Raw genomic sequence first — 57671 nt, forward strand, 5'->3', positions numbered from 1 at the left:
GCCATCTCTTCAATCACAGTAGGCTCGCCACCGACAGCGCGAAGTATGGTATTAGTTATCCAGTAGCTTATTACTGCACCAATCAGCAGTGACATCAACGTAAGAAAAATAATCACAGCATTAACAGTGTTTAACGTTTCTGATAACTTGTGCAGCGCACTCTCTGCATCATTTTTTTCTTCTAAAGAGGAGCTATCAAGGATTTTTTCTAGCTCATTAATAACATTGTGTTCAAGTTTATCAATGATGTTTAAAGCGTTAGTACGGCTATCGGGATCATAACGACGAAAAACAGCACCGGCTGTGCGTATTATATCGTTATAGAGGCGGTTGATAGTGATAAGGTCACGGATTTCAGTAGGCTTTTTTTCTAAGGGCTCAAGTAAATTAAAGTAGCGAGCGAAATCTTCTGCATTACCTCTAAACTCTTCTTCTTCATCACTTTCACCCCCGACATATTCGCTTAATGAAGCGAGCATATCACCGGATTCATCAACCAATTCAAGGTAATAACGGACACCAGGCAGATCATCTTGTACTGCTTCTTCAATGCTCGTTGCGGTTAATGCTTCAGCAAATTCTTGATCTTTTAATGAGTCTAATAATTGTTCTAATTCAGCGCCTTGCTTATGTTCAAGCTCATCAACAATCTTTTTTGCCCAGCTCTCGTCCAGTGGGTCATATTTTTCAAATACTTGCTCAGTAATATCCTTTACATAACTATCGACGAGCAGCTCTATCCGATCCATTTTATCAATTTCAGATTGAGAGTTTGATTCTAAAGGTTTTAATTGCAAAAAATAATTCTTGAACTCTTCATAATTCTGATAAAAATCGTCAACTTCATCAATTTCCCCGGTGCTATATTCGACGACATTACTGTGTAAATCGCCTATTTCATCAAGGATTTGCAAATATAGAATTACGCCAGGTACATCATCGTTGCCAATTTCCTCAGAGGAGAGTTGGATACTTGAGTTTAAAGTATAAACGGTGATACCCATGGTAATAATTAAAAGCAAAATTGCCGAGAAAGCAAGGCTGATTTTTTTACCTATCGTTAAAGTCATGTCTATAATTCCTTTAAAATATCAGTAAGTTGAATTATTCATTATCGGGTAAAGTAAGCGCTGTTACTTGCATCGAAGAAGGGAATGATATTTGAAAGGTGGTACCTTCACCTATCTCGCTCTCACAGTTGATTTCCCCACCCAGATTTTGACTAATAAGGTTATAAACAATAGAAAGGCCGAGTCCACTGCCTCCTGTGGCGCGCTTAGTAGTAAAAAAAGGTTCAAAAATAAGGGCTTTAACTTCCTCGCTCATACCCACACCATCGTCTTTATAGGTGATCAGTATTTTTTCATTTCCCAGAGATAGGTGAATGCTTATTTCACCACTTAAGCCATCATCAAAAGCATGTAATAGTGAGTTCATGACAAAATTGGTAATAATTTGTGAAATGCTACCAGGACAAGCTTTAATTTCTAATGTTTTGTCACCGCTTAAGGAAATTTTTATTTGTGTGTGTTTAAGGGCGGGTTGCAAGCTATCCACTGTACTTTCAAGGTATTCAAATAAATTGAAATCACGAATCATATCGCTACTGATATCCACCGCAATGAGTTTAAAGTTGCCAATAAGTGCCGCCGCTCGCTCAAGGTTATTGAGTAACAGGGCTGATGCCTGAATTGCAGAGTTTAAGAATTCATCTAATTTACTTTTTCTAATTGTGCCGTCTTTAATGGTGTTTTGAAGCTCTTGCGCATCGTTTTCGAGATAAGATGCTGCGGTGACACAAATACCGATTGGTGTATTAAGTTCGTGAGCGATACCTGCAACGAGTCGGCCTAGAGAGGCCATTTTTTCTGTTTCAACTAATTTGTTTTGTGTATCAATTAATTCTGTTAATGAACTTTGTAATTCTTTGGTGCGTTCTTTGACGATGATTTCTAGATTGTTTTTATGTGTTCGTAATTCATTTTCTGCTTTTTGACGTGTTTCGCAGGCCTGTTCAAGTTTTTTTCTTTCGAGAAAAAGTTCTAAAAAAACGTTTACTTTACTATTAAGAATATCGTCGTTAATCGGTTTGACTAAATAATCGACGGCGCCACTGGCATAACCTTTAAATTCAAAGCTTTCGTCTCTATCAAATGCGGTAATAAATATAATAGGGATATGAGAGGTTTTAGGATGATCGAGTAATAATGATGCCGTTTCAAAGCCATCCATTTCAGGCATCTGCACATCCATTAAAATAAGGAAAAAGTCGTGACGATGTGCAACAGCGAGTGCTTGTTGTCCTGATAATACTTTTACAAACTCTAAATTTAATGATTCTAACGTGCGCTCGTAAACGCGATGGTTATTGGGTTCATCATCAACAATAAGAATTTTACTGAATATTTTTTCCATTTTACCTACTCATAACTAACGTGGTGAGAAAATTAGCAATATCGTTTAAAGGGATAATATGGTCTATTTGAGATGCTTCAATCGCCGCTAGTGGCATGGCTGCGTACTCTGCTGTCGCTGGTTGTTGCACTAATGATAGCCCACGATATAAATTTATGTTTTTTAATCCGAGACTGCCATCGTGATTTGCTCCAGTCAGAATTAGACCAATTAATTGTTCTTGATAACAGATAGCGGCTGAGTCAAATAAGACATCGATGGAAGGGATTGAATAGTTAACCCGAGTATCAATACTGAGACTAAAGGTACAATCACGCTCAACGAGCAAGTGGTATCCTGAGGGAGCAATATAGACAAAACCTGCGACTAACGGGGCGCCTATTGTTGCCGCTGTGACGCTCATTTCGCTTAAGTCGTTTAAATAGGGTACAAGATAGTCGTCTGTTTCGTGTTTTCTATGTTGTACGATAATAATCGCGAGTGGGAAATCTTTAGGCAGAGCAGGAATAAGCGCCGTTAATGCTTTAAGCCCACCCGCTGATACCCCAATCACTAGGGCTTTATAGATTGGCTTTGTGTTGATAAATCCGCTCTTTTTTGGCAATGTTTTCAAAGGATTCTTTTTCATTATTAAACTCCAAGCTCTCTTTATCACCCAAGACTAAAAAACCACGGTGCACTAAGCTTTCTGTGAATAATTTTAATACTCTATTTTGTAACGTCGCGTTAAAGTAGATCAGGACATTACGGCATAAAATCAAATGCATTTGCGCAAAAACCTGATCTTTCATTAAGTTATGATTAGCAAATGTTATATGTTCTTTTAAAGATGGGTTAAAAGTGACAAATTGATCCTGCACAGTGTAATAATCACTCAGTTTAGATTTTCCCCCTGCATGAATATAATTCTGACTATACTCAGCTATTTTATCTTGGTGATAGATGCCTTTTTTGGCAATATCTAAAGAGTGGTTATTGTAGTCTGTGGCATAAATTCGAGTGTGTTTGAGTAAATCGTTTTCATGTAACAGTATGGCCATTGAATAGGCTTCTTCACCTGTTGCACAGCCTACATGCCAGATGTTAACGCGAGAATAGGTTTTTAATTGTAGGAAAACGGTCTTTTCTAATTTTTTGAATACATAGGGGTCACGAAACATTTCGGTCACAGTGACTGACATATCTTTTAAAAAGAGATTAAAAAAACTGGGATCATGCAATATTTTTTGACTCATCTCTGAGATGTTTTGCAGTTTAGAGAGGTTAACGCGATGCAAAATTTTTCGCTCTAAAGACGCCCTTGCATAATCGCGAAAGTCGTAACCATAACGAAAATAAATAGCGTCTAGTAGTTGGTTTATCTCAAAGTGTTGTAGATCAAGTTGCTTTATCAATCTGTTCTCCCTAAATAGCCTTTATTACTATAGTTAAACGTTTATTTTTATGAGGGTTTTTTATACATTTTTTATCATAATTTTGATATGTCTCGTATTTGTCATGGTAAATTGCTATAAACGCGCTGGTGTTCTATAAGTTTGATAGTAAATAACTAATATTAAACATTAATATTTAAAACTAAGGAAAAGTTAGGTGCTGAATTTATCGGTACATTTTGGTTAGTCTTAGTCTTAGGCGGTTGTGGTAGTGCTGTTTTGGCTGCTGGTTACCCTGAGCTAGGTATTGGTTTTGTTGGTGTTTCACTGGCATTTGGTTTAACTGTATTAACCATGGCATATGCAATTGGGCATATTTCTGGCTGTCACCTTAACCCTGCGGTTTCAGTGGGTCTGTTTATTGGTGGACGATTCCCGAAAGCTGAATTGGTACCTTATATCTTTGCTCAAGTATTAGGTGGTATTGCAGGCGCGGCTGTTTTATATCTGATCGCGAGTGGTAAAGTCGGTTTTGACGCAACAGCAGGCTTTGCATCGAATGGTTTTGGTGCACACTCTCCAGATGGTTATGGACTAGTGGCTGCATTAACGACTGAAATTGTAATGACCTTTATGTTTTTAATCATTATTTTAGGTGCTACGGATAAACGTGCTCCTGCAGGTTTTGCGCCTATCGCTATTGGTTTAGGCTTAACGCTTATTCACTTGATTAGTATTCCTGTTACTAATACCTCAGTAAATCCTGCGCGTAGTACTGCTGTTGCAATATTCCAAGGTGACTGGGCTGTTTCTCAGCTGTGGTTATTTTGGGTTGCACCGATCGTAGGCGCGATATTAGCCGGATTGGTTTACAAATGGTTTGAAGCTGAAGAATAAATGAAATTTTGACACAAAAAAACAGCGCTTTATGCGCTGTTTTTTTTACGTTTAGATTCGTACTAGCTATTAGAATTTATATTCTACACCGGCCATTAAGTCTGTTTGAACGTATACCTCGCCATCTAACTTAACAAGACACTCATTATCCCCACAGAACAGTGAACTGTCGTTTTTTAATACCGTACCGTATACACGTAAATCTGCTTTTAACGCCCATTGGTCGTTTAACTCATAGCGTACACCACCAGTAATGCTGCCTGATAAAGCGACATCATTATCGTATTGGTTATCATCAGGAACAAAGAAGGTTGCACCAATGCCTAAACCAATACTCGTTGAGAAAGGTGTTTCATTAACGAAATTAACGCGACCACCAAAATGCAGGTAACTTATATAGATATCTGTTGATACATTTTTATCGCTGGGGTTTGAGCCTGACATGCTGAAGTCATGCTTTGAATTACTATAGAAGAGTTCACCTTCCGTATTACTTCCGTAATACCAAGAAAGTGCGAGTGCCTGTGCGAAGTTATTATCTATGTCTGCTTTTTGTCCCGTTTCTGTATCTTTTAAATCGTCACTAAAACGTTCGCCTAAATAAGCACTAATAGCAATGAAATCATCAACAGGTACTGGTGTTGCAAAACTAGATAAGGGCAGTGTGGCAAGTGAAATTACGCTGATGACTTGTTTGATGTTTTTCATTGATTAGTCCATTAATTAAGTTCAATTGCTTAGATCGTAACTGAAAAAATAACCAATGACGATCAATAAGCAATGAATATTAGAAGGACTTAACAAATCTAGCGTTTATTACGACGTCGCCATTTTTTTGCAATATTAAAGCGCCAGAAAACACGTAATAAAAAATAACCACAAGTAGCACTAATCACGCCTAATATAAAGCTACCTAGTAATAACGCGGGAGCAATAGTTTCAAACATATTCGCCAGCCAATGAAAAGACAGCTCAAAATTAAATTCAACTAAAGGTTCATCTAAGATATAAGCGCCTAAACGATAAGCGCCATAAAAAAGTGGTGGCATAGTAATAGGGTTAGATAACCACACTAAGGCAACGGAAAGCGGTAAGTTTACACAAAAGATCATCGCTAATGCGGAGGCCAGTAACATTTGAAAGGGGATTGGCATCCACGCACAAAAAAATCCAACAGCCACTGCGCCGGCAGCACTTCGTCGGTTAAGGTGCCATAAGTTAGGGTTCTGAAGCGCCTGACCTAAATGTTTTAGGTGTGGGTGATTTTTTAAGGTTTCTGGTTTTGGAGAGAAACGTTGAATAAATTTTTTAGGCATATAATTAGGTGGCTCTTGTAAATTGCAAAAGGGTAAATGAATGTGGATGATAACTTTCGAGAAACCTATGCGTATTGCTTTATTGCTATCAATTTTTGTTTTTAGTTCAACACTTTTCTGGTCACAGTTGTTGGAAAGTCCGTTGTTACTGATAGCCACCATTATAACACTGGTTTTACTATTAGTACCTCAACTACGTATTCTCGCCGTCATTCCTGTCACCGCGGTCTATTTTACTGTTTATGCGAATTTAACATTAACAGGTCAGCCATTTCCTTCAACACAAATAGTGAATAAAAATGCTTTACAGGCCGTTGTTGATGGCCAAGACCATACCATAGATGTACAAATTGTTTCATTAATTAGTGATAATAACCGTGGATATTTTAAGGCTAAATTAATTGCGCTTGATGCAGAACACTTAAATTATACCCCGCTCCTCGAGATGCGCTGGTATAAGCCTGATATTAATTTACAAGCAGGGCAGATACAACGATTTAAGGTGCGCTTTAAACCCGTTTATGGGCGTGCAAACCCAGGCGGTTTTGACCGACAAAAGTGGGCTTATTCAGAACATGTGGCTTACCAAGCGACGATAAGAAAACACATAGAAGTAGTTAATGGCAATCGTAATATACGTGCTCGATTTTATGAGGCGGTCAAACACAATACGGATAATCTAAATCACCAAGGTTTACTGTTGGCGCTCTCTTTTGCCGATAAATCTTTAATTTCTTTTGAGCAAAAACAGATCATTAGAAACCTGGGTATTTCACATCTGTTTGCTATCTCAGGCTTACATATTGGTTTGTTATTCTCTGCTGCGTATCTGTTGTCACAATCTATTTATAAACGATTGTTAAGCCCTCGTTTACTGGGCTGGTGCTCATTACGTTTGATAAATGTGACTGCACTGATGGGGGCGTGGGGTTATGCTTATTTGGCGGGTTTTTCTCTCCCGACCCAACGCGCCTTCCTTATGTTGATGGTGGCGGTGATCGTTTTTTCCTTAAAACGAAAATGTTTTAAGGTGGATATTTTATTATTGGTATTATTTACAGTGCTTCTCTGGGATCCGTTAGCGGTATTAAGTGTCAGTTTATGGTTATCCTTTTTTGCGGTGGCGATTATTTTGTTGTTACTTTGGATGTTCCCTTTTAATGCGCCTGACAAAACAGATAACCAAGCGCCACTGCTTAAAATAAAGGTTATCAAGTACATAAAACTACTCTTTCTTTTACAGTTAGGGTTAACTTTTTTAATGTTACCCATTCAATTAGTGAGTTTTTCGGGAATAAGTTTAGGTTCAATAATAGTGAACCTCATTGCCGTGCCTCTTTTCTCGCTGATTATCATTCCATTAACTTTATCTGCATCATTATTAACACTGCTTTATAGTCCATTCGCCTTAATGATTTTTCAGCTTTGTGAAACGCTTATTTCGATGTTCTTTTATGTGACGGTATTTGCCAGTGAAAGTTACCAGCTTTACTCTGTAATCGACCAAAAGATAATGATCATCATTTTCGCCGTACTACTTGTCTTGTTTATTTCTCATTTCCAAGGCGCTGAACGACGAAAAATAAGTTACCTATTTAGCGTGTTTGTTATATGCCTAATCAGTCTAAAACCCTCCGTAAGTAATGAACACTGGTATGTTGACATCATAGATGTAGGGCAAGGTTTAGCAGTGTTGGTACGTAGTGGAAATGAAACATTACTTTATGACACAGGCGCGCGTTATGCGTCTGGGTTTAACATGGTTGATAGTGAAATTTCGCCTTATTTACTTTCTCTTGGCATAAAAAAATTAGATCATTTGGTGATTAGCCACAGTGATAACGACCATGCTGGAGGCGCTGAACTTATCGCTTCAAAAGTTATTATAGAGAATCGCTGGGCAGGGGAGCCGTTAGACAGTCAATATACTTTCAAACAATGTATTCGAGGTCAAAAATGGTTGTTGGGTGGTTTATCGATTGATGTGTTATCGCCGCAAGCAGTGACTGCAAATAATAATAATAACTCCTGTGTATTACGTATTAGCGACGGTAAACGTAGGTTATTGTTAACCGGGGACATTGGTAAAAAACAGGAAACCTTATTAGTGAAAGAAATCGCACATCAACTCAGTAGTGATATTTTATTGGCGCCACACCACGGTAGTCGTTATTCATCCAGTGAGCCATTCATTCAAGCGGTTTCGCCGAGGTGGGTTGTCTTCAGCGCTGGATTTATGAATCATTGGGGATTTCCATCTGAGGAAGTGACCGCACGTTATCAAAAACAATCAGTTAAAACATTTAATAGTGGTTTAAGTGGCTTGATCCGCTTTCAAATATCCGCGCAAGCTATTAAGATAAAAACATTTAGAGAAGATCTTGCCCCATATTGGTATCATCAAGCTTTTCTGCCTTAGCAATATTAATAGAAACATGAGTAGCAAGATGAATCGGCACCTTATTCAAACCTTAATTGGAAGTACAGATGACAAATAACGAAAACGATGGCATACAAATTTTTAAACGCCTTATTGGTTACGTAACGGATTATAAACTGGCACTGTTTGTTGGCATCATTGGTATGATTGGTTATGCAGGCGTTGATATGTTACTTATCTGGTCACTGCAACCATTATTAGATAATGGCCTTACCGGACAAGACCCAAGCATTTTAAAAATGATGCCTTATTTTGTGGTGATTGTGATCGCATTTCGTGGGGTATTTGCCTTTTTAAGTTCTTATTGCATGGCATGGGTTGGTAATCATGTTGTTATGAAACTACAACGTCAATTGTTTGGTCAATTAATGGCACTGCCCATTAGCTTTTTTGATAAAACTAATACCGGCGATCTTATCTCCAAAATCACCTATGACGCGAGCCAAGTTTCTAATGCTGCCAGTAACGCATTAGTTAAAATATTCCGCGAAGGCGCATTGTTGATTGGGTTAGTGGCAATGATGTTTTATCAAAGCTGGCAGTTATCGTTAGTCTTTTTTGTTGTCGCGCCTTTTGTGGGTATTGCGATTAGCATTGTTAGTAAGCGTTTTCGTAAAATTGGTAAAAATCTACAAAATGCAATGGGTCTAGTGACCACGTCGTCAGAGCAGATGTTAAAAGGCCATAAAGAAGTATTGATGTTTGGTGGCCAACACGTTGAAAACAAAAAGTTTGATAGTGTAAGTAATACCGTACGTACTCAAAATATGAAGATGGCCAGTGCTAACGCGATAAGCGTGCCAATTATTCAAACGATAGCTTCATTTGCGCTGGCATTTGTCTTATTTCTTGCAACATTCCCTGAAATTATGGAAACCTTATCACCTGGTAAATTTGTGGTTATTATCAGTGCCATGATGGGCTTAATGAAGCCAATAAAAAATATTACTCAAGTTAACAATGAAATACAAAAAGGTATCGCAGCCAGTAAAAGCCTGTTTACCATGTTAGATAAAACCGTTGCTAAAGATGAAGGCACAGTCTCGGTTAAACGTGTTAAAGGTGATATTGAGCTTGATAACATTATATTTACTTACCCAAGTGCTGATAAACCTGCTTTAAAGAATGTTAGTTTTAATCTTAAAGCCGGACAAACCTTTGCCCTTGTCGGGCGCTCAGGATCTGGTAAATCAACCATTGCTAACTTATTAACACGTTTTTACGATATTGATTCTGGCGCTATAAAAATTGATGGCGTTAATATTAATGATTACACATTAAGCTCATTACGCGATCAGGTCGCGGTTGTTTCGCAAAACGTGCATCTCTTTAACGATACCATTGCGAACAATATTGCTTATGCTGCCACGGATAAATATAACCGAGAAGACATCATTAAAGCGGCTGAAACAGCCCATGCAATGGAGTTTATCAATGGCTTCCCTGAGGGGTTAGATACCATCATTGGTGAAAACGGTGCATTGCTTTCTGGTGGACAACGTCAGCGCTTAGCAATCGCCCGTGCATTATTACGTGACGCGCCAATACTCATTTTAGATGAAGCAACGTCCGCGTTAGACACTGAATCAGAGCGTCATATTCAAAGTGCACTTGATGAGTTACAAAAGAACCGTACCTCGATTGTGATTGCGCATCGCCTTTCAACGATTGAACATGCTGATAAAATATTGGTGGTGGATGCAGGCGTGGTTGTTGAATCAGGGACACATGCTGAGTTATTAGAGAAAAAATCGATTTATCATACGTTAAGCAAGTTACAAGCCTCAGGTGATCTGTAATGAATTTTTGGTATCAACCGTTACGCTGGTGGGCTTGGTTATTCTACCCATTAGCTCAGTTACTTTTTGTCATCAGTACAATACGCCGATTTTTTTTACAGCGAAGCATTCAAAAAAATGTGCAAAAAAACGCGTATAAAAAGAATGGCGTACGTTTGCCTGTGATCATTGTGGGTAATATTTCCGTGGGTGGCAATGGCAAAACGCCTTTTGCTATTTGGCTTTGTGAAATGCTCATTAAAGAGGGTTACAAACCCGGTATCGTTAGTCGAGGTTACGGTGGCAAAGGCGCGCTTTATCCTCTGTTATTAACTAATGAAACCGAGGGAAGTGAAGCAGGCGATGAACCTGTGATGCTGTTTAAGCGTTTGCAGATACCGATTGTTGTTGACCCGAAACGTGTCAGAGCCGCGCGCCATTTAAGCAAACATTGTGATGTTGATATTATTATCAGTGATGATGGCCTGCAGCACTATGCATTAGCCCGTGATATTGAAATAGCAGTGGTTGATGGTAAACGTCGTTTTGGTAATCAAAGATTGATGCCAATGGGGCCTTTAAGAGAGCCATTGTCGCGTTTGAAAGAGGTTGATTTTATTATCAATAACGGCGAACAAGCGGATAATGAAATTACCATGTTATTACAACCGCAAGCTTGTAAAGCGGTTGATGGCAGAGCTGCACGTTTACCTAAACTAAGTAAAGTAAATGCCTGCGCGGCCATCGGTTATCCGCAACGTTTTTTCAACAGCTTACAATCTCAGCATTACCAATTAGCTAAGCAGGTGCCATTTGCTGATCATCATGCATTTAAAGCCACTGACTTTGAGCAATTTGAAAGCCAGTTACCGTTATTAATGACTGAAAAAGATGCAGTGAAATGCCTTCAATTTGCATTACCCAACTGGTGGTATTTACCGATTAATGCACAGTTGCCAGATACGTTTAAAAATGAATTATTACAAAAAATTAAGGAATTAAAATGATCGATGTAAAATTACTGGACATCATTGCTTGTCCAATCTGTAAAGGAAAGCTGGGCTTTAAAAAAGAAACCAATGAACTTATCTGTAAATTTGATCACCTTGCTTACCCTGTTGTTGACGGAATTCCTGCATTGTTAGCAGTGCGAGCACGCACAATAACGGCTGACGAGGAGATTTAATCATGTCGTTTATCGCTGTCATTCCAGCACGTTATCATTCGACGCGTTTACCCGCTAAACCATTAGCCGATATTTTAGGCAAAACAATGGTTGAGCGTGTTGCTTTGCAAGCGTTAAAAAGTGGTGCGTCACGTGTCATCGTTGCAACGGATGATCAACGCATTGCCGATGCACTGTTATCGGTCAGTAATATTGAAGTGTGCATGACATCAGCGGATCACGAATCGGGCACTGACAGATTGGCAGAAGTCTGCGCGTTATATAAATTCGCCGATGATGAGATTATCGTTAATGTGCAGGGAGATGAGCCATTAATTCCACCTGCAGTCATATCTCAAGTTGCCATTAATCTTAAAAATAGCCAAGAAGCCAGTGTCGCTACCTTAAGTGCGCCGATTACTGAGTTTGATGATGTTTTTAATATCAATGCGGTTAAAGTGGTGTGTGATAAAAATGGATTAGCATTGTATTTTAGCCGTGCCACTATTCCTTGGGATAGAGATAACTTCACTGAAGCGAATAAAAATACGCGTAAGGTTGAGCAAAGTAATTTACAACGTCATATCGGCATCTATGCTTATCGAGTTAGTTTCTTGAAACAATATGCGCAACTCTCCGTTTCTCCGCTTGAGTCTATTGAAAAGCTTGAGCAGTTACGTGTGTTATGGCATGGTTTTAAAATTCATGTTGAACAAGCAATAGAAGTACCGCCCGCTGGTATTGATACGGCCGAAGATTTACAACGTGTGATTGCTTATTTAAAAAAATGAGATTAAAGATGAGATTAAAGGAACGTAATGAAAATTAAACTGTTACTGATCGTCTGTTTCAGTCTGTTGCTTAGCGCCTGTGGTGATGAACGACAGGATCGCATCGATGGTAATCTTCAAAGCGCAGATTACTTGCTTAATAACTTAGGTGAGAGCCTAGACAACAATAACATTCGTAATGCAATGTTATTAAAAGAATATGCAAAGCTACTCAGCGAAAGCAAACCTGAATTCAAGCCTTTATTAACGCAACTTAGTCGCGATGCAACACGTGAAGGGCCGACTTACCAAGGGCTTGCACAACGTGTAAAAACGTTGCGTGAGCAACCTCAAGTATTAGGTGATATTGAAGCACAGTTATTTGAAAGTGAAACGCTTATTGAAGCGTCTGATCCTACGTTATATAACGATGCACTTTCTGATCCGATCAATGTTATTGCGGATATGTCCGATGGACAATTAGCACGTGTTAATGCAATTAGTCAGCAACAAAGTTTACAGGCTAATGGTGCAGAAAATAACGGTGCAGGTAGTCAGTTAGTGGGTAATCCGGGTTACGGGCAGTGGCAAACTAACAATAGTGGCATGTCGTTTTGGCACTGGTACGGCATGTACTCAATGTTCTCTGCGATCACTAATCCTGTGCGTTATGACAGATGGTCATCTCGTCGAGATTACAGCTATTACAATGATGTTGGTCGTAATCGTTACACGTCACCACAGCAGACAAAGTCCCAAAATGATTTAGCGACTAAAACCAAGAAACAATTTGGCAATAAAAGTGGCTTTAAAAGCCCTTATGCTAAATCAAAAACAGGGGCTAGTGCGATGTCAGGCTCAAGCCGGCAAGCACAGAAGTCGACTCCTTTTTCTGGGCGTTCGAGTTACTCCAAAGCCAAATCAAGTAGCAAGACAAAGTCTAAAGCTGCTAGTAGTTTCAGAAACAGTAAAACAACTTCATCACGTGGCACACGTCGCGGAAAATAGGATTTAAATATGAATGAGTTAATCACAACATTAGCACAAAGCGGTGATATTGCTGTTTACCTGTTAATCGACATGAGTATCGCGATTGCACTACTGGGTGGCATCCGTTTTACCATGGGTTTTATTGGTAATGTTGATACTAAAGATGAGTTATCGCAAAAAGATAATTATGCGTATGGCGTAAGCATGGCGGGCGCGGTTGCTGCTATGGGTATCGCATTAAGTGGCGCCATTACAGGTGAAGTCGCAGGGTCTTATTCAATCGAACTGCTGGGTATGTTTGCTTATGGTTTGACGGGGCTTATTTTGATTAAAGCGGGGCGTTTTATTCATGATAAATTTGCATTACCTGCGTTTAATAAACATGAGTTAATTTTAGATCGTAATTTATCTGTTGGTTTAGTTGATGCTGCTTCCGTGATTGCAACAGCCATTGTTGTACGTGCCGCCCTTATCTGGGTTGAAGGCTTAGATATTAATACTTTCATTGCTATTACGGCCGCTTGGATCGTTTCACAGGTGATGTTAGTGCTTATCACGCGTATTTTTGAGTGGCAATTCAGTCGTAATAACGGCACAACGTTTCAAGCAACGCTGGAATTAGGGCATATCGCTTTATCGATTCGTTATGCGGGTTACCTGATTTCAACAGCGATGTCAGTAACTGCAGCAAGTTACTTTATTATTTATGATGCAAGCAACCTATGGCTTGGTATTGGCCAGTGGGCCGTGATGAGCGTGATATTAATGGTGTGTTTAACGTTGCTGACTACTATCGCTAAGTTTATTGTCCTGTGGGGTATTAACCGCCGCGTTGAAGTAGAAGATCAAGAAAACATTGGTATTGCAACGATTGAACTAGCAATTTCATTTTCAATCGCGTTACTGTTGATGGCGTTAATGACTTAGCGCTGTTTCGATTATTAAAAATTCCTAAAAGGCTATCATCGATAGCCTTTTCTTTTTGTATGAAAATAAGTGCTAACAATGCCTCAAAATAAAAAATTAAAACTGCTCATTGATGACAGTTTGCTTATCTTAATCATGGCGACACTCGCGTGCTGTGGACTTATCTACGAATACTTATTATCTCATTATTCCGCCCGTATTTTGGGCAGTGTAGAAACGGTTATCTACGCCATTATTGGTATTATGATTGTCTCAATGGGATTAGGTGCCTTTGCAGCCAAAAAAGTGAAAGACGCTTTCCAAGGTTTTGTTGTATTAGAGCTGGTGGTTGCTTTTATTGGTTGTAGCGCAACGCTGTTTATTGCTTCTATTATCGGTTTTAGCCAAACATTGCCTCAACTGATTGCCGATACCTACCAAATGCCCATGGACGCGTTACCGCGTGGTGGGATATTAGCGAAAATAAATTGGATAAGCCTGCAACTACCGTACATCTTTGCCTTTATCCTAGGTTTTTTGATTGGTATGGAAATCCCACTGATTGCACGTATTCGTGAAACTATTTACGGCCATCACTTGGCCCATAATGCGGGTACTATTTACGGTGCAGATTATATTGGCGCGGGTGTCGGCGCTGCTATTTGGGTATTATTTATGCTCAAAATAGAGATAAGCCAAGCAGCAGCACTCACAGCAACGCTGAACTTAGTAGCTGGTTTTATCTTTTTAATGCGTTTTAAAAAGTATCTACACAATATTAGGTGGTTATTATCAGGTCACGCTTTGCTCGCCTTATTGGTTGTTGCTGTTTTCCAATACGGTGGTATTTGGCAAAAGCAGATGCAAAATATGCTTTATCTCGACAAAGTGGTTTATCAAACGCAAACACCTTATCAAAACTTAGTGTTTACCGAGCGACAATTGGGTGGTGGACTTGAGCCTATTTATAATTTTTATATTAATGGGCGGTTACAGTTTTCTAGCTTAGATGAGCATATCTACCATGAATTTTTGGTTCATCCTGCTATGCAAGCGTCAAATCAGCACGATAATATTCTCATTATTGGCGGGGGAGATGGATTAGCATTACGTGAAGTGCTGAAATGGAATCCTAACGCGGTGACACTGGTTGATCTTGATCCTAACCTCGTTGAACTGTTTAAATCGCCTGAAGATGTTTTACCTGCTCATCTAGCGACTAAAATTAACAACTTAACCGCCGATAGCTTTGACGACCCACGTGTAACGGTGATTAATGACGATGCCTTTATTGCCATCGATAAACTTTTGCAGAGTAAAGTCATTTTTGACACCATTATTATTGACCTACCAGATCCTAGTCATCCGGACTTAAACAAACTTTACAGTGTTAATTTTTATTATCGCCTTAATAACCTGTTAAATACCGATGGTGTGATGGTGGTGCAATCTACTTCGCCTTTCCATGCTAAAAGTGCATTTATCTCAATTGCAAAAACCGTTAAAAAAGCCAATTTTAAGCAAGTGGAGCAATATCATCAAAATGTGCCTTCTTTTGGTGAATGGGGTTGGACAATAGCGACTAAAACGGGGGCAAGTGTGAGCGAGCGTTTATCTCGTAACAACGCGATTGAGGTTGAGACTAGTTGGTTAAGTAGCGCGTTATTAGCGGGGTCATTTGTTTTTAATAAAGGCTTTTACGCAGATAAGGAAAAGGTGAAAATAAACTACTTAGGCTCTAATCAGTTATATCAATATCATCAAAATGCCTGGGAAAGAGAAACTGAGTTATCAGAGTAAAACGGGCTAAAGGCTGGAAAGCTAGAGGTTATAAGGCTGATAGCTGACAGCCGAAAGCTTATTTAAATCAGTAACACTCGATATTTTTGCCTGAGTGTTACTGCTTTATCATTTAAGCTTGTAGATAAGCCATAACGACTTGATGGTGGTCTTTTGTTTTAAACTTGTCAAAAATATGTTCAACAACACCATTTTCATCAATTAAAAAACTGATACGGTGGATACCATCGTAAGTTTTCCCCATAAATTTTTTCTCTCCCCAGACGCCAAAACCATCAGCAACGGCATGGTCTTCATCGGATAACAAAGAAAAATTAAGCTCTTTTTTTAATACAAAGTTTGCTAATTTTTTAACCGGATCTGGGCTAATGCCATAAACAACCGTATTAAACGACTCAAGCTCACTTTGGCTATCACGTAATCCACAAGCTTGGTTGATACAACCGGGTGTCATAGCACGTGGATAGAAGTAAACTAAGACTTTTTTACCCGTTAAATCCGCTAGTGATACGCTGTTATCTTGATCATCTTGTAGCGTAAATAAGGGTGCTTTATCACCGGCAACTAATCTATTCATTTTATAAATCTTCTTATAGGGTAATGGGGCTTTTAAAGCCAATGGGTTTTAATGCTAATAAATCACAATCTAATTGGTCAATAACTTGTTCTGCCGTATGTCCTAGCAGTGTTGCGCTGAAACCTGAGCGCCCAACAGTGCCTAAAATAACCAGTTGAGCATCTATCTCATTAGCAATTTTACTAATAACGTCTTCTGGCAAGCCTTGTTCAAGGTGAATTTGCTCTTGGCTAATATTATTTTTAAGGGCGTATTCTGTTAGTGCTTTTTGATGGAATTTTTTTAATCCATCTTCATAGTTGATAGGGTCAAATTCAGGTAGCTCGAGCATAATGTTCATCGGTGGGCTTGGGTAAGCGTTGACCACATGGGTATTGGCATCAACGATGCTTGCCATTGCTTTTGCTTCATCAAGAATTTGTTGATTGAGTTGGTGATGCTCGCTGTCTTGCATACTTTTACAATCAATTGCACAAAGAATATTACCCTGTGCAGGCCACTGATGATGTTTTACCAATAACAAAGGAACAGGGCATTTGCGCAATAAATTCCAGTCTGTTGGGGTAAATAAAATCGCACTTAATTTGGAATGTGGGTGTGTCGCTTTAACCACTAAATCATGATGATTGGTTAATACTTCAATAATAGCCGCCTGAAAAGGGCGACTGTGCCAAATAACACGACTATTGATATCAACACCTTGCTCTTGGTAAGGAACGGCTAATGCGTCTAACCAAGCTTGGTTTTCTTTGATCACAATACGCTGCATTGCTTTTCGTTCATCGCTTGAGCTTAATGAGGTCATTTCATAACTAAGATCATAGCAGCACAAAAACAGTGTGATGGTTGTACCCATCTGTTTTTTAGCAATGTCAGTAGCACGAGCAAGAGCGGGTTGAGATTCTTGAGTTGGATCGATAAAAACTAAAATATTTTTATATTTAAGCATAATCAAGCTCCGTTATAAGAGAAGTATATATACCCATGCTACTTCAAGATGCAAAGTCAGCAAGGAAAATTGTGCCGAGATACAAGGCATAAAATTGAAGCCTAGTCATTATAAGTCGATATTTTATAACGACGTAGATGGGTGCAAGTTACCTTGCCCTACGGGGCGCAAGCTCGCTTATTATTCAACCATGGCAGCCCAGCGTTACAACAATCGAAAAGTGAATAACAATAATGGATTAAAGTCTTTTTTTAATCCTACCGTTAGAAGGTTTACGTAGTTAACCGTTCGATAGGTTACCTCATGTTGTGCCTTGCTCTGGTTATCGAGCTTGTGCCTGACAAAGCATCTTGAGGTAGCATGGGTATACTTATAATTTAGATCAGAAGGGAAGAAATAGGTAGCCTTTTCAGAGTTGAAAAGGCTAATTTGTTAACTAGTTAATCTTTTTTCTTTGCACCGGCTAGTTCAGCTAAGGTTTTTTCATTTAAGATGCTGATGTATTTACCTTTTACGGCAATCATTTCGCTTTTTTGGAAACGACCTAATAAGCGACTAATTGTTTCTACCGTTAGCCCTAAATAGTTACCGATATCACCGCGTGTCATTGATAAACGAAACTCTCTTGGCGAGAAACCGCGTTCAGCAAAACGTGTTGATAAATTATGAATAAATGACGCTAAGCGCTCTTCGGCATTTTTCTTAGAAAGCAGTAAGATCATATTTTGATCACCGACAATTTCAGAACTCATAAGACGTAAAATTTGCTGTCTTAATTTAGGCATGCTGATTGAAAGGTTATCAAGCGTATCGTATGGAATTTCACAGATCATCGCTGTTTCAAGCGCCTGTGCAAAGCTTGGGTGAGTCCCTGTGCTAATGCCATCAAAACCAACCAAATCGCCCGCAAGATGGAAAGCGGTGATTTGCTCATCACCCTGTTCGGTAATGGTATAAGATTTAAGCGTGCCTGAACGAATTGCATATAAGCATTTCATCTCTTGGCCGGCTTTAAAAATTTCTTGTCCTTTTTGAATCGGTTTTTTACGATCGATTATGCTGTCTAAACGTTCTAATTCCGTTTCGTTCAGAGAGTAAGGGATGCATAACTGGCTGATACTACAGTCTTGACAACTAATAGCACTACAACTTGATTTAGCTCGACCTGTATTATTTTTTTCCATAATTTTTCTATTTCCGATTCTTGACTTATGTCAAGTTTAACACTATTTGAATTGGCTTTGAACTAATAAGCAAAAGTTACTTCAAACAAGCGAATATTAAGCTAAAAAGTGTGTGCTAGGTTTGCTTGTAACCGTTTTGTTAACTGAGTTGTTGCACTGCAATATAAAAAGTATGTAATGCAAAAACGGACAGTAATAGCGCACTTGTATAACGAAAGTAATGATGATTTAACGTGAATTTTAATTGTTGTGAAAGAGAGCCAATGGTGAGCATTGCGGGTAATGTGCCTAGACCAAATCCAAGCATAATAAGCGCGCCATTTTCAGCGTTGCCACTACTTGCTGCCCAAGAAAGGGTGGAGTAAACCAACCCACAGGGTAACCAGCCCCATAAAAATCCCAGAGGCAATGCCAGCGCAGGGTGCTTAAGCGGTAAAAAGTATTGTGCGATGGGTTTGATAAAACGCCAAAAAAATTGCCCTACTTTTTCTAAATGCACTAAACCAAACCATAAACGTGAAATATATAATGCCAGGCATAACATTAAAATAGCCGCGAAAACGCGCAAGTAGATAAGCGCTTCTTTACCACCAAAAAAAACGATCAGTGCACTACTACTGCCTGCAAAAATAGCACCAGCAAGTGAGTAACTACTTACTCTACCTATGTTGTAGAGGAAAAGGGAGCTAAATGCACTTATTTTATTTTTTGAGGTATGGCTAGAAAATGTGATTGCACTAGCAATACCCGAACACATACCTAAGCAATGACCGGCGCCTAATAAACCAATTAATAGTGCTGCGATAAAATCATTTATCACTATTACGACCATCTTTGTTATGCGTGTTTTTAGCGCTTTTAGGGGCTTGTGTGTGTTCTTCTAAATCTTCATCAAAGAGAATATTAATGCCTTCTCGGTCTAAGTCTTCATATTGGTCCGACTTAACAGCCCAAAAGAATACCCAGACAGCAATACCTACAAACAGCATAGCAATGGGAATTAACACGTAGATGATACTCATAAAAAATCCTCTATTTGAGCAAACGTAAAGAGTTACTAACTACAATTAACGAGCTAAATGACATGCCAAGTACCGCAATATAAGGTGGAACATGTCCAGTCACCGCAAGCGGTACAATAATCAGGTTATAACCAATTGCCCAGCCCAAATTTTCTTTAATAATGTGTGTCGTTTTTTGTGCCGTTTTACGTAACACGGCTATCTTGTTGAGGTCTTCCCCAAGTAAAATAACATCGGCACTATTTTTAGCCACGTCTGTGCCACTGGCCAGTGCAACGGAAACATGTGCGCCCGCTAATACTGGTGCATCATTAATGCCATCACCGACCATGAGCACTTGTTGTGTTTCTTGTAATATTTGCAAATGTGTAAGTTTGCCTTCAGGGGTCACCCCTTTGACCACATTACCAAGTTTCAATAATTGACCTACTTCTTCACTTTTAGCTGAAATGTCACCGGTTAAGAGTGTTGTTTGTATGTGATTATCCTGGCAATACTGACTTATTTTCTCGGCACTTTTACGCATCGTATCACCCAATTCAAAACTTGCAATCAGCGCATTAGCAAGCGTTAGGTAGATAACTAACTCTTTACTGTCTAGTGGCTTATCAATATTACAAAACTGTGCATGGCCTAGTTTGAGTGCTTTTCCTTGATAGCTTGCTTGTAGGCCTTTACCGGGTAAATTAATAACATCACTGAGTATGACTGAGGATTTTTGCTGTTTATTAAAGGCCAATGAAATAGGGTGCTCTGACACCTTTTCGAGTTGTGATGCTAAATCAATACATTGTTGCTTTGAATAGTCGCCGTAAACTGTACTATTTAATAATACAAAGTCACCATGGGTCAGCGTACCGGTTTTATCAAACACCATATGATTAATTTTATTGAGTGTTTCTAATACGTGGTGCTGCTTAATTAAAATACCTTGTTTATTCAGGTTGGCGGTCGCGCAGGTGAGTGCAGTGGGTGTTGCAAGTGAAAGCGCACAGGGGCAGGTTGCGACTAAAACAGACAGTGTTATCCAAAATGCTTGTGCTGGATCGATTAAACTCCAGCCAATATAAGTACACAGTGCAACGATAAGCAATGCACCAACAAAGTATCGGGAAACCAGATCTGCTACCACTTCAATATGTGGTTTATTTTGCTGTGCGGTGTCTTGAAGGTGGATAATATCGGCAATTAAACTGTCTTTTGCCAGTTTTTCAACTTGGATTGTGAGTGGGCTGGTTATATTAACCGTACCTGCAAAAACGGGGCTATTTTCACCCTTATGAACCGGTAGATGTTCACCGGTCAGCATCGACTCTTCAATATTACTAATACCGGTTAAAATAATGCCATCGATAGGGATTGTCTCGCCTGCTTTTACAAGGATGATTTGTCCGATGCTAAGCGTTTTTGCGGGTATAAGTGATTCAGTATTTTTTTCAATTAACGTTGCCATGGAAGGTAACAAACGTAATAAGTTACTACTTGTTTCCGAAGCTTTACGACGTGCACGCAACTCTAATAATCGGCCTAATAATAATAGGAAAGTAAACATTGAAATGGCTTCAAAATAAACCTCACCGGTATCCATGATAGTGGCGTAAGCGGAAGCAATATAAGCGCCTAACAGCGCGATTGAAACGGGGATATCCATGCCTAAGGTACGATTGCGAATATTACGCCACGCATTGACATAAAAAGGTTGCGCGCTATAAAGTAAAACAGGCGTGGCGAGTAAGAAACTAACCCAACGGAAATAGTGGATAAACTCTTCTTCCATACCAGAAAAAAGATCAGAATAAAGTGCAATGGCAAACATCATGACTTGCATGGTTGCAATGCCGGCAAGGCCTAAACGACGTAGGTATGATTTTGCCTGACGTGTGTATAACGCTTCTTGTTGATTTATTTGGAATGGGTAGGCTTTGTAACCTACTTTTTGAATGTCGGTGAGGATTTCACTGAGCTTGAGTTTATCTTTGTACCAACGAATGACAACACGGTGAAGGGTGGTATTCACATTAATAAAGTGTAAACCCGGTAACTGGCGAAGTTGTTTTTCTATTAACCAAGCACAGGCGGCACAAGTGATGCCTTCAACGGTCAGTGTAATTTCACTGAGATCCGCGTCTTGCTTAATAAACTCTTCTTGAATTTGTTCAATATCGTAATGCAGTAATTGTGACAACTGCTCAGGAACCAGTGTGTTCCCTTTTTCGGCATTCTCACTACGATGATCGTAATAGGAGGTTAAACCACTATCAACGATGGTTTGTGCAACAGCTTCGCAGCCGGGGCAACACATCTGCTGGTTTTCGCCTTTAATATTGACACTAAAGGCTGAACCACTGGGATTAGGCTCTCCACAGTGGAAGCAAAGCGCAACGTTGGTGGTTTGATTGATCATTATAGATTGATAGTTTTACTAGGTAATATAACCGTTTTCTGTAAACGCCAGCTTTTATCAAAAGGCTCGATACGTAACTTCCACTTTCCATTTAAGTCTTTATCGGTTTCAAAATTGTAGTTACCACTTGCATCGGCGGTTAACATGACTGAGATATCACGCTTTGCCAGTGTTGAGTGATAAAGAGAAAATGAGATTGAGCTTTTGTCTTTTAAACCTTTTAAGCTAATAAATAAAACATTATCTGTTTGTTGAATCTTAGCGCTAATATTAAGCTCTTTTGCTTTGTTGATCAGAGCAAAATCATGGTTGATCGCTTTGCCTTTTGTATAATAATCGTCAACAACCATGTCAGGTTTATTATCCATTGCGGTAATAAGCAAATTGACAGAGCCAACAACGGCAACCATTGGCAAACCGATTAAAAACCAAGGCCAAAACTGTTTAAACCAACTTTTTTTATTATCTGTCATGCTTACCCTAAATAGGTAGAGGAATAGGAGTGTGAATTTATCATTTTGAATTAGTTTTTTCCATAAAAAAAGCCTCGATAACGAGGCTTTATATGTCTTTCATGGGTAAGGGGTTTATTTCTCTAAAGAAAGAGAATAAACAAACGCCGCGATAAGATGTACTTTATCTTCACCTAATATTTTCGACCAAGCTGGCATAACACCGCTACGTCCGTTAGCAATACTGTCTTCAACTGCTTTACGTGAACCGCCGTATAACCAAACTTTATCCGTTAGGTTTGGTGCGCCCATTGCAGGGATACCTTTACCTTCAGGACCATGACAAGCAGCACACAGAGCAAATTTCTCGCCACCGGCTTGTGCTTCAATCGCATTAACACGACGACCACTGAGTTTAAGTACGTAGCTTGCTACTTCCTTAACGGCTTGATCGCCACCTAGAATATCTTTCCAAGCTGGCATCACGCCGTTACGGCCATGCATAATCGTTGTTTTAATGGTTTCTGCATCTCCGCCGTATAGCCAATCATTATCAGCTAAGTTAGGGAAACCTTTACTACCACGGGCATCAGAGCCATGACATTGTGCACAGTTTTGTAGGAACAAACGTTGTCCTACTTTCACTGCTTCTTTGTCTTTAGCGATCAGTGTTAAATCTTTGTAAGCACCAGACTCGTTATAAGCAAGATCTTTGAATACTGCACCATATTTCTCATCGGCTGCATTCATTTCACGTTGGTACTGTGATTGTGATGTTTTGGCTGCTTCAGCTGACTCTTCTGGGTTCATCACACTTTGCTCTGAACTTGTCCAGTTCAACAAACCATTATAGTTTGCGGTATACGTTGGAAACGCAATACTGTAAATCATTGCAATAACAATCGTAAACCAAAACAAACCTACCCACCATTTAGGTAATGGGTTGTTTAGCTCTTGAATACCATCAAAAGTATGCGGCATTGGTTCGCCTTCCGGCACACCAGTAGTATTTTTAGAAGTCATTCTCAGAAGGACTGCACAACCAATAACAACCGTTAGCGTAATGACTGAGATCCATATAGTCCAAAATAGGCTCATTATTTTTTCTCTCCTGACTGTTTGTTCACATCGCTATCATTTTCTGCTAAGTCTTGATCATCAAAAATTGAATTAGCCATGTTATCAAACGATTTTTTTTGTTTTTTACTGTATGCCCAAAAAATCAAAGCAACGAAGATAATAATTAAGAACAGAGTATATAGTCCGTTAAACGTTGCAAAATCCATAAAGCCTCCAGTAGCTTTAATGCCTAGTTAACTAGGCATTATGATCTTTTTTATTGAAATGCGTGACCAAGAGACTGCAGGTATGCAATCAGTGCTTGCATCTCTGTTTTCCCTTCAACGGCAGCTTTAGCGCCAGCAATATCTTCATCTGTGTAAGGTACACCGAAGTTATTACGGAAAATTTCTAGCTTACGTTGTGTATCTTCACCGGTCAGCACATTGTCCATTAACCATGGAAAACCAGGCATATTAGATTGTGGCACAACATCACGAGGGTTAATTAAATGAACCTCATGCCATGCATCTGAGTAACGTTGACCAACACGTGCTAAATCTGGACCTGTACGTTTAGAGCCCCATAAGAATGGATGTTCCCAAACACCTTCACCAGCAACACTGTAGTGACCGTAACGTTCAGTTTCCGCACGGAAAGGACGAATCATTTGACTATGACAAGTATGACAGCCTTCTTTAATGTAGATGTCACGACCTTCCATTTCTAATGCAGTGTAAGGACGTAATGTGTCTACGGGCTCAGTTGTCTCTTTTTGGAATAAAAGAGGCGTTATCTGTGCCAAACCACCGAAGCTAATTGCAACGATGATTAAGATAGCTAATAAACCTGCATTCTTTTCTATAAATTCATGTTTCATAGTTTATTCCCCAAGTTCTTGAGGTTGGATTGAGCCTTTTTCAGCTGTAATCGTTTTGTATGTATTATATGCCATGATCAACATACCCGATAAGAACACTAATCCACCGAAGAAACGGATTGTGTAGAATGGGTAAGATTTCTCTAATGACTCAACAAATGTATAAGTTAATGTGCCGTCGGCATTTACCGCTCTCCACATCAGCCCTTGCATAACACCTGAGATCCACATTGCGACAATATATAAAACCGTACCAATCGTTGCCATCCAGAAGTGAAGGTTAATAAGCGCAACGCTGTACATACCTTTCTGACCATAGAGACGTGGAATTAAGTGGTAAACAGCACCAATGGTAACCATTGCAACCCAACCTAGCGCACCAGAATGAACGTGACCAACAGTCCAATCAGTGTAATGCGAAAGTGCGTTAACTGTTTTAATTGCCATCATCGGTCCTTCAAAGGTAGACATACCGTAGAAAGAAAGTGAAACAACTAAGAAACGTAGGATAGGATCCGTACGTAGTTTATGCCAAGCACCAGAAAGTGTCATGATACCGTTAATCATGCCACCCCAAGACGGAGCGAATAGAATCAGTGACATAACCATACCTAACGATTGAGCCCAATCAGGTAATGCTGTGTAATGAAGGTGATGAGGACCAGCCCAGATGTATACCGCAATCAGTGCCCAAAAATGGATGATTGATAAACGGTAAGAGTAAACAGGACGGTTTGCTTGTTTCGGTACAAAGTAATACATCATACCTAGGAAACCCGCTGTTAGTAGGAAACCAACGGCGTTATGTCCGTACCACCACTGTACCATCGCATCAACTGCGCCAGCATAGATAGAGTATGATTTCATTGAACCTAGCGAGACAGGGATTGCCATGCTATTTACAATGTGCAAAACCGCAACGGTTAAAATAAATGCACCAAAGAACCAGTTTGCCACATAGATATGTGATGTTTTACGTATCGTGAGTGTGCCAAAAAAGACAATAGCGTAAACGACCCAAACTGCTGTAATAAGCAGATCAATTGGCCATTCTAGCTCAGCGTATTCTTTTGAAGTTGTGTAACCTAGAGGCAGTGTAATCACTGCAGAAAGGATAACTAATTGCCAGCCCCAAAATACGATAGAAGCAAGCGGCCCGCCAAACAATCTTGTTTGACAAGTACGTTGCACAACGTAAAAAGAGGTTGCCATTAATGCAGATGTACCAAATGCAAAAATTACTGCGTTAGTATGCAGTGGGCGTAAACGGCTGTAAGTTAACCAAGGAGTATCAAAGTTTAAAGCTGGCCAAACAAGTTGAGCTGCGATTAGCACTCCAACTGCCATGCCAATAATACCCCATAATATGGTGGTAAGTGTAAACTGACGAACAACTTTCATGTTGTAGTCAGGTTGAATTGTCGTTGCGGTTGTCATTAGTGAGATTCCATGCATGTATTTATAATGTACGTCAAAATACGCATGCGACTTCAAAATATTTTATATTTCAAAGTAGTATGTGTATCCAGAGCAATATAAGTAATAAAATAAAAACTATTTTAAAGACAGCTTCATTTGTGCGGGAGTGTACGCGATAATATAAATGATGAATAGATTTGCGTTGATAATTTGTTAATAAAATCTTCTTTTATGTTAATAAATGCGCGGTAACCACTATTTTTACAAGGATTAGAAATGTTAACCAAAAGTCGAGTTGTACAATTATTATTCATGCTGGCTGTTTTGCTTTTTTTGTTTTTCTGGAGAACGTTTGATAGTGAGCAGAGTGAACCTGCTGTAATCGAACAAAACGTTTTGGCGCAAATTAGTTTAGGTCGTTGTGATTACACGGATTCATGTGAGTTTATTACCGAGCAGGGGACCTTTTTGCTGGCTATCAAAAATGCGCCGATTCAAGCAGAAGAGTGGATTGATTTTGAACTGACTACGCCACTTGAAAATAGTGAAATAACCAAGGCTCAAATTGTCGGTAAAACCATGTTTATGGGCAGGATTCCGGTACGCTTTAAAAAGTCAGCAGAAAAGACCTTTAGTGCAAAGGGTATTGTCGGGGCTTGTACGACGGATCAAATGTTATGGGAATTACAAATAACAGTGCTTAATGGCGATAAAAGTGAATTGTTAACCTTTGATTTTATGGTTAACAAATAAATGGCAAGAAATAAATGGTCAAGAAGTAAATGTAATAGACGTGTTATGCAGGTTAGCATTGAGTGTTAACCTGCACTAATAAAAAAAGTTTTTATGAAAAGAAGCGTTTTTTCAATAGATGATCAACCGAGAACAATCCAGCGCCCCAAACAACATTAATTAGAATCATTAATCCCCATAACTGATGGTCATAAAATCCGCCATCCCACAATACCGGGTAAGAGACAACTGCCATAATATTAAAGATAAACAATACGGCTGCCATCGGACGTGTTAACAAACCTAATATCATTACAATAGGTAAAATTATTTCAGCTGCTGTACCTAGGTAAGCCGCTAACTCCCAAGGGATAATGGGTACTTGGTATTCCTCTTCAAAAAGATATAACGTGCTATCCCAGGTGGTTATTTTTAGATAACCCGATTTCAAGAAAACACTGGCAACCCAAAGGCGAGTGAATAGCAGTAATACTGGCGTAAAATAGCACAGCATTTTATCGACAGCAGATTGGTAGAGGCTCAGTAAGTTATTCATAAATTATCCTTAATTATTTTCTTCGTTAATGGTGAATCCATTGAGTAATGATTTTTCTAATAGTGTGGGTAACTGGTGGTGCAATTCAGGAGGAGTCACTTGACCTAAGTTTTTTCCTGCTATTAGTTGCTGTAAAAGCAAAAAGGCATCTTTTTCTAAAGGGATCAGTTCAATGCGAAAATCAGGCTGTTTTTTTAATGCGAGATAACAGGCCTTATTAAGATCCGTTTCAACCACTGCATCGTTAACCAACATATGGTAAAGCGGATAAATATCTTGTTCGCTACTAAATAGGTTGACCTCAATAGGCACTATAAATTGTAAGCTGTTAAAGGCATCTTCGGGTATTAATGACAGCGCAGAAAGGTCAAGTGTCTGTTTACTCATTTGACTGTTACTGGTTTGTTCTAATAACCACTCAAATTTTGCCATTTCAGCAATATAAGGCATCTCATCTAATTGCGTTAAGGTATTTAAAAATGCATTAAAGCCATCACCATAGGTCATTATGTTATTTTCAGTCGGAGGATGTTTTATTATAAATTCTCGGCTGACCGCATTAAAAAACGCTTCCCCAACTAATGCGTAGGTATGTTTGTAAGTGATTGCTAACGCTTCGGTTGTGCCCATAATAAAGCTGTTACGGTAAACTTGCAGGCGCTGTAGGGACGTTACTGATTGCGTCTCTGTTATTTGCTCGGTGATTTTTTCATGGCGATAAAAAAGAGCGTCCGCGAATTGCGCTTGTAATTGTTGTAATTTCATTTCAGCGCCTCCCTGATATTGGTTGCTTTACCCGCTTCTTTCATCAGTGTTGCTAGGCAAGGTATTTCAAGATCCCATTCAATCAGCGTGACCGCATCGGTTTTACTCTCATGTATAAATTGCTGGTAAATGTCCCAGACAGCTTGTTTTACAAAAGTGCTATGCGTATCAATTAAGAGTGTGCTGTTTTCTATTTTTTGCTCAGTAAAACCCGCTAAATGAATCTCTTGCACTGCTTGATGATCGATAACCGCTAAATATTGCTCAACTGAAAAATCTTGATTGGTCGCACTGACATAAATATTATTAAGGTCGAGTAATAAACCACAGCCTGTTTGCTTACTTATTTCATTGATAAACTCAGGCTCGCTCATTTCCATCTCTTTATATTCTAAATAAGAAGAAGGGTTCTCAACTAAAATTTGTCGTTGTAGGAAATCTTGCACTTGATTAATGTTATTAATAAAACAACGTAAAGCCTCTTTTGTATAAGGGACGGGTAATAAGTCATTAAAAAAGTTACCTTGCAATGAACACCAGCTTAAATGGTCAGACACTAATGCGGGTTGAAACCGGTCAATTAATGTTTTTAACTTTTTAAGATGCTGTTTATTGATTTTCTCGTGGCCTCCAAGTGATAAACCAATGCCGTGAAAGCTCATCGGATAATGCGGGGCTATTTGCTCAAGAAAATAATGGTTTTTACTATGTTCATTAAAATAGTTTTCACTGTGTATTTCTAAAAATCCAATATCAGGTCGAGTATCTATGACGGCTTGGTAATGAGGGCTGCGTAATCCAACACCCACTGCTTCCTTATTAATTTTTTTCACTGTACGCCCTTTAATAACCAGAACTCAGGTTAAGTAGAATGGGGGCTTATTACAGCCCCCATTTTTTATGATTCTTTAGGCTCTAAGCTACCGCCTGAAATCTTGCCACATAAACCTTTTGGTACGGCAATAAATGCATCACCTTGATTATCAACTTTAGAAGTACCAGCGCATGAACTTGTTTTTGTTGCACAATCATTTTGTCCTGCTGCTGCAATGCCATAACATTTCTCTTTACTTGCAGCCATTGCTGGCGCTGAAATAAGTGAACTACCGACTGCAATAAGTGTCGATACCGTTGCTGCTAATGCTAAGTTAGATTTTTTCATTAGATATTCCTTTAAAGTGAGTTAAATAATATGAACGATAGTTATTAGCGTTCATGGACAACCTTCAGTAAGTTACTAAGTAAGCATATTCTAGGCAGTAAGTTGAAGATTTAACAGGTTAAACCTAAACTTATAGATGTTGAGCATGCTTATTTTTTCACTTGTTTTGTAATATTTACATTCTTTTTTTTGTCACCAAGAGAAGCAATGTTTTGATGACCGCTGAGCTACAGACGGATTAAACGTCTTGATAAGCCTCGTTTATACCCGTCACCATTCAAGTTGCAAAGTTCAGCAAGTGATGAGGTGAACAGGTTTTAGGCAGGAAGTTGAAGGTCTAACTAGTTCAATCAATACTTCCTAACAACGAAGGTGTTTGCCTCATCGCTTGCCCTACGGGTCGCTAGCTCGGAAACCAATTCTGCGTTGCAACATTTGATAAGGGCTAGCCATTGTCATCATGTTGCGTCTTGCCTTGGTACCCGAGCTAGCGACTGAACAAAGCACCTTGATTGGTAACGGGTATATATACATTGTTGTAATAATCAATTATATATACCGTGGTAACGCATAAAAAATTTCACATAAATTTAAATATTTATTAACATTTACACTCGTTGTCATTCAATAGACAAAATTCAGCACGCGCTGAGGTATACAGATTCTAGGTTAGAAGTTGAAGGTCTAACTGGTTCAATCGAAGCTTATTAACAACGAATATGTTTACCTCTCCGTTTACTCTGCGGGTTGCTAGCTTGTAAACCTATTCGGCGTTACAACCTTTGAGAGGGGCTGGTCTCGGTATAGTTCCACAAGAAGCGAGCTAATGACTGAATAAAGCATGTTGATTGGTAGCGGGTATTATTAAATTCAATCGATTAGGTTATAGGAAATACAAATTAATGAATTTATTTTCCAGCAAACGAAATAAAAGCGCTGATTCATCTGTCCTTATAGATATGAACAGAAAACAAAAACGCTATGAGGCATTAGTAAATGTCTTCAGTGCAGACTTATACCGTTATGCGTATTGGATCTGCCATGACCCAGATATTGCTCAAGACTTAGTGCAGGAAACGTGCTTGCGCGCTTGGAAAAGCTTGGACAGTCTACTGGATGACAAATCAGCTAAAGGTTGGTTGTTTACTATATTGAGGCGTGAAAATGCACGTCGCTTTGAGCGTAAACAGCATCCCTTGGTTGATATTGACGATCACGACATTGCCGGTAATGCCGATCTGACTCAGGAAATGGACAGTGAACTCTTATTAAGAAAAATTGCGACATTAGCTGATGAGTATAAAGAACCGCTTTTATTACAACTTATTGCTGGTTTCACGGCAGAAGAGATTGCTGAACAATTGTCACTTAATAAAAATACAGTCTTAACACGTCTGTTTAGAGCAAAGAATCAATTAAAGTCATCATTAACCACTGTAACTAAAGAAAGTGAGGCGTCCCATGGATGATATTTTATTTCGTCATACCGCAACCGCAACACCCAACGAGAAAGACGACGCTTTTTTACAGCGCCTAGCAGATTCCGAGAAAGACAAAGCATTTGTTAAAAAAGCCAAAGAGTTTGATGCTAGTTTACAAAAAATGCTGAAAGTGGATTTGCCCGAGGGGTTAACGGATAAAATTTTACTAGAGCAAAGTTTTGTTGTTGAGAACGAACGTATTAAAAATGGCCGTTGGCACATTGCGATTGCCGCCTCTATTGCGTTTATTATTGGTATCAGCTTGCCACTACTTAATAATGTTAGTCATTCACCTTTAGATATTGGTGAAGTGGCGATGCAACATGTGCAGGCAGAGTATTATTTTACGGCCAAATCTAATGAACGCGCTGATTTAAAAATGGTTAATGCAAAATTGGCACGTTATGGCGCACAAGCCCATGGTGATTTAGGTGATGTTACCTATGTAAACTATTGTAATTTTGAAGGAACGCCAGCATTGCATATGGTAATGCAGGGAGAAAAAGGACAAATAACCGTTTTTGTTGTACCGGGTGAAGCTGAATTTATTGAAACAGATAAATTTAATAATCAGCATTTGAAAGGCGTAACCGAAAAAATGGGCAATGCTAATGTGGTTATTGTCGGTGAACGAGATGAATCATTACAAACCATTCGTGATGCGATGCAAAACAATATTCAGTGGGATATCTAAAGTCGCTGTATAAACAAACAAATAAAGCGGGTTTTGTGACTGGTTGCTTGAATTGTCAGCAACCAGTTTTTTTATATACCTTTTTTGTTGACAGGAACATACGCAAAAAATATACTGCGCTCGTCTTCAAAGCACTGCTAAGCAATTAGCAATGTAGAATTATTCTTTAACGCAGTTAGTTAGCGATAAAGAACACTGTTAAATTATTACAACAGATTTACAGTGAAGAAAATGCAATTCCTCTTTAGCCAAATCGGCTGGTAGAGCAGTTGCGAAATGTTACAATTCCTCTTTAGCTCAGTTGGTAGAGCAACGGACTGTTAATCCGTGTGTCAATGGTTCAAGTCCATTAAGAGGAGCCAAATTAAGTTGGTTTTGATTTTTCGAAACTAACGAGTCTCCGGACTTAAAATGTAAATTGTTCTTTAGCCAAATTGGCTGGTAGAGCAATTGCGAAAATGTACAATTCCTCTTTAGCTCAGTTGGTAGAGCAACGGACTGTTAATCCGTGTGTCAATGGTTCAAGTCCATTAAGAGGAGCCACTTTTATAGTTTTGAGTTTCAAAACTAATTCCTCTTTAGCTCAGTTGGTAGAGCAACGGACTGTTAATCCGTGTGTCAATGGTTCAAGTCCATTAAGAGGAGCCACATTAAGTTAGTTTTGATTAGTCGAGATTAACGAGTCCTAGGACTTAAAACGTACAATTCCTCTTTAGCTCAGTTGGTAGAGCAACGGACTGTTAATCCGTGTGTCAATGGTTCAAGTCCATTAAGAGGAGCCACATTAAGTTAGTTTTGATTAGTCGAAATTAACGAGTCCTAGGACTTAAAACGTACAATTCCTCTTTAGCTCAGTTGGTAGAGCAACGGACTGTTAATCCGTGTGTCAATGGTTCAAGTCCATTAAGAGGAGCCACATAAGAAAAACCGTACTCTTTGAGTACGGTTTTTTTTTGCGTTAAATTTATGCATTACCACGCAGAGCGTGGGAACGAGATGCAAAAATAATATTCACCACGAAGCCGCTGCGCTACACAGAGAGCACGAAGAAAACATTAATAAAGGTTTAGGTTTTGCTTTACCCTTTCATTTTCTTCTTGCTTAATCTTTTATAAGGTCTTTATATCTCAAATACCTACTCCTTAATTGATAGCTAAGCGCATTGTAACGTTTCATTACAAAGTTTATTTCTTATATTGCCAACTCCGCCATTGTTAATGGGGCTACTGTTACGTTAACATCTTGCTAAATTTACCCGTATGACGTTAATAAAATAGAGGCAAGAATGGAATCAATTCAAAATCATGTAACCGCGCTAGTGAGTAGTGCAGATACATTGTTTATACTTTTAGGGGCAATAATGGTTTTTGCCATGCATGCCGGTTTTGCTTTCTTAGAGGTCGGTACTGTACGTCATAAGAACCAAGTAAATGCATTAGTTAAAATTATGTCTGACTTTGGTGTGTCGGCGCTGGTTTATTTTTTCTTTGGTTACTGGTTGGCTTACGGCGTTACTTTTTTTGATAGTGCAGCGGTGCTTGCAGAAAATAACGGTTATGAGTTAGTTAAGTTTTTCTTTTTGATGACTTTTGCTGCTGCCATTCCTGCCATTATTTCTGGTGGTGTTGCAGAGCGTGCTAGGTTTAACCCGATGTTAATTGCAGCTGCTTTATGTGTCGGTTTAGTTTACCCGTTCTTTGAAGGGCTAATCTGGAATGGTAATTATGGCTTTCAAGCATGGTTAGAAAGTAACTTTGGTGCTGTTTTTCATGACTTTGCCGGTTCAATCGTCGTACATGCAGTTGGTGGTTGGATTGCGTTTGCTGCCATTATTGTCTTAGGTAGTCGAAAAGGCCGTTACCGCGGTGGTAAAGTGGTTGCGTTTGCACCTTCAAATATCCCATTACTTGCGCTGGGCGCATGGATCTTATCGATTGGTTGGTTTGGCTTTAATGTTATGTCAGCGCAGGCGATAGAAGGCATTAGCGGATTGGTTGCGATGAACTCTTTAATGGCTATGGTTGGTGGCATTATCAGTTCATTGGTTATTGGTAAAAAAGATCCTGGTTTCATTCATAATGGTCCATTAGCGGGCTTAGTTGCAGTATGTGCAGGATCTGATGTTATGCATCCAATGGGAGCGCTTGCTACTGGTTTAGTGGCTGGTGGTTTGTTTGTTTGGTTGTTTATCTACGTACAAAATAAATTCTCACAGTTTGATGATGTATTAGGTGTGTGGCCTTTACATGGCGTTTGTGGTTTATGGGGTGGTATTGCGGTAGGTATCTTTGGCCTTGAACGTTTTGGTGGACTAGGCGGTGTTAGCTTTATGAGCCAATTGATTGGTTCAATCGCCGGTATTACTGTGGCGCTAATCGGTGGTTTCATCATCTATAACGGTGTGAATTATTTTATGCCTATTCGCCTTAGTGAAGAAGATGAATTCAATGGTGCGGATGTCGCAATTCATAAGATTGGTGCAACTAACTTAACGAACAAATAAGAAAGTCGATAATACTTGAAATACTCATCGTGTATCTTTAAGTTTATTGGGTTTTAAAAAGAGCGTTAAACGAAAGTTTAGCGCTCTTTTTTTATGCGATCTATTTACCAAAAATAGAATAAAAAAGCATCTAAATAGCAAATAAACCTGTTATAAAAGAAAATCTGATATATAGCAGTATTTATCATAAAAATCCTGCTATAAAGCGTCTGTTAGAAACTCCCATTTAAATTACCTGAGGTTAATACTATGAAAGTTATTGAAGTCAAACATCCACTAATCCAACACAAAATTGGTTTGATGAGAAAAGCGGACATAAGCACTAAACATTTTCGTGAATTAGCACGTGAAGTTGCAAGTTTATTAACCTATGAAGCAACAAAAGATTTGGCTGTTGAAACCGTTACGATTGATGGTTGGGATGGCAAGGTCGATATTGAACAGATTCAAGGTAAGAAAGCGACGGTAGTGCCTATTTTACGTGCGGGTCTGGGTATGATGGATGGCGTGCTTGAACATATGCCAAGTGCAAAAATCAGTGTTGTTGGTATCTATCGTGATGAAGAAACACTAGAGCCAGTACCTTACTTTCAGAAACTAGTGAGCCAAATTGACCAACGCTTAGTATTAGTGGTTGATCCGATGTTAGCAACGGGTGGTTCAATGATTTCAACGCTGGATCTTGTTAAAGAAAAAGGGGCAACCAACATTAAAGTACTTATTTTAGTGGCTGCACCTGAAGGTTTAAAAGCGCTAGAGGAAGCACATCCAGATATTGAAGTTTACACCGCCTCTATTGACTCTCATCTTAATGAGAAAGGTTACATCGTGCCTGGATTAGGTGATGCTGGTGATAAGATATTTGGAACAAAATAATGACAACCAAGGAAACTAACGCAGACTTAATCGTTAATGTTGATCAGCCCGTTGAAGACATTACTGCCAATTTAAATACCGCACAGCAGATACTTGCTGGTGGGCAAATGTTATTTGTCGCGTTTGGTGCGTTAGTCTTAATGCCGTTAATTACGGGGCTTGATGCAAACGTCGCGCTATTTACTGCCGGCCTAGGTACTTTGTTATTTCACTTAGTAACAAAAGGACAAGTGCCGATATTTTTGGCTTCGTCTTTTGCCTTTGTCGCGCCAATTGCTTACGGCATTCAAACTTGGGGTATTCCAAGTACGATGTCTGGTTTATTTGTCGCTGGTGTTGTTTATATGCTGATGGCTTATGCGGTGAAATTAAAAGGTGTTAATTTTATTCACCGTTTATTACCACCAGTGGTTGTTGGTCCAGTGATCATGGTGATTGGTTTAGGCTTAGCACCGATGGCTGTGAATATGGCTATTGGTAAAGCGGGTGATGGTTCAATGATTTTTATTGAGCAAGACACTGCGTTAATTATCTCGCTAAGCGCGTTATTAACAACACTGTTAGTGTCTACTATGGCAAAGGGGGTGTTTAAGTTAGTGCCTATTTTTTCAGGGGTAATGGTTGGTTATACGCTATCATTTCTTTTTGGTGTTATCGATTTTTCGCCTATTGCAAATGCGCCTTGGTTAAGTATGCCAAACTTTGTTGCACCTGAATGGAACTGGCACGCGATTTTATTCATGATCCCCGTTGCGATTGCGCCTGCTGTTGAGCACGTTGGCGATATTTTGGCGATCAGTAATGTAACCGGTAAAGACTTTCTTAAAAAACCGGGATTACACCGCACATTGTTTGGTGATGGTTTAGCAACGAGCGCATCCTCATTGCTCGGTGGTCCACCTAATACCACGTACAGCGAAGTAACGGGGGCAGTCATGCTTACTCGTAACTTTAACCCTAAAATTATGATGTGGGCTGCTGTCATTGCTATCTGTCTCGCTTTTGTGGGCAAGTTTGGCGCAATATTACAAACAATTCCAGTTGCGGTGATGGGCGGTATCATGATTTTACTGTTTGGTACCATTGCATCGGTCGGTTTGAATACATTAATTCGTCATCAAGTTGATTTGTCTGATGCACGTAACCTTTGTATTGTCTCTGTGACCTTAATATTTGGTATCGGTGGTATGGCCTTCGGTTTTGGTGCTTTTAGTTTACAGGGCGTGAGCTTATGTGGATTAGTGGCCATTGCCTTGAACCTATTATTACCTAAAGTTAAGTCATTGTAGTGGCATAGCTTTATTAAGTGTCAGCATAAAGCTGGCACTTATCATTCGGGTAATGAAAATAGACTTGGCTTCAGCTGAACTTTTTATAAATACTCTCTAAAACACCTCTTAGTATTCCCTACCAATCAACAAAAAACATCATTCACAAAGCGTAATTTAATAAAACAATTAACGTTATTGTAAGAAATAAAGCCGTTAAAAGTTAATCTATTATGAAGTTGAATTGTGTCCAAAAATTAATAGCATTCAGCGTACCCATAATAAAGTTGGCAGTCGTGGCTAGCAATGATTTACTAAATTAATACAGACATCATGCAGTGCGTAATAAAAACTTTTGTCTTTTTATAGTACGGTGTATTAAAGATTTATAATTAATAACGTTAGATTTATTACAATTTCAATTATTTTACAAGCTATCGCAATTTATGCATTGGTTTAAACAACCTTTCAGCATCGAAATATCCATTTGTGTTATTGGGGGTTGTTAGAAACACCTAACTTCATTAGATTCATTTCATAACAATATTTATTCATTTCAGTATTTCTTTATCTTCTGCCTTAGGCTATTTTTATCTTTGTTAATATTTCTGAGTGACAAGCAGTGCTGTGAAGGGGAGATTTAACCTTTTGTTGCAGAGAAGTGTGCTAACGTAATGTGTTCTTTCCCCAAGTAAATTTCGATCGGTCAATTCAGAACATTAAATCAATGACCATTAAATTAATAGTCATTGGTATTAGTCGCATTCTCAGAAAATTGTAGCAAAGAGGTGTATCAGTCGATTTTGTGGGGATGTGTGGGATTGATGGATAAGTGGTGTTGTAAATTTTTTAAATTCAAGCTGTTACTATAAAATGGCTATTAATAAAATAGCCATTTTATAGTTCCAATATTGACTAAGTCATTATATTGGAGCGAGTCATATTATAAAGACTGTTTTCTTATGCCGGCGATATGCAACAAAGTTCTACCTAATAATAATTCAATCGCTAGATAACCTTCATCTCCCCATAACGCATAAATCTTCTCAACAAGTGTACTAACACCTTTTATTGAAAGCGCATGTGCGTTGGCATTCATATTACCAGTAAGCATAGAAACGATATTCAGGAATTTAGCTTCTTCTAGTGACTCTGTCCACGAGGTAACAAAGCTATCTAGGCTTTCAAAGTTAAGATAACTCATAAACACAGGGAGTACTTTTCCTTGAATTGCAGCAATAAAGTCGATGTCATGGGGATAATAGCCTTGGATCGTGCTGCGTGTGTTTACACCGGCTTGGTCTGCAATATATTGATAAGACACTTTATGCCATTCGCCAGTCATTAAGGCGTTAAAAATAATATTATCAAAGCGTGTTTTGTTTTCTTCTCGCTGTTTAGCAGAAATCCTAGCCATTTTTCTTTCCTTTTTAAATACAGGGTACTAATTTTAGCATAAATTGTGATTGGATATACTAAATCTTACCCCTATAAATTCATTTTTAAATCTAAGTGTTTTGCAATCTTGGATAATGGGGCGATTAAGTGTGAGCACATTATTATAGGTGGTCGTATATTGCAATTTTTTACGTACATATTAGTGTAAAAAACTGAACGCTAAAATGGCTTTGCTCTTCAACAATTGGCATTGATTATTTTGACACTTAAGTTATTTACCTAACAAGGTTTTATCGCGTGTCGTGAGCGTGTTAGCCATTGTTAGCCATTGTTAGCCATTTTTAGCCGATAAACTAATTTTCAAGATGAAGCGATGTATTTATGAGAACGGATGGAATAGATAAAACGCGTATTAACTAAAGTGATAACGATGGGCTAATGTTCTTATTCATTAAATAATAAGAATTAAATCGTGAGGATTAAATCTGTCGGTGGCTTTCGTATCTCTTCACTTCATCGATTGTGGCGTTTTGCTCTTTGATTGACAACGGGTAGACATTACAACTGATTCTTTTGGCACAAGATCTCAGGCAAAGATCAGAAACTTGCTGTTTGGAGTGTGCTGTCAAACAGCGTATTTCAGCTGCGCAGATCAGACCACTTTCAAATAAAATTGCTAGTTTTTCAAGGCTTACCTCAAGTTGCACTAATTTTTTTTCCTCTGTTTTATGATCCATGATCTCCTCCTTATAGGGTTATTGCACTTCCCTTAACTCTAATTGATAATTATTATCATTTCAAGTTTGTTTTTTATATTTATTATTTTGTTACACTAGCAATGTCGCCTTTTTATACACTCATTTCATATTTTCATTCAGGGTAATTCAATGAATAAAAAACAGTTTCTTTTACCTCTTGTTATTTTATTAATTAGTGCGGGTGCTTATTGGGGCGCATTACAACTTAAAAAGCCGCCTGTTGAAAAAGAGGTTGTGGATAATACGCCTTTAGTGACCGTGCAAGTGATAGAAGCTTCTTCGATTGATTTCGCTGTAGGCTCTTATGGTGTGGTAAAAAGCCAATTTGAAACGGACCTTGTTGCCCAGGTGAGTGGTGAAATTCGCTATTTATCGAAGAAGTTTGTGCGTGGCGGGTTTGTAAAAAAAGGTGAGATACTGGCCAAAATTGATGCTAATGATTATCAGGCTGCTTTAATTGATGCGCAAGCAAACATCGCATCAGCAGAAGCCGCTTTAGTACTTGAAATAGCCAATGCTAATGTGGCTAAAGAGCAGTGGCGAAAAATAAAAGGTTCAAAGCCGACATCATTGAGTCTGCGCGAGCCACAAGTTGCACAGGAAAAAGCGCGTTTATTATCTAGCCAAGCAGGGCTAAAGCGTGCCAAACGAAATGTAGAACGTACTATTATACGCGCGCCCTATGATGCCCTTATCCATACGCGTTTAATTTCTTTAGGCTCTTATGCAAGCATTGGCACAGCGCTAGGACAAGTATTGAGCACGGATATTGCTGAATTACGTTTACCGGTTGCCGATAGCGAAATGCAATATTTAATGAATAGTGGAGATAACGCAAAAGTGATCCTTGATGCCACTATCTCTGGTGTAAAACAAACATGGTCTGGTGTTGTAGTGAGAAATGAAGGTGTTATTGATGCACGTAGCCATATGAACTATTTGGTGGTGCAAGTAAAAGACCCTTACCAATTAAGAAGTAAAGATGCTGAAAAGTTACGTTTTGGCACCTATGTAACAGCACGTATTAGCGGTAAAAAAATAGACAATGTGAGTGTTATTAACCAACATTTAATTACCAATAGCCAAGTCGCGATTGTTAATAAGCAAGGTTTATTACATTTTCAAGCGATTAATATTGCACGTGTTTTAGATGGTAAAGCCTATGTTAACAAAGGGTTAAGTGATGGTATGCAAGTGATCACTTCTGCACTCGATTACCCAATTGAAGGCATGCCTTTATTGATTAAAGAAAAAACGATCGAACATACCGCTTTAAACATGAGCGCTACTGAACTATCCGTTCACCAGGCGGATAAATAACATGTCTGAAAAAAAATTAAATGACAGCTTAGCAAATAGCTCAGACATTACTTCAAATGATACGTTAGATATAAACAAAGGCGTGATTTCTTGGTTTGCACGTAACTCTGTGGCGGCCAATCTACTGATGATTATCATCATAGTGGGTGGGTTGTTAACCGCTAATACCATTCGTAAACAGTTTTTTCCGCAAGTCGATATTAACTGGATAGAGCTAAGTGCTGTTTATTCGGGCGCTGCGCCTAAAGAGGTGGAAGAGGGCATCACCATCAAAATAGAGGAGGCGTTAGAAAGCGTTCAAGGCCTTAGACGTGTGATAACCCGCTCTAAGCAAAATATGATGTCTGCGCATATTCGTGTTGAGGATGATTATGATCCTAACTTAGTATTAGAAGAGATTAAAAACGAGATTGATTCTATTGCTAGTTTTCCCGACGGCATGGAAAATATCAACGTTGAACGTGTGAAATTACGTCAAGAGGTGATGTATATGAGTCTTTATGGCGATCTCAATGCACGCCAACTCAAGGATCTTGGTAATACCATTCACGATGAAATTAAAGCGTTACCGGGCGTTAATATCACCGAGTTTTATGGCGGTTTAAATTACGAAATTGCCGTTGAAGTGAGTAAAGATAAACTGCGTAAATATGGATTAACCTTTAACGAGGTGGCAACCGCTATTCGTGGCTTCTCTCAAAATATGTCTGCTGGGCAAATCCGCGCTGAAAATGGTTTTATTAATTTACGTGTACAAAATCAAGCTTATATTGGCAGTGAGTTTGAAGTCTTACCGTTACTAACGATGGAAGATGGTAGCAAGTTATTATTAAGTGATATTGCCGATATTAAAGATACCTTTGAGCAAGGTATTCAATATTCCAAGTTTAATGGCAAAAACTCAGTGACCTTTTTCATTGGTGCTGCTAATAACCAAAGCATCACAGATGTTGCCGCTGCCGTGCATAAATATGTTGATAATAAGCAAAGTCTATTACCTGACGGCATTAATTTAGAAACCTGGGTTGATATGACCTATTACTTGCAAGGTCGATTAGACTTAATGCTCGATAGTATGAAAAGTGGCGCGCTGTTAGTCTTTGTATTATTAGCGCTATTTTTACGTGTCCGTTTGGCATTTTGGGTAATGATGGGCTTGCCTATCTGTTTTCTGGGCACCTTATTACTGATGCCCAGTGCGATGATTGATGTCACCATCAATGTGATCAGCCTGTTTGCCTTTATTTTAGTGTTAGGCATAGTGGTTGATGATGCCATCGTGATGGGGGAGAGTGCTCATGACGAATGTGAAAAAAAAGGACAACATATTGATAATGTTATCCGTGGTGTTAAGCGGGTAGCGATGCCGGCAACCTTTGGTGTATTAACCACGATTGCTGCTTTTTTGCCGATAACATTGGATGACGGCCCCAGTTCTGCTTTTGGTAAGGCAATTGGTTTTGTGGTGATCCTCTGTTTGATTTTTTCATTGATCGAATCGAAACTGATTTTACCTGCCCATTTAGCCTCAATGAAAGCACGAAAAATTGTTAAACCCGGATCTAAAAACCCCCTTGATTGGTTACGTAATATCGTTAACTTTCTGCAAAGAAAAGTAGATATAAGTTTACAGTATTGCATTCATCGTCTTTATCTACCGACACTGCAAAAAGCGCTGCGTTATCGTTATACGGTAATTGCCCTGTTTATTGCTTTATTAGTGTTATGCGCGGGCTTATATCAAAGTGGCTTAGTGCGTTATATTGGTCAGCCTAAAATTCCCCAAGACTTCCCCCGCGTCACTATTGAAATGACACTTAACTCATCGGAAAAAGCAACATTAAGCGCAGCCCTTGCGGTGGAAGAAACGATTCAAAAGATAGAGTTACAACTACTCAATGAATATGGCCAAAATATGGTCTCCGATAGCCAAGTACAATTGCTCGGACGCTCTAAAGCTGAAGTGATGCTTAAACTCGTTGATCCTGAATTAAGACCGATTGATACTTTCGAATTAGCCGCTTTATGGCGCCAAGCCTTCCCTAAAATAGCGGGTATTAAAGAACTGAAAGTGCAAGATAACCTCTTTGGTAATGGCCGTGATGATGGCGATGTGAGTTTCAGATTACAAGGAAGAGACTCACAGCAGTTATTAGCAGTTTCTAATAAGCTGGTGGATAAATTAAATAGCTTGCAAGGGGTGGCTGATGTTGCCAATAGTCATGAATCAAGTACCCGTGAGGTGCAATTCACTTTAAAACCATTGGCTTATAGTCTTGGGTTAACACTTAAAGACATTGCGACGCAAGTCGGACATAGTTTTTATGGTTTAGAGGTGCAACGATTATTACGTAACGGCGAAGAGATTAAAGTCATGCTCCGTTACCCAGAGGTGCAACGTAACTCGATTAGCTTGGTGGCTAATACTTTAATTCGATTAGCCGATGGTGTCGAAGTCCCGCTTTCTGAGGTCGCTGATATTATCGTGACAGAGGGGTTAAATAAAATCCGCCGTGAAAATGGACGTCGAACAATCACTGTTTGGGCTGCTGTTGATGCAGATAAAGTTGAGCCCTTTAAATTAGCTAAAGATATTCGTGATAATTATTTACCTGAGCTATTAAAAGATTACCCGCAGGTGCAGATGAAACTCTCGGGTAAAATCCAAGAAGAGATGGACAGTGCTAATACGCAGTTACGTAATTTTGTATTAGCGTTATTAATTATTTATAGCTTGTTGGCTATTCCGCTGAAATCTTACGCGCAACCTTTGATGATCATGGCCATCATTCCTTTTGGTATTGTGGGATCGGTAATTGGCCATATGGTCTTTGATTTAGACCTCAGCATGCTGTCTGTTTTTGGCATTATTGCAGCAGCGGGCGTGGTAGTAAATGATTCACTAGTGATGGTTGATTACATTAATGTGGCACGGCGACGTGGCGTGAAAATGAAAGAAGCGGTCATGCAAGCGGGTAAGCGTCGTTTTAGAGCGATATTCCTCACCTCATTGACCACCTTTGTGGGTTTGATGCCTATTATGACGGAAACCAGCATGCAAGCGCAGATGGTGATTCCAATGGCGGTATCGTTGGCTTTTGGTGTTTTATTTGCCACTATCGTGACGCTGTTATTAATCCCTTGTTTATACATCATGATTGAAGATGTTAAAGCCTTACCCGCTAAAATATGGAAGGGCAAAGACTCTGAAGGGATTGAAGTGTCATAAACAATTTACCACGAAGACACGAAGGTAAAGCAAACCTTTATTCATGTTTTCTGCGTGCCCTCTGTGTCGCACTGCTGCAATAAAGAAGTTGTTAGTTGTTAGTTGTTAGTTGTTAGTTGTTAGTTGTTAGTTGTTAGTTTTTAGCTGTCGGCTGTCAGCAAGTACCAAATCTAAATCTAAATCAAGGTCAAAAGCGATTAACCCCCCTTGAAAAACGCCGACCACGAAGAACGCGAAGGTAAAGCAAAAACTAACAACCAATATTTCTGATGTTTTCTTCGTGGTGATGATTTTTTGCTCGTTAAGGTCAAAAGCAATTAACCACGAAGGCACGAAGAACGCGAAGGAAAGACCAACCTAAACCTTTGTTAATGTTTTCTTCGTGTCCTCTGTGTAGCGTAGCGACTTCGTGGTAATGATTTTTTGCTTGTTAAGATCAAAAGCGATTAACCACGAAGGCAAAGTAAAACCCAACCTTTATTGATGTCTTCTTCGTGCACTCTGTGTAGCGAAGCGGCTTCGTGGTGATGATTTTTTAGTTGTTTTCAGCTTAGTGCTGTCGCTTGATGGTCATGGTTTTTTGTTCTCTTCAAGTGACTAAAATGTAACCTTATCTTAGCTGATAAAGCTCTTTGAGGTGTCCTGCCTAAATGTGCTATTATACGCGCCTATTTTACTCAGCTACTTTGAATAGCAATTAATGGATTAGGTGCGTGCTGTATGATTCCCAATTTAAGCCACAACGAAAATATCAAGCAAGACTACTTTGCCTTTTTAAGCGCACTACTTAACACCGACTACCAAGGTGAAATAGCAAAAAGCTATGCGAGCCGTTTAGCGTTAGCGACCGATAACAGTGTTTACCAATGGTTACCACAGGCGGTTATCTTCCCTAAATCGACGCAAGATATTGTGGAAATTTGTCAACTAGCACAATCTTCTGAGTTTGCTGATATTCGTTTTTCACCACGTGGTGGTGGCACTGGCACGAATGGCCAATCATTAACTGATGGCATTATTTTAGACCTCTCTAAATTTATGAATCAAATCCTAGAGCTTAATGTGAGTGAAGGCTGGGTACGTGTTCAAACGGGTGTGGTCAAAGACCAATTAAACGCTTATCTGAAACCCCATGGTTTATTTTTTTCGCCGGAGCTTTCTACCAGTAACCGTGCAACGATTGGTGGCATGGTAAGCAACGATGCATCGGGTCAAGGCTCATTAGCTTATGGAAAAACCAGTGATCATGTTTTAGCGCTTAAATCGGTGTTAATTAACGGTGAAGTCTTAGACAGTGCCCCGATTAATGGTGAAGCATTAGTTAAAGAAAGCGAACGTGAAGATGCTATCGGTGCAGTTTACCGACAAGTAATTGCAACCAGCGAGTCTAAACAGGCACAAATTGAAGCGGGTTTTCCAAAATTAAACCGTTTCTTAACCGGTTACGATTTAAAACATGTATACGATGCTAAAACCGGCACTGTCGATTTATCACGACTTTTATGTGGCTCTGAAGGTTCACTGGCGTTTATTACTGAAGCCAAATTAAATGTTCAAAAAATCCCAACTTACCGTACCTTATTTAATGTTAAGTATGACAGCTTCCAATCCGCACTTAAAAATGCGCCATTTTTAGTTAACGCTAACGCGCTTTCTGTTGAAACCGTCGACTCTACTGTGTTGAATTTAGCCAAAGAAGATATCGTTTGGCACAGTGTTAGTGCACTCATTACCGATGTGCCTAATAAAGTCATGGATGGTATTAACATTGTTGAATTTGTTGAAGAAGATGCAACTATTCAAGATGAAAAAGTAGCCGTATTAACAGCGGAACTGGACCGTTTAATCGCCGCTAAAGAAGCCGGTGTTATTGGTTATCAGATTTGCGATCAGCTTTCAGATATTAATAAAATATATGGCATGCGTAAAAAAGCGGTGGGTTTATTAGGTAAAACAAAAAGTAAGTCTAAACCTATCGCCTTTGCTGAAGATACTTGTGTACCGCCAGAAAACTTAGCAGACTACATTATTGAGTTTCGTCAGTTGCTCGATGATAAAGGGCTTCATTACGGCATGTTTGGTCACGTTGATGCAGGTGTTTTACACGTTCGCCCTGCACTTGATTTATGTGACCCATCACAAGAAGTATTGATGCGTGAGATATCAGATAAAGTGGTGGCATTAACGGCTAAATATAAAGGTTTAATGTGGGGAGAGCATGGTAAAGGTTTCCGCAGTGAATATGGCCCTGCGTTTTTTGGTGATGAACTGTTTACTGAATTACGTAAAATTAAAACGGCTTTTGATCCTCAAAATCGTGTTAATCCAGGTAAAATTTGTACACCATTAGATTCAACTGAACAGTTAGTGAGTGTTGATGCGGTAAAACGTGGCACCTTTGACCGACAAATCCCGGTGCAAGTACGTGAAAGTTTCACCCAAGCCTTAGATTGTAACGGTAATGGTTTATGTTTCAATTATGATACTAAATCACCTATGTGTCCGTCGGTAAAAGTGACCAGTGATCGTGTTCATTCACCGAAAGGCCGCGCAGGTTTAATGCGTGAGTGGTTGCGTCAATTAGCTAATAACGATATTGATGTGCTGCAATTAGAGAATGACCTCTATGCAGGAAAAAATGCGAGTATCTTTACTAAGTTTAAAAATAGCTTAGCAAAAAACAAAGGCGAGTATGACTTCTCACATGAAGTGATGGATGCAATGCAGGGCTGTTTAGCTTGTAAAGCGTGTTCAAGCCAATGTCCGATTCAGGTTGATGTGCCGACTTTCCGTTCGCGTTTTATCTTCCTTTATCACGGTCGTTATTTACGCCCATTAAAAGATTATTTTGTTGCTTACGTTGAACAATATGCACCCTTGATGGGTAAGATGCCGCGCTTTTTTAACTTCTTTATGAAGATGAAAATAACGGCGTCATTGACTGAAAAGTTTGTGGGTATGGTTGATATTCCCTTGCTTTCAGCGCCGACGCTTAAATCTGCGCTTAAAAAGAAAACCATTAACGAGTTTGATTTAGAAAAATTACAAGCGTTAACACCTATTGAGCGCGAAGGTTATGTATTAATTGTACAAGACCCTTTCACTACTTATTATGATGCGGATGTGGTGCGTGATTTAATGTTAACGATTAAGAAACTAGGTTATAAACCGGTATTATTACCCTTTAAACCTAATGGTAAACCACAGCATATTAAAGGTTTCCTTGAAAAATTTTCTAAAACAACTAAAGACTCAGGCCAATTTTTAAATGAAATGAGTGAACTGAATATTCCAATGGTGGGGACAGACCCGGCAATGGTGCTTTGTTACCGTGATGAATATAAACAAGCGTTAGGTGAGCAACGTGGTCAGTTTAATGTGCAACTATTCCAAGAATGGTTATTACCACGCTTGAAAGGTAATGCAAAAGCGTTAACCGATAAACAGTTTTATCTGTTTGGGCACTGTACTGAGAAAACGGCTGAACCGACTTCTGCAGGTGATTGGACTAGAATCTTTAATCACTTTGGTAGCCAGTTTAGTGATGTTGCGGTTGGCTGTTGCGGTATGGCAGGGACATTTGGTCACGATGCAGGTAAAGTGGAGCAATCAAAAGCGATTTACAGCTTGAGTTGGGAAGCGGAAATTGCAAAACGTGATCGCAGTGAATGTTTAGCGACAGGCTATTCATGTCGTAGCCAAGTGAAACGCATTGAAGGTGAAGTATTGAAACATCCAGTGCAAGCGTTGTTAGCGATTTTATAAGCTTCTAGCTGCGGGCCACGAGCTTCGAAGTTCGTAACTCGAAGCTATTAGCTCGAATCTCGAAGCCGTTACAAAGGATTAAATATCGATGTCTATTTGGAAAAAAGACAGTTCATTAATACGCCTGAATAAGATAAGCGACAATACAATCATCGCTTTATTAGGTATTGAATATACCCAAATTGGCGATGACTTTATAAAGGCGACAATGCCGGTTGATAGCCGTACTCATCAGCCTCATGGTTTATTACATGGTGGGGCTTCAGTCGTATTGGCAGAAACATTAGGCAGTGTCGCAGGTAACCTTGCGGTGTCAGCGGATAAAGTGTGTGTTGGCCTTGAGGTCAATGCAAATCATCTACGCAGTGTAAAAACAGGCGTAGTCACTGGCATAGCAAAAGCAATTCGATTAGGTCGTACCGTACAGGTATGGCAGATAGAAATACACAATGAAAAAGAGCAATTGGTCTGTACGTCGCGTTTGACGCTGGCTGTAATTGATCGCCCTAAATAACAGAGAAATAATATGATTAAAATTGGTACTTATAACGAACTTAAAATCGTAAAACGCGTAGAGTTTGGTTTATACCTTGATGGCGCAGACGAAGGTGAAATTTTATTACCACGTCGTTACACAACCGATGATATGCAAGTCGGTGACAATGTTAATGTATTTTTATACTTTGACTCAGAAGACCGTTTGATTGCAACAACACAACGTGCAAAAGCTGAAGTTAATAAATTCTCTTCACTTAAAGTGATTGATACCAACCGTGCCGGTGCTTTCCTTGATTGGGGATTGCCAAAAGATTTATTAGTACCGTTTAATCAGCAAAAAATACCGATGAAAGAAGGTTACGGTTACGTTGTTTATATTTACCAAGATGATATTAGCGAGCGCTTAGTTGCCTCTTCAAAGCTAGATCGCTTTTTAGATAACGAACCGGCTGATTACTCTGTGGGTGACAAGGTTGATATTTTAATTGCCGATAAAACAGATTTAGGTTTTAAAGCGATTATTAACGATAAACACTGGGGCGTACTCTTTGAAACCGAAGTATTTGGTGATATGGGTATTGGTAAACAGTGTAAAGGTTACATAAAGCAGATTCGTGAGGATGGTAAATTAGATGTTGGTTTAACTAAAGTCGGTTATGCAAAAGTGGATGCGTTAGCTGAACGTATTTTACAAAGCTTAAAACAGAATCAAGGTTTCTTACCGCTACATGATAAAAGTAAACCTGAGCAAATTGCAAAAATTCTAAAAATGAGTAAAGCAAACTTTAAAAAATCAATTGGTCAATTATACCGCAAACATTTAATCACCATTGAAAATGACGGTATTCGTATCAACGAATAGTCTATTTTTTATAAAAGTGAATGCATTTATTGTTTTATTATAAGCAACAAAATGTTAAATTAGCCTGCAATAAATACATCAAAAATAAAACTTTATACAGTAGGGACACCATGATAAAAAAATGTTTATTTCCAGCTGCAGGTTACGGAACTCGTTTCCTGCCAGCAACTAAGTCTATGCCTAAAGAAATGATGCCTATCGTTAACAAACCACTGATCGAATTTGGTGTTGACGAAGCATTAGAAGCAGGTATGACAGGGATGTGTATTGTTACTGGACGTGGTAAACACTCGTTGATGGATCACTTCGATTTAAACTATGAGCTAGAGCATCAAATCAGCGGTACAGCGAAAGAAGAAAAACTAAACGATATTCGTTCTATCATGGAAAATGCAAAATTTACTTTTATTCGCCAACGCGAAATGAAAGGTCTAGGGCATGCAATTTTAACCGGTAAAGAGCTGATTGGTGATGAACCTTTTGCTGTTATTTTAGCCGATGATATGTGTGTTAAAGATGGCGTTGAAGACGGCGTGCTTAAGCAAATGGTTGCACTTTACAAACAGTTCCGCTGTTCGATTGTTGCAGTTGAAGAAGTACCTGACGAAGAAACGCATAAATACGGTGTTATTAAAGGCGAGATGATCAAAGACGACATCTACCGCGTTGATGACATGGTTGAAAAACCAGAGCCGGGTACTGCACCAAGTAATATGGCAATCATCGGTCGTTATATCTTAACGCCTGATATCTTTGATATTTTAAAAGAGACTCCTCCTGGTAAAGGCGGCGAAATCCAAATTACTGATGCATTATTACAGCAAGCAAAAACAGGCTGTGTATTAGCGTATAAATTTAAAGGTAAACGTTTTGATTGCGGTAGTGTACCGGGTTACATCGAAGCAACTAACTTTGTATACGATAATATCTATAAAGAGTAACGGATAAAGACTCGGGGTCTTATCCAAAGCCTTTATAAAGCGTTATCAATAAAAAATCCCAACGAGTTTGGGATTTTTTATGCCTGATGAATTACTTGAAGAGCAGTATTAAATGAAAGCTGCTGTTACCATTAATAAAACGGCGACAACCCCAAAGACACCACCGAGCTTAAGTCCGAAGCGCTTATCACCATTAATACTGCGCTGGTAATCTTCAAATGAGCTTATATTTCCCCAAGACATTGCTAATACACAGCCTAACAATAAAGCCACATAACCATAAGAGAATATATAGTCACTTGACGCATCAGTGCCTGAATAATAGCTACCAAACATAAAATGTAAATAAGCGATGCCCAGTAACGTACTGAATAACCCTGTGGTTGCTAAAATGTATTTTGTCATGTGTTGAGCCTCTTAATAATGTAGAGGCATATTCTAACAGAGATCATCCTTGGAGAGCGGTAATTCCTAGCGTGATCACATTCATTTATCCTAGGTAATCAAGTTCATAAGGCACATCGTTTTTGGCTTATATTACTCCAGTAGGTTTGCTTCATCATTATTACGTTTAACTCGCTCTTCTATTTCTGATTTAACTAATTCACGTAGTTCATAGAGATCTTCAAGCACTATCTCTTTAATATGAATAGAGCCAAATATGCGTTTTTCAATCAAATCTTCTTCAGCGCATTTAGCGTGTGCAATTCCCCGTCTAGCGAGTGAAATAGGTTTGCCTAATTTATCATCTTTATTGAGTACTTCTTGTTTACAGAACATACAGCGCATAGCAATTACTCTCTTTATGAATCAATAAAAAAAGTGTAGCCCTGAAAATAAAAAGGCGCTTGTTAATAAATTAACAAGCGCCTTTTTTAGTGATCAGCTTCTAGCTTCTAGCTTCTAGCTTCTAGCTTCTAGCTTCTAGCTTCTAGCGACTAATGACTGTTAACTAACAGCTTTCTTTTCCCTTACATGATACGTTGGCCTGGTTTTGCGCCATCATCTGGGTTTAAGATGTGAATCTCTTTACCGCCAGGTCCTGCTGCTAATACCATACCTTCCGACAAACCAAACTTCATTTGACGTGCTGCAAGGTTAGCGACCATTACCGTTAACTTACCTTCCAAGTCTTCTGGGTTATAAGCTGATTTGATACCAGCAAAAACAGTACGTGTTTCGCCACCGATATCGAGTGTCAATTTAAGTAGTTTGTTTGCTTTTGGAACATGCTCTGCTTTTACGATAAGCGCAACACGTAAATCTGTTTTAGCAAAGGTATCAAAGTCGATTTCAGGTGCCAGAGGCTCTTTATCAAGCTCTGACTTTGAATCTTCAAGTTCAGCTGCAATTACAGCGGCTTTGGCTGCTTTATCCGCTTCAATGCTGTCTTTTGAGCTTTCTACCATTGCTTCCACTTTTTTAGTGTCGATACGTTGGAACAACGCTTTGAATTTATTGATTTTATGGCCTGATAACGGCGCTTTAATCACTTCCCAGTCTAACGTTTCAGCTAAAAATTCTTCACTGCGTGCTGTTAGTTTTGGCATGATTGGTTTTAAGTAAGTCATTAAAACGCGGAACAGGTTAATACCCATTGAGCAGATCTCTTGAACTTCTAACTCTTTACCTTCAACTTTTGCTAATGCCCAAGGCGCTTTATCATCGATATATTTGTTAGCAAGGTCGGCAAGTGTCATGATTTCACGAATCGCACGTGCAAATTCACGTTTTTCAAATTGCTCAGCAATAGAGTCGCCTGCTTCGATAAACTGTTGGTAAAGCTCAGGCTCTGCAACTGTGATTGATAATTCACCGTCATATTTTTTAGCAATGAAACCAGCAGTACGAGACGCTAAGTTAACCAGTTTATTAACCACATCGGTATTAACACGCTGCGTGAAGTCTTCAAGGTTAAGATCTAAATCAGAAACGCGTGAAGTTAGTTTAGCAGCGTAATAATAACGTAAACATTCTGGGTCTAAGTTCTCTAGGTAAGTACTTGCTTTGATGAACGTGCCTTTTGATTTAGACATTTTCTCACCGTTCACGTTTACATAACCATGAACATGCACACCCGTTGGTTTACGGAAACCCGCACCTTCTAAGATTGCAGGCCAAAATAAACCGTGAAAGTTGATAATGTCTTTACCAATGAAGTGATGAAGCTCAGCTGTACTGTCTGCTTTCCAGTATTCATCAAAATTTAAACCTTCAGTACGATCACAAAGATTTTTAAAGCTACCCATGTAACCAATTGGCGCATCCATCCATACATAGAAGAATTTACCTGGCGCATCTGGGATTTCAAAACCAAAGTAGGGTGCATCACGGGTGATATCCCATGCTTTCAAACCACTTTCAAACCATTCACTTAATTTATTAGCAACTTCACTTTGTAATGGACCAGATTTAGTCCATTCCACTAACATCTCTTGAAACTGTGCAGCATCAAAGAAGAGGTTTTCAGTATCTTTCATCACAGGCGTTGCATCAGAAACAACTGATTTAGGATTAATCATGTCGATAGGGCTATATGTTGCACCACAGGCATCACAGTTATCGCCGTATTGGTCTTCTGCTTTACATTTAGGGCAAGTGCCTTTTACAAAGCGGTCCGCTAAAAACATCTCTTTTTCAGGATCATATAGGCGAGAAACCACTTTTTTAGTGATGTAGCCTTTATCGCGTAATGCTAAATAGACTTGTGAAGAAAGAGCTTTGTTCTCTTCTGAATGTGTTGAATGGTAATTATCAAAACTGATATCAAAACCTTCAAAATCTTTTTCATGATCGGATTGAACACCTGCAATTAGTTCTTCTGGTGTAATACCCATTTCTTGAGCTTTAAGCATAATCGCGGTGCCGTGTGCATCATCTGCACAAACAAAATGGACATTGTTACCACGTAAACGTTGAAAACGTACCCAAATATCTGCTTGTACATGCTCTAGCATGTGCCCTAAATGAATCGGGCCGTTTGCGTAAGGCAGGGCACAGGTAACAAGGATTTTACGATCTTGGTTTGCCATTTTATGGTTATTCCTATTTATCAGTAATTTGTTTTTTAAGGGCGTAATTCTACCCAATTCATCAACTAAAGCCCACTCTTAAATTAGGGGTGAAAAATGGTTTGTTTTTGTTAAACTGATCTTCTGCTATTTCTCCCTTTAGGATTGTTATGTTATTTAAAAGAACCAGTCAGTTGGACAAAATTATTAGCTTGCTTAGTGAGTCTGATAACAAGCAATTACTTAAAAAATTACAGCAGGAACAGCGTATTGATTTTGATGAAGACGCATGTTCTTTAACCCTTAATCTGCCTTTTTATGCTCCTCAGTGGTTAAGTAAATTACAACAAACTAATGCGACTAAAATACAAAAAATGTTAGGCAAACCACTCAACTGGCAAGTAAACAATGATGTTATTGCATTACAAAGTAGCAGTAATAAAACTGCCCTTAATCAAATCAAAAACATTATTGTGGTGGCATCCGGTAAAGGCGGTGTTGGTAAATCTACGGTGAGTGTAAACCTGGCATTAGCATTGGCTAAAAATGGCGCTAAAGTCGGCATGTTAGATGCTGATATTTACGGTCCTTCTATTCCCACATTACTGGGTGCTAAGAATGAAAAACCAAGCAGTGCAGATGGGAAATTAATGTTACCGATTGAAGCACATGGCATCGTCTGTAATAGCATTGGTTTTTTAGTCGCCGAAGAAGATGCGATGATTTGGCGTGGGCCAATGGCCAGTAAAGCCTTGCAACAAGTCTTAAATGAAACTGCTTGGCCTGAATTGGATTATTTAATCGTGGATATGCCGCCTGGGACAGGGGATATTCAACTGACTATGTCACAACATGTACCCGTTAGTAGTGCGGTTATTGTGACAACTCCTCAAGATGTTGCGCTGATTGATGCCAAAAAAGGGGTCACTATGTTCAATAAAGTTGAAACACATATTTCGGGCATTGTTGAAAATATGAGTTTGTTTACTTGTTCTAACTGTGGTCATGAAGAAGCTATTTTTGGAACAGGAGGCGGTGAAAAATTAGCGGCACAGTTTAAATTACCTTTTCTGGGCAGATTGCCATTACATATTGATTATCGTCAAGACAGCGACGAAGGCAATCCTACAGTGAGCAAAGGAGAGAAGGCAACGTTAATCAACCCTTATCTTGCCTTGGCGGAAACGTTAGCGATTAATCTCTATCGCGACTTACAACCAGCAAGCCAACAAATCAATATAACCGAAGTTAAATAACAGCTTTCAGCTTTCAGTAAATTCAGTCTTTCTTAATCTTCGGATAGGAAACAAGGTGTTTCTGATAGCTGATAGCTGATAGCTGACAGCTAATAACTGACGGCTTCTTCTTTTACTTAAAGAGTATATATAATGGCAACTATCAAGTTTTCAAGAGATCAAAAAACAAGAATCGTGAGTGATATTCAACGCTATTTTGATAAAGAGTTAGATCAAGAGATCGGCGATTTTGATGCGGAGTTTTTGCTAGACTTCTTCAGCGAAAAAGTCGGTGGTGTTTATTACAATCAGGGGCTTAACGATGCTCGGCGCCTATTAGATGACAAGCTGGACACGATCACTGAGTCATTTTATGAGCTTGAGAAGGTCACTGACTTTGATTAGTTATTTAGTTGGTTGATCTTTTATTAATATTACTTGTAGAATAAGCCATTACCTTGTTAATTGACGAATTTTATAATGAAACACCTTGATTTAAAGACACTTACCGAAAATTTGGAACGTACTTTTATTGTTGCCACTGGGCTGGGCTTTCTGATTATCTTTTTCATTAAGATAAGTTTTTTAGATTCTATTTCTATTTTTGTTTATATAAGTTGGGCATTACTGTGCATCTTACTTTATGCACTTTCTAGGCATTTGAAGCTTAAAGAAAATGATGGTTTTGACTTTTACAAGGTAGCGGAGCCTATTGGTCGACAGGAGCGACGTAAAAAGCAAAATATAGAAGAGCGTGTCGCCATTCATATTGGGGAAGAGGGTCTTGACCCGATGATTCTTTTCAATGAGGAAAAGACAGGGGTTGCTTGTATATTAACCTTGACCGCGCTTAAACCGACTCATAAAATTTCGCGTTATTTGACAGAATTGGCTATTCAGGCAGAACAACAAGGTCAGCCCATTGCCGGGCAAACATTGTTTACTATGAGTTTCGAACAACAGTCAGGTTATTTTCGGTTAACGGAGGACGGGACAAATACTCTAGTAGAGTTTGCTTTTCCTGAGAGTCAGGGGCCTTTATATGATCAAGTCTCTCAGGTGATTTATCTGCTACTTGAGGCGAATCCGCTGGTTATGGTGACTAAAACTGATGTGACTAATTTTCAAGCGATGCAAAAGTTTTACCGTTACGTACAACGTCTAAACGATTCGAATAACCGTTGTGTTGAATATATTTCTTATTGCCAAGGCACATTAAAAATCTGTAATTCTTCTTATGTGGAATTATATGACTGCACATTACAAAGCACACTCACCTCATGGATCAATCAAGATGGTTTAATTCGCACTGACAACGTGGATGCTGAGCTATCAAATGACAACGTGTTACATTTGATGGATATCGAGTTGCCTTATCCTGAATGCCGTTTGGTCAATATAGAAATTGTAAAAGTCGCCAACCCTATGATAGCGGTTAAGCTTTATTTAACATTAACAGAGCTGAAAGAAGGGCAACTAACGGATAATATCAGCGGTTTAACGTTATTGATGAAAGACAGCAGTATTGCGATTAAACGCGATGAACAGTTCGATGACGAGCTTATTTCAGTCGCAGAGTATTTTGAGCAAAAAAGTTATCCAAAGTTTTAAGTGAAGAAGCTATCAGCCTTTAGCTGTTAGCTTTCAGTAAGGTCAAAACATAAAGTCAAAAGCAATTAACCACGAAGGCACGAAGAACACGAAGGTAAGACCCACATAAACCTTTATTCATATTTCCTTCGTGTCCTCTGTGTCGCACAGCTGCTTCGTGGTGAGCTTTCTTATCAGTCGAACAAAAAAATGTGAATAAAAAGCCCAAGCAAATAAAATCTGCTTGGGCTTTTTCGTTTTATGTATTAGCTTTCAGCCTTCCTGCTTTCTAGCTTTGGCTCTCGTCATCCAATAAAATAGGTTTCTCGTTGGGTGCTTTTGCTGCTTCGCGCATTTTTTGCATCATGGCATAGAAAATAGGTACTAGTACCGTTGCTAAGATGACTGAAGCAATCATGCCTCCTAATACCGCATAACCTAGCGATTTACGACTTTCAGCACCTGCGCCTGTGGCAAGCACCAAGGGAATAACACCTAATACAAATGAAAGACCGGTCATTAGTACGGCGCGAAAACGTAATCTTCCCGCTTCAACAGCTGCTTCAAGTGTTGGTTTTCCACCTTCACGTAACTCTTTGGCAAACTCCACGATTAAAATCGCACTTTTACTGGCCAATCCAATTAACAGTACCAGTCCAATTTGAGCATATAGATTAAGCTCAACACCCATAATATTAAGGTAAATAAAGGCGCCAAACATCGCTAACGGTACCGATAGCATCACCGCGAGTGGAATTGTCCAACTTTCATATTGTGCGACTAAGAACAAGTAAGTAAACAGGAACGCCAGTGCAAAAATGAAAGGCGCTAAGTTACCCGCTTGTAGTTCTTGAAAGGTTTGTCCTGTCCATTCATAGCTGTAACCCGATGGCAACGTGTTTACCGCGCGCTCTACGGCAGCAATCGCCTCACCGGTACTGTAACCTGGCGCAGGGAAAATATTAATATCCGTTGAGCTAAACAGGTTATATTGTTTAACTGATTCAGGGCCAAGAATAGGCGTGATTTCCACTAAGGTACTTAGCGGCACCATTTCATTATTCTTAGTGCGCACATAGAAACTGTTAATGTCTTTTTCGCTATTCCTAAACTCATTATCAGCTTGAACCATCACGTTAAACACTTTACCAAAACGGTTAAAGTCATTGACGTAATAACCGCCTAATTGTGTTTGTAAGGTATTAAAAATAACCGACAACTCAATGCCTAAATCTTTGGCTTTTTGACGGTTAATATCCACATACATTTGTGGCACATTAGAGCGGAAGTTACTAAATGAGAACGCCACTTCAGGTAAGCTATTAAGAGAAAGAATAAACGATCCCATCACTTGTGAAAGCTGTTCAGGGCTTCGACCTTGGCTATCTTGTAATACAAAAGAGAGACCACTGGTCGAGCCAAGTCCTGGAATTGAGGGTAGGGCAAAGGCCATCACTTTTGCACTCGGCATGGTATTAAACTTAGCTTGTAAGCGTGCAATGATTTGCATCTGATGCATGCTTTTTTCGCTACGTTCGTCCCAGTTATCAAGTGTGATAATCAATAAACCACCGTTTGAAGCGACGGAGCCGGTCATAATACTAAAACCACTCACGTGAATAACGTCGGCAACACCGGGCTCATTACGGGCCATCGTCACCAGCTCATCCATCACTTTTTCAGTACGGTTTAATGATGCGCCATCGGGTAACTGAATATCTACCATGAATGATTTTTTATCTTCAAGCGGAATAAAACCAGAAGGTGTATTACCGGCAAGCATTAATAACGCGCCCATCAAAATCGCAAAACCAATGCCCACTAATAATAAGCGACGGACTAATAAACTCACTAGCGCGGTATAACGCTCAGTTAACTTGTTAAAAAACTTATTAAACTGAAAATGAAACCCTTTAGTGTGTTTTTTAGGTTTACGTAAAACGGTTGCAGCTAATGCAGGGCTTAATGTCAGCGCATTCACAGAGGAGATAAGTACAGCAATACAGATGGTAATAGAGAATTGTGCGTACATTTGACCGGTTATGCCGGGCATGACGGCTGTGGGTGCAAATACCGCTAATAATACTAAGGTGGTCGCAATAATAGGACCTGTTACCTCTTTCATCGCTTTTTCAGTGGCTTCAACAGGGGTTAACCCTTCATCTTCCATCAAACGAGTTACATTTTCGATCACCACAATCGCATCATCCACCACGATACCGATGGCGAGCACCAGTGCAAATAGTGAGATAGTATTAATGCTCATGCCAATCGCGAGCATAAAGGCAAAGGTACCAATCAGCGAGACGGGTATTGCAATAGCAGGGATCAGGGTTGAACGTACATCTTGTAAGAAAAGGTAAACGATGAAGATAACCAGCACAATAGCAACTAACAAGGTTTCAATTACCTCGCCAATCGATGCACTCACTGATTCTGTGGTGTCGTAAGCCACGACACTTTCTATATCGGTTGGGTAGTTTTGAGATAACTTTTTAAGGTCTTCTTTAATGGCCTTAGCGACATCAAGCGCGTTTGCACCGGGTGACTGGTAGACTGCAATAATAGCGGAGGGTTTTTGGTTAAATTTACCCTCTGCATCATAACTGCTTGAACCTAATTCTAAACGTGCAACGGCATTCAAATACACTTTAGAGCCATCAGGATTTGCTCGGATCATTATTTCAGAAAATTCTTCTGTGGTTTGAAAACGACCTTTAGTTTGTAGGGTATATTGGAAACGTTGATCTTTTGATGAAGGTGATGCACCAACACGACCCGCCGCTACTTGAATGTTTTGCTCACGTATTGAGGCAATAACATCTTCTGTGGTGACATTGAGGTTGGCCATTTTATTAGGATCAAGCCAGATACGCATTGCGTAATCCATTGCACCAATAATTTGCACATCTGAAACACCCGTTTGACGTGCGAGTGAATCTTTAATGTTGATGTTGGCATAATTACTTAAAAATAGAGAATCAAAGGTTTCATTGGGTGAGTTTAAATTCACCACTAAAAGCATATTTGGCGATTTCTTATTAACTGAAACGCCTGACTGTTGCACTTCTGCTGGTAATTTAGACATGACCTTAGTGACACGATTTTGCACATTAACCTGTGCCATATCGGCATCGGTGCCTACTGCAAAGGTAATGCTTAACGAATAACTACCATCATTTGCACTACTTGAAGACATATATAACATATCTTCTACGCCGTTAACCGATG

General features: G+C 39.2%; 52 protein-coding genes and 5 tRNA genes (2 of these 57 cut by a window edge). 29 read left to right on the forward strand and 28 right to left on the reverse strand.

All coding sequences use genetic code 11. The features are described 5' to 3' along the window. The 4 genes in view from CXF74_RS12135 to CXF74_RS12150 are tightly spaced (at most 34 nt apart) and all read right to left on the reverse strand, a layout consistent with a single transcriptional unit that may run on beyond the window. On the reverse strand, positions 1-1070 hold the 5' end (the start) of the coding sequence (locus CXF74_RS12135; RefSeq protein ID WP_101082711.1) for a response regulator. Its footprint begins 3112 nt before the window's first position; the window shows 1070 of its 4182 coding nt (coding positions 1-1070); the start codon lies at positions 1068-1070; its stop codon lies beyond the left edge, outside the window. A gap of 34 nt (positions 1071-1104) precedes the next feature. Beyond that, on the reverse strand, positions 1105-2415 hold the full coding sequence (locus CXF74_RS12140; RefSeq protein ID WP_101082712.1) for a hybrid sensor histidine kinase/response regulator: 1311 nt from the start codon (positions 2413-2415) through the stop codon (positions 1105-1107). A 1-nt stretch (position 2416) separates the two neighbouring features. Beyond that, a complete protein-coding gene (locus CXF74_RS12145) occupies positions 2417-3043 on the reverse strand; it encodes a chemotaxis protein CheB (RefSeq protein WP_101082713.1) in 627 nt (208 codons plus the stop codon). Next, the gene (locus CXF74_RS12150; protein ID WP_232772510.1) at positions 2976-3809 is read right to left on the reverse strand and encodes a CheR family methyltransferase; all 834 of its coding nucleotides are present in this window, start codon (positions 3807-3809) and stop codon (positions 2976-2978) included. The genes CXF74_RS12145 and CXF74_RS12150 overlap by 68 nt, the downstream gene beginning before the upstream one ends. A 171-nt stretch (positions 3810-3980) precedes the next feature. Between CXF74_RS12150 and aqpZ the strand changes: the two genes are divergently transcribed. Beyond that, positions 3981-4685, forward strand: a complete 705-nt coding sequence (gene aqpZ, locus CXF74_RS12155; protein WP_101082714.1) for an aquaporin Z — start codon at positions 3981-3983, stop codon at positions 4683-4685. Positions 4686-4754: 69 nt separating this feature from the next. Here aqpZ and CXF74_RS12160 read toward each other — a convergent pair whose 3' ends face one another. Both CXF74_RS12160 and CXF74_RS12165 read right to left on the reverse strand, forming a co-directional pair. Beyond that, a complete protein-coding gene (locus tag CXF74_RS12160; RefSeq protein ID WP_101082715.1) occupies positions 4755-5393 on the reverse strand; it encodes an outer membrane beta-barrel protein in 639 nt (212 codons plus the stop codon). Between the two features lie 98 nt (positions 5394-5491). Continuing rightward, positions 5492-6001 carry a DUF2062 domain-containing protein gene (locus CXF74_RS12165; protein ID WP_101082716.1) on the reverse strand — a complete coding sequence of 170 codons (510 nt, stop codon included), beginning with the start codon at positions 5999-6001 and terminating at the stop codon, positions 5492-5494. Positions 6002-6041: 40 nt separating this feature from the next. Between CXF74_RS12165 and CXF74_RS12170 the strand changes: the two genes are divergently transcribed. The 8 genes from CXF74_RS12170 to CXF74_RS12205 all read left to right on the forward strand — a co-directional run bounded on the left by CXF74_RS12170 (position 6042) and on the right by CXF74_RS12205 (position 15850). Beyond that, complete coding sequence (locus tag CXF74_RS12170; RefSeq protein ID WP_232772511.1) at positions 6042-8420, forward strand: DNA internalization-related competence protein ComEC/Rec2; 2379 nt, start codon at positions 6042-6044, stop codon at positions 8418-8420. Between the two features lie 68 nt (positions 8421-8488). Beyond that, a complete protein-coding gene (gene msbA / locus CXF74_RS12175; protein WP_101082717.1) occupies positions 8489-10240 on the forward strand; it encodes a lipid A ABC transporter ATP-binding protein/permease MsbA in 1752 nt (583 codons plus the stop codon). Continuing rightward, positions 10240-11226, forward strand: coding sequence for a tetraacyldisaccharide 4'-kinase (lpxK, locus tag CXF74_RS12180; RefSeq protein ID WP_101082718.1), 987 nt, complete (start codon positions 10240-10242; stop codon positions 11224-11226). Before msbA ends, lpxK begins: the two co-directional genes overlap by 1 nt. Then, the gene (locus CXF74_RS12185; protein ID WP_198552845.1) at positions 11223-11405 is read left to right on the forward strand and encodes a Trm112 family protein; all 183 of its coding nucleotides are present in this window, start codon (positions 11223-11225) and stop codon (positions 11403-11405) included. Before lpxK ends, CXF74_RS12185 begins: the two co-directional genes overlap by 4 nt. Positions 11406-11407: 2 nt before the next feature. After that, positions 11408-12175: a 3-deoxy-manno-octulosonate cytidylyltransferase gene (gene kdsB / locus CXF74_RS12190; protein ID WP_101082719.1), complete on the forward strand. Its 768-nt coding sequence runs from the start codon at positions 11408-11410 to the stop codon at positions 12173-12175. Positions 12176-12202: 27 nt separating this feature from the next. Next, positions 12203-13162, forward strand: a complete 960-nt coding sequence (locus tag CXF74_RS12195; protein WP_101082720.1) for a hypothetical protein — start codon at positions 12203-12205, stop codon at positions 13160-13162. 9 nt (positions 13163-13171) lie between these two features. Further along, entirely contained in the window at positions 13172-14071 is a 900-nt protein-coding gene (locus CXF74_RS12200) for a DUF350 domain-containing protein (RefSeq protein WP_101082721.1), read from the forward strand. Positions 14072-14149: 78 nt separating this feature from the next. Next, positions 14150-15850: a polyamine aminopropyltransferase gene (locus CXF74_RS12205; protein ID WP_101082722.1), complete on the forward strand. Its 1701-nt coding sequence runs from the start codon at positions 14150-14152 to the stop codon at positions 15848-15850. Positions 15851-15962: 112 nt separating this feature from the next. Here CXF74_RS12205 and bcp read toward each other — a convergent pair whose 3' ends face one another. From bcp to ccoN, 11 genes are all read right to left on the reverse strand, one after another. Then, positions 15963-16427, reverse strand: coding sequence for a thioredoxin-dependent thiol peroxidase (gene bcp / locus CXF74_RS12210; protein WP_101082723.1), 465 nt, complete (start codon positions 16425-16427; stop codon positions 15963-15965). 13 nt (positions 16428-16440) lie between these two features. Next, positions 16441-17376, reverse strand: coding sequence for a universal stress protein UspE (uspE, locus tag CXF74_RS12215; RefSeq protein WP_101082724.1), 936 nt, complete (start codon positions 17374-17376; stop codon positions 16441-16443). 440 nt (positions 17377-17816) lie between these two features. Then, entirely contained in the window at positions 17817-18560 is a 744-nt protein-coding gene (locus tag CXF74_RS12220; protein WP_101082725.1) for an FNR family transcription factor, read from the reverse strand. A gap of 139 nt (positions 18561-18699) precedes the next feature. Beyond that, complete coding sequence (locus CXF74_RS12225; protein WP_232772512.1) at positions 18700-19380, reverse strand: sulfite exporter TauE/SafE family protein; 681 nt, start codon at positions 19378-19380, stop codon at positions 18700-18702. Further along, on the reverse strand, positions 19370-19582 hold the full coding sequence (gene ccoS / locus CXF74_RS12230; protein WP_101082727.1) for a cbb3-type cytochrome oxidase assembly protein CcoS: 213 nt from the start codon (positions 19580-19582) through the stop codon (positions 19370-19372). The genes CXF74_RS12225 and ccoS overlap by 11 nt, the downstream gene beginning before the upstream one ends. 10 nt (positions 19583-19592) lie before the next feature. Further along, a complete protein-coding gene (locus tag CXF74_RS12235; protein WP_101082728.1) occupies positions 19593-21986 on the reverse strand; it encodes a heavy metal translocating P-type ATPase in 2394 nt (797 codons plus the stop codon). After that, on the reverse strand, positions 21986-22459 hold the full coding sequence (locus CXF74_RS12240) for a FixH family protein (RefSeq protein WP_101082729.1): 474 nt from the start codon (positions 22457-22459) through the stop codon (positions 21986-21988). The genes CXF74_RS12235 and CXF74_RS12240 overlap by 1 nt, the downstream gene beginning before the upstream one ends. A gap of 114 nt (positions 22460-22573) precedes the next feature. Further along, positions 22574-23536: a cytochrome-c oxidase, cbb3-type subunit III gene (gene ccoP, locus CXF74_RS12245; protein WP_101082730.1), complete on the reverse strand. Its 963-nt coding sequence runs from the start codon at positions 23534-23536 to the stop codon at positions 22574-22576. After that, positions 23536-23724: a cbb3-type cytochrome oxidase subunit 3 gene (locus tag CXF74_RS12250; RefSeq protein WP_101082731.1), complete on the reverse strand. Its 189-nt coding sequence runs from the start codon at positions 23722-23724 to the stop codon at positions 23536-23538. The genes ccoP and CXF74_RS12250 overlap by 1 nt, the downstream gene beginning before the upstream one ends. A 50-nt stretch (positions 23725-23774) precedes the next feature. Continuing rightward, positions 23775-24377: a cytochrome-c oxidase, cbb3-type subunit II gene (gene ccoO / locus CXF74_RS12255; protein WP_101082732.1), complete on the reverse strand. Its 603-nt coding sequence runs from the start codon at positions 24375-24377 to the stop codon at positions 23775-23777. A 3-nt stretch (positions 24378-24380) separates the two neighbouring features. Next, a complete protein-coding gene (gene ccoN, locus CXF74_RS12260; protein ID WP_101082733.1) occupies positions 24381-25814 on the reverse strand; it encodes a cytochrome-c oxidase, cbb3-type subunit I in 1434 nt (477 codons plus the stop codon). A 258-nt stretch (positions 25815-26072) separates the two neighbouring features. Between ccoN and CXF74_RS12265 the strand changes: the two genes are divergently transcribed. Then, the gene (locus CXF74_RS12265) at positions 26073-26549 is read left to right on the forward strand and encodes a hypothetical protein (protein ID WP_101082734.1); all 477 of its coding nucleotides are present in this window, start codon (positions 26073-26075) and stop codon (positions 26547-26549) included. Positions 26550-26640: 91 nt separating this feature from the next. On the opposite strand, the gene CXF74_RS12270 is transcribed toward CXF74_RS12265, so the two are convergent. From CXF74_RS12270 to CXF74_RS12285, 4 genes are all read right to left on the reverse strand, one after another. Further along, a complete protein-coding gene (locus CXF74_RS12270) occupies positions 26641-27084 on the reverse strand; it encodes a DoxX family protein (protein ID WP_101082735.1) in 444 nt (147 codons plus the stop codon). A 9-nt stretch (positions 27085-27093) separates the two neighbouring features. Continuing rightward, on the reverse strand, positions 27094-27849 hold the full coding sequence (locus CXF74_RS12275; protein ID WP_101082736.1) for an HvfC/BufC N-terminal domain-containing protein: 756 nt from the start codon (positions 27847-27849) through the stop codon (positions 27094-27096). Then, a complete protein-coding gene (gene bufB / locus CXF74_RS12280) occupies positions 27846-28682 on the reverse strand; it encodes an MNIO family bufferin maturase (protein ID WP_101082737.1) in 837 nt (278 codons plus the stop codon). The genes CXF74_RS12275 and bufB overlap by 4 nt, the downstream gene beginning before the upstream one ends. 65 nt (positions 28683-28747) lie before the next feature. Beyond that, positions 28748-29011 (reverse strand): BufA1 family periplasmic bufferin-type metallophore, encoded by a 264-nt coding sequence (locus CXF74_RS12285; protein ID WP_101082738.1) that lies wholly within the window; start codon positions 29009-29011, stop codon positions 28748-28750. 902 nt (positions 29012-29913) lie between these two features. On the opposite strand from CXF74_RS12285, the gene CXF74_RS12295 reads away from it, so the two are divergent. The 10 genes from CXF74_RS12295 (at position 29914) to CXF74_RS12340 (ending at position 35854) form a co-directional block, all read left to right on the forward strand. Further along, on the forward strand, positions 29914-30480 hold the full coding sequence (locus CXF74_RS12295; protein ID WP_101082739.1) for a sigma-70 family RNA polymerase sigma factor: 567 nt from the start codon (positions 29914-29916) through the stop codon (positions 30478-30480). Next, positions 30473-31186, forward strand: coding sequence for a DUF3379 family protein (locus tag CXF74_RS12300; protein WP_101082740.1), 714 nt, complete (start codon positions 30473-30475; stop codon positions 31184-31186). Before CXF74_RS12295 ends, CXF74_RS12300 begins: the two co-directional genes overlap by 8 nt. 286 nt (positions 31187-31472) lie before the next feature. After that, positions 31473-31548 (forward strand) — tRNA-Asn (locus tag CXF74_RS12305). Positions 31549-31653: 105 nt separating this feature from the next. Then, positions 31654-31729 (forward strand) — tRNA-Asn (locus CXF74_RS12310). Positions 31730-31758: 29 nt separating this feature from the next. Beyond that, positions 31759-31834, forward strand: a tRNA-Asn gene (locus tag CXF74_RS12315). A 58-nt stretch (positions 31835-31892) separates the two neighbouring features. Beyond that, positions 31893-31968, forward strand: a tRNA-Asn gene (locus tag CXF74_RS12320). Positions 31969-32026: 58 nt separating this feature from the next. Beyond that, positions 32027-32102: transfer RNA gene (locus tag CXF74_RS12325), tRNA-Asn, on the forward strand. Between the two features lie 369 nt (positions 32103-32471). Then, on the forward strand, positions 32472-33689 hold the full coding sequence (locus tag CXF74_RS12330) for an ammonium transporter (protein ID WP_101082741.1): 1218 nt from the start codon (positions 32472-32474) through the stop codon (positions 33687-33689). 249 nt (positions 33690-33938) lie between these two features. Next, entirely contained in the window at positions 33939-34565 is a 627-nt protein-coding gene (gene upp / locus CXF74_RS12335; RefSeq protein ID WP_101082742.1) for a uracil phosphoribosyltransferase, read from the forward strand. Further along, positions 34565-35854 (forward strand): uracil-xanthine permease family protein, encoded by a 1290-nt coding sequence (locus CXF74_RS12340; protein ID WP_198552846.1) that lies wholly within the window; start codon positions 34565-34567, stop codon positions 35852-35854. Before upp ends, CXF74_RS12340 begins: the two co-directional genes overlap by 1 nt. A 922-nt stretch (positions 35855-36776) precedes the next feature. On the opposite strand, the gene CXF74_RS12345 is transcribed toward CXF74_RS12340, so the two are convergent. Both CXF74_RS12345 and CXF74_RS12350 read right to left on the reverse strand, forming a co-directional pair. Then, positions 36777-37250 carry a hypothetical protein gene (locus CXF74_RS12345; RefSeq protein ID WP_101082743.1) on the reverse strand — a complete coding sequence of 158 codons (474 nt, stop codon included), beginning with the start codon at positions 37248-37250 and terminating at the stop codon, positions 36777-36779. A 460-nt stretch (positions 37251-37710) separates the two neighbouring features. Beyond that, positions 37711-37968 (reverse strand): hypothetical protein, encoded by a 258-nt coding sequence (locus tag CXF74_RS12350; RefSeq protein ID WP_101082744.1) that lies wholly within the window; start codon positions 37966-37968, stop codon positions 37711-37713. Between the two features lie 150 nt (positions 37969-38118). On the opposite strand from CXF74_RS12350, the gene CXF74_RS12355 reads away from it, so the two are divergent. Both CXF74_RS12355 and CXF74_RS12360 read left to right on the forward strand, forming a co-directional pair. Beyond that, positions 38119-39309: an efflux RND transporter periplasmic adaptor subunit gene (locus tag CXF74_RS12355; protein WP_101082745.1), complete on the forward strand. Its 1191-nt coding sequence runs from the start codon at positions 38119-38121 to the stop codon at positions 39307-39309. 1 nt (position 39310) lies between these two features. Next, complete coding sequence (locus CXF74_RS12360) at positions 39311-42538, forward strand: efflux RND transporter permease subunit (RefSeq protein ID WP_101082746.1); 3228 nt, start codon at positions 39311-39313, stop codon at positions 42536-42538. A 126-nt stretch (positions 42539-42664) separates the two neighbouring features. On the opposite strand, the gene CXF74_RS12365 is transcribed toward CXF74_RS12360, so the two are convergent. Continuing rightward, positions 42665-42871 (reverse strand): hypothetical protein, encoded by a 207-nt coding sequence (locus CXF74_RS12365; RefSeq protein WP_101082747.1) that lies wholly within the window; start codon positions 42869-42871, stop codon positions 42665-42667. A gap of 387 nt (positions 42872-43258) precedes the next feature. On the opposite strand from CXF74_RS12365, the gene ydiJ reads away from it, so the two are divergent. The 4 genes from ydiJ to galU all read left to right on the forward strand — a co-directional run bounded on the left by ydiJ (position 43259) and on the right by galU (position 48604). Then, the gene (gene ydiJ, locus CXF74_RS12370; RefSeq protein WP_101082748.1) at positions 43259-46303 is read left to right on the forward strand and encodes a D-2-hydroxyglutarate dehydrogenase YdiJ; all 3045 of its coding nucleotides are present in this window, start codon (positions 43259-43261) and stop codon (positions 46301-46303) included. Positions 46304-46391: 88 nt separating this feature from the next. After that, positions 46392-46817, forward strand: coding sequence for a hotdog fold thioesterase (locus tag CXF74_RS12375; protein WP_101082749.1), 426 nt, complete (start codon positions 46392-46394; stop codon positions 46815-46817). Positions 46818-46829: 12 nt separating this feature from the next. Beyond that, positions 46830-47663, forward strand: a complete 834-nt coding sequence (locus CXF74_RS12380) for a CvfB family protein (protein ID WP_101082750.1) — start codon at positions 46830-46832, stop codon at positions 47661-47663. Positions 47664-47773: 110 nt separating this feature from the next. Beyond that, positions 47774-48604 carry a UTP--glucose-1-phosphate uridylyltransferase GalU gene (gene galU, locus CXF74_RS12385; RefSeq protein ID WP_101082751.1) on the forward strand — a complete coding sequence of 277 codons (831 nt, stop codon included), beginning with the start codon at positions 47774-47776 and terminating at the stop codon, positions 48602-48604. Positions 48605-48712: 108 nt separating this feature from the next. On the opposite strand, the gene CXF74_RS12390 is transcribed toward galU, so the two are convergent. The 3 genes from CXF74_RS12390 to metG form a co-directional block, all read right to left on the reverse strand. Further along, positions 48713-49009, reverse strand: coding sequence for a hypothetical protein (locus CXF74_RS12390; RefSeq protein WP_101082752.1), 297 nt, complete (start codon positions 49007-49009; stop codon positions 48713-48715). A gap of 132 nt (positions 49010-49141) precedes the next feature. Beyond that, positions 49142-49384, reverse strand: coding sequence for a hypothetical protein (locus tag CXF74_RS12395; protein WP_157822399.1), 243 nt, complete (start codon positions 49382-49384; stop codon positions 49142-49144). Positions 49385-49575: 191 nt separating this feature from the next. Continuing rightward, positions 49576-51636, reverse strand: a complete 2061-nt coding sequence (metG, locus tag CXF74_RS12400; RefSeq protein ID WP_101082754.1) for a methionine--tRNA ligase — start codon at positions 51634-51636, stop codon at positions 49576-49578. A gap of 149 nt (positions 51637-51785) precedes the next feature. On the opposite strand from metG, the gene apbC reads away from it, so the two are divergent. From apbC to CXF74_RS12415, 3 genes are all read left to right on the forward strand, one after another. After that, positions 51786-52871, forward strand: a complete 1086-nt coding sequence (gene apbC / locus CXF74_RS12405; RefSeq protein WP_101082755.1) for an iron-sulfur cluster carrier protein ApbC — start codon at positions 51786-51788, stop codon at positions 52869-52871. Between the two features lie 132 nt (positions 52872-53003). Next, positions 53004-53255 carry a DUF2164 domain-containing protein gene (locus CXF74_RS12410; RefSeq protein ID WP_101082756.1) on the forward strand — a complete coding sequence of 84 codons (252 nt, stop codon included), beginning with the start codon at positions 53004-53006 and terminating at the stop codon, positions 53253-53255. A gap of 75 nt (positions 53256-53330) precedes the next feature. Continuing rightward, entirely contained in the window at positions 53331-54461 is a 1131-nt protein-coding gene (locus tag CXF74_RS12415; RefSeq protein ID WP_101082757.1) for a hypothetical protein, read from the forward strand. A gap of 268 nt (positions 54462-54729) precedes the next feature. On the opposite strand, the gene CXF74_RS12420 is transcribed toward CXF74_RS12415, so the two are convergent. Then, positions 54730-57671: the 3' portion of an efflux RND transporter permease subunit gene (locus CXF74_RS12420; protein WP_101082758.1), read on the reverse strand. Its footprint extends 202 nt past the window's final position; only the last 2942 of its 3144 coding nucleotides appear in the window; its start codon lies beyond the right edge, outside the window; its stop codon occupies positions 54730-54732.

It is taken from the genome of Psychromonas sp. Urea-02u-13 (assembly GCF_002835995.1).
Lineage (GTDB): Bacteria > Pseudomonadota > Gammaproteobacteria > Enterobacterales > Psychromonadaceae > Psychromonas.

Bases quoted from the DNA above. Each gene is read 5' to 3' on its own strand.
- CXF74_RS12160 (WP_101082715.1), bottom strand. From the start codon at position 5,393: ATGAAAAACATCAAACAAGTCATCAGCGTAATTTCACTTGCCACACTG.
- CXF74_RS12275 (WP_101082736.1), bottom strand. From the start codon at position 27,849: ATGAAATTACAACAATTACAAGCGCAATTCGCGGACGCTCTTTTTTAT.
- CXF74_RS12220 (WP_101082725.1), bottom strand. From the start codon at position 18,560: ATGGAAAAAAATAATACAGGTCGAGCTAAATCAAGTTGTAGTGCTATT.
- CXF74_RS12285 (WP_101082738.1), bottom strand. From the start codon at position 29,011: ATGAAAAAATCTAACTTAGCATTAGCAGCAACGGTATCGACACTTATT.
- ccoN (WP_101082733.1), bottom strand. From the start codon at position 25,814: ATGACAACCGCAACGACAATTCAACCTGACTACAACATGAAAGTTGTT.
- kdsB (WP_101082719.1), top strand. From the start codon at position 11,408: ATGTCGTTTATCGCTGTCATTCCAGCACGTTATCATTCGACGCGTTTA.
- ydiJ (WP_101082748.1), top strand. From the start codon at position 43,259: ATGATTCCCAATTTAAGCCACAACGAAAATATCAAGCAAGACTACTTT.
- CXF74_RS12380 (WP_101082750.1), top strand. From the start codon at position 46,830: ATGATTAAAATTGGTACTTATAACGAACTTAAAATCGTAAAACGCGTA.
- CXF74_RS12270 (WP_101082735.1), bottom strand. From the start codon at position 27,084: ATGAATAACTTACTGAGCCTCTACCAATCTGCTGTCGATAAAATGCTG.
- CXF74_RS12265 (WP_101082734.1), top strand. From the start codon at position 26,073: ATGTTAACCAAAAGTCGAGTTGTACAATTATTATTCATGCTGGCTGTT.
- ccoP (WP_101082730.1), bottom strand. From the start codon at position 23,536: ATGAGCCTATTTTGGACTATATGGATCTCAGTCATTACGCTAACGGTT.
- CXF74_RS12195 (WP_101082720.1), top strand. From the start codon at position 12,203: ATGAAAATTAAACTGTTACTGATCGTCTGTTTCAGTCTGTTGCTTAGC.
- CXF74_RS12395 (WP_157822399.1), bottom strand. From the start codon at position 49,384: ATGTTCTGTAAACAAGAAGTACTCAATAAAGATGATAAATTAGGCAAA.
- CXF74_RS12410 (WP_101082756.1), top strand. From the start codon at position 53,004: ATGGCAACTATCAAGTTTTCAAGAGATCAAAAAACAAGAATCGTGAGT.
- CXF74_RS12200 (WP_101082721.1), top strand. From the start codon at position 13,172: ATGAATGAGTTAATCACAACATTAGCACAAAGCGGTGATATTGCTGTT.
- galU (WP_101082751.1), top strand. From the start codon at position 47,774: ATGATAAAAAAATGTTTATTTCCAGCTGCAGGTTACGGAACTCGTTTC.
- CXF74_RS12140 (WP_101082712.1), bottom strand. From the start codon at position 2,415: ATGGAAAAAATATTCAGTAAAATTCTTATTGTTGATGATGAACCCAAT.
- CXF74_RS12355 (WP_101082745.1), top strand. From the start codon at position 38,119: ATGAATAAAAAACAGTTTCTTTTACCTCTTGTTATTTTATTAATTAGT.
- CXF74_RS12165 (WP_101082716.1), bottom strand. From the start codon at position 6,001: ATGCCTAAAAAATTTATTCAACGTTTCTCTCCAAAACCAGAAACCTTA.
- uspE (WP_101082724.1), bottom strand. From the start codon at position 17,376: ATGCTTAAATATAAAAATATTTTAGTTTTTATCGATCCAACTCAAGAA.
- metG (WP_101082754.1), bottom strand. From the start codon at position 51,636: ATGGCAAACCAAGATCGTAAAATCCTTGTTACCTGTGCCCTGCCTTAC.
- CXF74_RS12360 (WP_101082746.1), top strand. From the start codon at position 39,311: ATGTCTGAAAAAAAATTAAATGACAGCTTAGCAAATAGCTCAGACATT.
- CXF74_RS12145 (WP_101082713.1), bottom strand. From the start codon at position 3,043: ATGAAAAAGAATCCTTTGAAAACATTGCCAAAAAAGAGCGGATTTATC.
- CXF74_RS12350 (WP_101082744.1), bottom strand. From the start codon at position 37,968: ATGGATCATAAAACAGAGGAAAAAAAATTAGTGCAACTTGAGGTAAGC.
- CXF74_RS12295 (WP_101082739.1), top strand. From the start codon at position 29,914: ATGAATTTATTTTCCAGCAAACGAAATAAAAGCGCTGATTCATCTGTC.
- CXF74_RS12250 (WP_101082731.1), bottom strand. From the start codon at position 23,724: ATGGATTTTGCAACGTTTAACGGACTATATACTCTGTTCTTAATTATT.
- lpxK (WP_101082718.1), top strand. From the start codon at position 10,240: ATGAATTTTTGGTATCAACCGTTACGCTGGTGGGCTTGGTTATTCTAC.
- CXF74_RS12205 (WP_101082722.1), top strand. From the start codon at position 14,150: ATGCCTCAAAATAAAAAATTAAAACTGCTCATTGATGACAGTTTGCTT.
- upp (WP_101082742.1), top strand. From the start codon at position 33,939: ATGAAAGTTATTGAAGTCAAACATCCACTAATCCAACACAAAATTGGT.
- CXF74_RS12235 (WP_101082728.1), bottom strand. From the start codon at position 21,986: ATGATCAATCAAACCACCAACGTTGCGCTTTGCTTCCACTGTGGAGAG.
- CXF74_RS12170 (WP_232772511.1), top strand. From the start codon at position 6,042: ATGTGGATGATAACTTTCGAGAAACCTATGCGTATTGCTTTATTGCTA.
- apbC (WP_101082755.1), top strand. From the start codon at position 51,786: ATGTTATTTAAAAGAACCAGTCAGTTGGACAAAATTATTAGCTTGCTT.
- CXF74_RS12330 (WP_101082741.1), top strand. From the start codon at position 32,472: ATGGAATCAATTCAAAATCATGTAACCGCGCTAGTGAGTAGTGCAGAT.
- CXF74_RS12240 (WP_101082729.1), bottom strand. From the start codon at position 22,459: ATGACAGATAATAAAAAAAGTTGGTTTAAACAGTTTTGGCCTTGGTTT.
- CXF74_RS12185 (WP_198552845.1), top strand. From the start codon at position 11,223: ATGATCGATGTAAAATTACTGGACATCATTGCTTGTCCAATCTGTAAA.
- bcp (WP_101082723.1), bottom strand. From the start codon at position 16,427: ATGAATAGATTAGTTGCCGGTGATAAAGCACCCTTATTTACGCTACAA.
- CXF74_RS12415 (WP_101082757.1), top strand. From the start codon at position 53,331: ATGAAACACCTTGATTTAAAGACACTTACCGAAAATTTGGAACGTACT.
- CXF74_RS12345 (WP_101082743.1), bottom strand. From the start codon at position 37,250: ATGGCTAGGATTTCTGCTAAACAGCGAGAAGAAAACAAAACACGCTTT.
- CXF74_RS12340 (WP_198552846.1), top strand. From the start codon at position 34,565: ATGACAACCAAGGAAACTAACGCAGACTTAATCGTTAATGTTGATCAG.
- ccoO (WP_101082732.1), bottom strand. From the start codon at position 24,377: ATGAAACATGAATTTATAGAAAAGAATGCAGGTTTATTAGCTATCTTA.
- ccoS (WP_101082727.1), bottom strand. From the start codon at position 19,582: ATGAGTATCATCTACGTGTTAATTCCCATTGCTATGCTGTTTGTAGGT.
- CXF74_RS12300 (WP_101082740.1), top strand. From the start codon at position 30,473: ATGGATGATATTTTATTTCGTCATACCGCAACCGCAACACCCAACGAG.
- CXF74_RS12390 (WP_101082752.1), bottom strand. From the start codon at position 49,009: ATGACAAAATACATTTTAGCAACCACAGGGTTATTCAGTACGTTACTG.
- CXF74_RS12375 (WP_101082749.1), top strand. From the start codon at position 46,392: ATGTCTATTTGGAAAAAAGACAGTTCATTAATACGCCTGAATAAGATA.
- msbA (WP_101082717.1), top strand. From the start codon at position 8,489: ATGACAAATAACGAAAACGATGGCATACAAATTTTTAAACGCCTTATT.